Origin of the sequence: Mesorhizobium argentiipisi (SeqCode), assembly GCF_037179585.1 — a bacterium.
Taxonomy (GTDB): domain Bacteria; phylum Pseudomonadota; class Alphaproteobacteria; order Rhizobiales; family Rhizobiaceae; genus Mesorhizobium; species Mesorhizobium argentiipisi.
The window spans coordinates 165493-212660 of record NZ_JAPYKO010000007.1 but is presented as its reverse complement, the minus strand read 5'-3'; the positions used below and the strand labels follow the sequence as shown (position 1 = coordinate 212660).

48 protein-coding genes and 1 pseudogene (1 of these 49 running past the window's edge) are annotated in these 47168 nt (G+C 62.6%); 19 read left to right on the top strand and 30 right to left on the bottom strand.

Annotation, left to right across the window (positions count from 1 at the left end):
• Positions 1–350: 350 nt before the first annotated feature.
• The 3 genes from O7A05_RS13385 to O7A05_RS13375 are packed head-to-tail and all read left to right on the top strand — an operon-like array spanning position 351 to position 1852.
• On the top strand, positions 351–1211 hold the full coding sequence (locus O7A05_RS13385) for a thermonuclease family protein (protein ID WP_337093557.1): 861 nt from the start codon (positions 351–353) through the stop codon (positions 1209–1211).
• Entirely contained in the window at positions 1165–1722 is a 558-nt protein-coding gene (locus O7A05_RS13380; RefSeq protein ID WP_337093556.1) for a hypothetical protein, read from the top strand. Before O7A05_RS13385 ends, O7A05_RS13380 begins: the two co-directional genes overlap by 47 nt.
• A 7-nt stretch (positions 1723–1729) precedes the next feature.
• Positions 1730–1852 (top strand): hypothetical protein, encoded by a 123-nt coding sequence (locus O7A05_RS13375; protein ID WP_337093555.1) that lies wholly within the window; start codon positions 1730–1732, stop codon positions 1850–1852.
• Here O7A05_RS13375 and O7A05_RS13370 read toward each other — a convergent pair.
• The 4 genes from O7A05_RS13370 to O7A05_RS13355 all read right to left on the bottom strand — a co-directional run bounded on the left by O7A05_RS13370 (position 1806) and on the right by O7A05_RS13355 (position 5636).
• Entirely contained in the window at positions 1806–2354 is a 549-nt protein-coding gene (locus tag O7A05_RS13370) for a hypothetical protein (RefSeq protein ID WP_337093554.1), read from the bottom strand. The genes O7A05_RS13375 and O7A05_RS13370 overlap by 47 nt on opposite strands.
• A 680-nt stretch (positions 2355–3034) precedes the next feature.
• A complete protein-coding gene (locus O7A05_RS13365; RefSeq protein ID WP_337093567.1) occupies positions 3035–4000 on the bottom strand; it encodes a glycosyltransferase family 9 protein in 966 nt (321 codons plus the stop codon).
• A gap of 284 nt (positions 4001–4284) precedes the next feature.
• Positions 4285–4983, bottom strand: a complete 699-nt coding sequence (locus O7A05_RS13360) for a hypothetical protein (RefSeq protein ID WP_337093553.1) — start codon at positions 4981–4983, stop codon at positions 4285–4287.
• Complete coding sequence (locus tag O7A05_RS13355) at positions 4980–5636, bottom strand: hypothetical protein (RefSeq protein ID WP_337093552.1); 657 nt, start codon at positions 5634–5636, stop codon at positions 4980–4982. The genes O7A05_RS13360 and O7A05_RS13355 overlap by 4 nt, the downstream gene beginning before the upstream one ends.
• 941 nt (positions 5637–6577) lie before the next feature.
• On the opposite strand from O7A05_RS13355, the gene O7A05_RS13350 reads away from it, so the two are divergent.
• The 3 genes from O7A05_RS13350 to O7A05_RS13340 all read left to right on the top strand — a co-directional run bounded on the left by O7A05_RS13350 (position 6578) and on the right by O7A05_RS13340 (position 8154).
• Positions 6578–7015: a curlin gene (locus O7A05_RS13350; protein ID WP_337093551.1), complete on the top strand. Its 438-nt coding sequence runs from the start codon at positions 6578–6580 to the stop codon at positions 7013–7015.
• A 61-nt stretch (positions 7016–7076) separates the two neighbouring features.
• Positions 7077–7478, top strand: a complete 402-nt coding sequence (gene csgH / locus O7A05_RS13345; protein ID WP_337093550.1) for a curli-like amyloid fiber formation chaperone CsgH — start codon at positions 7077–7079, stop codon at positions 7476–7478.
• Positions 7479–7737: 259 nt separating this feature from the next.
• Positions 7738–8154, top strand: a complete 417-nt coding sequence (locus O7A05_RS13340) for a curlin (protein WP_337093549.1) — start codon at positions 7738–7740, stop codon at positions 8152–8154.
• Between the two features lie 49 nt (positions 8155–8203).
• Here the strand turns inward: O7A05_RS13340 and O7A05_RS13335 are convergent.
• Positions 8204–8248 (bottom strand): annotated as a pseudogene (locus tag O7A05_RS13335) (DUF982 domain-containing protein); the annotation flags it as partial.
• A 178-nt stretch (positions 8249–8426) separates the two neighbouring features.
• Between O7A05_RS13335 and O7A05_RS13330 the strand changes: the two are divergent.
• Positions 8427–8729, top strand: a complete 303-nt coding sequence (locus tag O7A05_RS13330) for a hypothetical protein (RefSeq protein WP_337093548.1) — start codon at positions 8427–8429, stop codon at positions 8727–8729.
• A 36-nt stretch (positions 8730–8765) separates the two neighbouring features.
• Positions 8766–9026, top strand: a complete 261-nt coding sequence (locus O7A05_RS13325) for a hypothetical protein (protein WP_337093547.1) — start codon at positions 8766–8768, stop codon at positions 9024–9026.
• A 569-nt stretch (positions 9027–9595) separates the two neighbouring features.
• Here O7A05_RS13325 and O7A05_RS13320 read toward each other — a convergent pair.
• A complete protein-coding gene (locus tag O7A05_RS13320; protein WP_337093546.1) occupies positions 9596–9898 on the bottom strand; it encodes a DUF982 domain-containing protein in 303 nt (100 codons plus the stop codon).
• A 299-nt stretch (positions 9899–10197) separates the two neighbouring features.
• Between O7A05_RS13320 and O7A05_RS13315 the strand changes: the two genes are divergently transcribed.
• Positions 10198–11655: an NCS1 family nucleobase:cation symporter-1 gene (locus O7A05_RS13315; RefSeq protein WP_337093545.1), complete on the top strand. Its 1458-nt coding sequence runs from the start codon at positions 10198–10200 to the stop codon at positions 11653–11655.
• A gap of 36 nt (positions 11656–11691) precedes the next feature.
• Here the strand turns inward: O7A05_RS13315 and O7A05_RS13310 are convergent, their stop codons facing one another.
• The 5 genes from O7A05_RS13310 to tpiA all read right to left on the bottom strand — a co-directional run bounded on the left by O7A05_RS13310 (position 11692) and on the right by tpiA (position 16864).
• Positions 11692–12237: a DUF1697 domain-containing protein gene (locus O7A05_RS13310; RefSeq protein WP_337093544.1), complete on the bottom strand. Its 546-nt coding sequence runs from the start codon at positions 12235–12237 to the stop codon at positions 11692–11694.
• A 22-nt stretch (positions 12238–12259) separates the two neighbouring features.
• Complete coding sequence (locus O7A05_RS13305) at positions 12260–13897, bottom strand: CTP synthase (RefSeq protein ID WP_318011476.1); 1638 nt, start codon at positions 13895–13897, stop codon at positions 12260–12262.
• 194 nt (positions 13898–14091) lie between these two features.
• On the bottom strand, positions 14092–15210 hold the full coding sequence (locus O7A05_RS13300; protein WP_337093543.1) for a L,D-transpeptidase: 1119 nt from the start codon (positions 15208–15210) through the stop codon (positions 14092–14094).
• Between the two features lie 212 nt (positions 15211–15422).
• Entirely contained in the window at positions 15423–15935 is a 513-nt protein-coding gene (secG, locus tag O7A05_RS13295; RefSeq protein WP_337093542.1) for a preprotein translocase subunit SecG, read from the bottom strand.
• Positions 15936–16096: 161 nt separating this feature from the next.
• Complete coding sequence (gene tpiA / locus O7A05_RS13290; protein ID WP_337093541.1) at positions 16097–16864, bottom strand: triose-phosphate isomerase; 768 nt, start codon at positions 16862–16864, stop codon at positions 16097–16099.
• 143 nt (positions 16865–17007) lie between these two features.
• Between tpiA and O7A05_RS13285 the strand changes: the two genes are divergently transcribed.
• From O7A05_RS13285 to lexA, 6 genes are all read left to right on the top strand, one after another.
• On the top strand, positions 17008–18903 hold the full coding sequence (locus tag O7A05_RS13285; protein ID WP_337093540.1) for a peptidylprolyl isomerase: 1896 nt from the start codon (positions 17008–17010) through the stop codon (positions 18901–18903).
• Complete coding sequence (trpD, locus tag O7A05_RS13280; protein ID WP_224510335.1) at positions 18900–19910, top strand: anthranilate phosphoribosyltransferase; 1011 nt, start codon at positions 18900–18902, stop codon at positions 19908–19910. Before O7A05_RS13285 ends, trpD begins: the two co-directional genes overlap by 4 nt.
• Positions 19911–19914: 4 nt before the next feature.
• Positions 19915–20727 carry an indole-3-glycerol phosphate synthase TrpC gene (gene trpC, locus O7A05_RS13275; protein WP_337093539.1) on the top strand — a complete coding sequence of 271 codons (813 nt, stop codon included), beginning with the start codon at positions 19915–19917 and terminating at the stop codon, positions 20725–20727.
• Position 20728: 1 nt separating this feature from the next.
• Entirely contained in the window at positions 20729–21205 is a 477-nt protein-coding gene (gene moaC / locus O7A05_RS13270; RefSeq protein WP_337093538.1) for a cyclic pyranopterin monophosphate synthase MoaC, read from the top strand.
• Positions 21205–22410: a molybdopterin molybdotransferase MoeA gene (locus tag O7A05_RS13265; protein ID WP_337093537.1), complete on the top strand. Its 1206-nt coding sequence runs from the start codon at positions 21205–21207 to the stop codon at positions 22408–22410. Before moaC ends, O7A05_RS13265 begins: the two co-directional genes overlap by 1 nt.
• A gap of 117 nt (positions 22411–22527) precedes the next feature.
• A complete protein-coding gene (lexA, locus tag O7A05_RS13260; RefSeq protein WP_224510343.1) occupies positions 22528–23268 on the top strand; it encodes a transcriptional repressor LexA in 741 nt (246 codons plus the stop codon).
• A gap of 39 nt (positions 23269–23307) precedes the next feature.
• Here lexA and O7A05_RS13255 read toward each other — a convergent pair whose 3' ends face one another.
• Positions 23308–25764 carry a ComEC/Rec2 family competence protein gene (locus tag O7A05_RS13255; RefSeq protein ID WP_337093536.1) on the bottom strand — a complete coding sequence of 819 codons (2457 nt, stop codon included), beginning with the start codon at positions 25762–25764 and terminating at the stop codon, positions 23308–23310.
• A gap of 101 nt (positions 25765–25865) precedes the next feature.
• On the opposite strand from O7A05_RS13255, the gene gltX reads away from it, so the two are divergent.
• Both gltX and gltA read left to right on the top strand, forming a co-directional pair.
• Positions 25866–27290 (top strand): glutamate--tRNA ligase, encoded by a 1425-nt coding sequence (gene gltX / locus O7A05_RS13250; protein ID WP_337093535.1) that lies wholly within the window; start codon positions 25866–25868, stop codon positions 27288–27290.
• Positions 27291–27472: 182 nt separating this feature from the next.
• A complete protein-coding gene (gltA, locus tag O7A05_RS13245; RefSeq protein WP_337093534.1) occupies positions 27473–28801 on the top strand; it encodes a citrate synthase in 1329 nt (442 codons plus the stop codon).
• Positions 28802–28881: 80 nt separating this feature from the next.
• On the opposite strand, the gene lpxB is transcribed toward gltA, so the two are convergent.
• The 13 genes from lpxB to O7A05_RS13180 all read right to left on the bottom strand — a co-directional run bounded on the left by lpxB (position 28882) and on the right by O7A05_RS13180 (position 42041).
• Positions 28882–30069: a lipid-A-disaccharide synthase gene (gene lpxB, locus O7A05_RS13240; RefSeq protein WP_337093533.1), complete on the bottom strand. Its 1188-nt coding sequence runs from the start codon at positions 30067–30069 to the stop codon at positions 28882–28884.
• The gene (locus tag O7A05_RS13235; protein ID WP_337093566.1) at positions 30059–30976 is read right to left on the bottom strand and encodes an LpxI family protein; all 918 of its coding nucleotides are present in this window, start codon (positions 30974–30976) and stop codon (positions 30059–30061) included. Before O7A05_RS13235 ends, lpxB begins: the two co-directional genes overlap by 11 nt.
• The gene (gene lpxA / locus O7A05_RS13230; RefSeq protein WP_337093532.1) at positions 30963–31805 is read right to left on the bottom strand and encodes an acyl-ACP--UDP-N-acetylglucosamine O-acyltransferase; all 843 of its coding nucleotides are present in this window, start codon (positions 31803–31805) and stop codon (positions 30963–30965) included. The genes O7A05_RS13235 and lpxA overlap by 14 nt, the downstream gene beginning before the upstream one ends.
• 15 nt (positions 31806–31820) lie before the next feature.
• Positions 31821–32282, bottom strand: a complete 462-nt coding sequence (gene fabZ / locus O7A05_RS13225; protein WP_224582365.1) for a 3-hydroxyacyl-ACP dehydratase FabZ — start codon at positions 32280–32282, stop codon at positions 31821–31823.
• Positions 32275–33330 carry a UDP-3-O-(3-hydroxymyristoyl)glucosamine N-acyltransferase gene (lpxD, locus tag O7A05_RS13220; protein ID WP_337093531.1) on the bottom strand — a complete coding sequence of 352 codons (1056 nt, stop codon included), beginning with the start codon at positions 33328–33330 and terminating at the stop codon, positions 32275–32277. Before lpxD ends, fabZ begins: the two co-directional genes overlap by 8 nt.
• Positions 33331–33409: 79 nt before the next feature.
• On the bottom strand, positions 33410–35773 hold the full coding sequence (bamA, locus tag O7A05_RS13215; protein WP_337093530.1) for an outer membrane protein assembly factor BamA: 2364 nt from the start codon (positions 35771–35773) through the stop codon (positions 33410–33412).
• A 218-nt stretch (positions 35774–35991) separates the two neighbouring features.
• Positions 35992–37134 (bottom strand): RIP metalloprotease RseP, encoded by a 1143-nt coding sequence (rseP, locus tag O7A05_RS13210; protein WP_337093529.1) that lies wholly within the window; start codon positions 37132–37134, stop codon positions 35992–35994.
• A 103-nt stretch (positions 37135–37237) separates the two neighbouring features.
• A complete protein-coding gene (locus tag O7A05_RS13205) occupies positions 37238–38053 on the bottom strand; it encodes a phosphatidate cytidylyltransferase (RefSeq protein WP_337093528.1) in 816 nt (271 codons plus the stop codon).
• A gap of 12 nt (positions 38054–38065) precedes the next feature.
• Positions 38066–38785 (bottom strand): isoprenyl transferase, encoded by a 720-nt coding sequence (locus O7A05_RS13200; RefSeq protein ID WP_337093527.1) that lies wholly within the window; start codon positions 38783–38785, stop codon positions 38066–38068.
• A 30-nt stretch (positions 38786–38815) separates the two neighbouring features.
• A complete protein-coding gene (gene frr / locus O7A05_RS13195) occupies positions 38816–39370 on the bottom strand; it encodes a ribosome recycling factor (protein WP_082037291.1) in 555 nt (184 codons plus the stop codon).
• 90 nt (positions 39371–39460) lie between these two features.
• The gene (pyrH, locus tag O7A05_RS13190; protein ID WP_040987265.1) at positions 39461–40183 is read right to left on the bottom strand and encodes a UMP kinase; all 723 of its coding nucleotides are present in this window, start codon (positions 40181–40183) and stop codon (positions 39461–39463) included.
• A gap of 185 nt (positions 40184–40368) precedes the next feature.
• Positions 40369–41478, bottom strand: a complete 1110-nt coding sequence (locus O7A05_RS13185; RefSeq protein WP_337093526.1) for an aldo/keto reductase — start codon at positions 41476–41478, stop codon at positions 40369–40371.
• Positions 41479–41513: 35 nt separating this feature from the next.
• Positions 41514–42041 carry a nuclear transport factor 2 family protein gene (locus O7A05_RS13180; protein WP_337093525.1) on the bottom strand — a complete coding sequence of 176 codons (528 nt, stop codon included), beginning with the start codon at positions 42039–42041 and terminating at the stop codon, positions 41514–41516.
• A 115-nt stretch (positions 42042–42156) separates the two neighbouring features.
• On the opposite strand from O7A05_RS13180, the gene O7A05_RS13175 reads away from it, so the two are divergent.
• Positions 42157–43083: a LysR family transcriptional regulator gene (locus O7A05_RS13175; protein ID WP_337093524.1), complete on the top strand. Its 927-nt coding sequence runs from the start codon at positions 42157–42159 to the stop codon at positions 43081–43083.
• 54 nt (positions 43084–43137) lie between these two features.
• Here the strand turns inward: O7A05_RS13175 and tsf are convergent, their stop codons facing one another.
• The 5 genes from tsf to O7A05_RS13150 all read right to left on the bottom strand — a co-directional run bounded on the left by tsf (position 43138) and on the right by O7A05_RS13150 (position 46932).
• Positions 43138–44058 carry a translation elongation factor Ts gene (gene tsf, locus O7A05_RS13170; RefSeq protein WP_337093523.1) on the bottom strand — a complete coding sequence of 307 codons (921 nt, stop codon included), beginning with the start codon at positions 44056–44058 and terminating at the stop codon, positions 43138–43140.
• Between the two features lie 118 nt (positions 44059–44176).
• Entirely contained in the window at positions 44177–44956 is a 780-nt protein-coding gene (gene rpsB, locus O7A05_RS13165) for a 30S ribosomal protein S2 (protein ID WP_224582355.1), read from the bottom strand.
• A gap of 176 nt (positions 44957–45132) precedes the next feature.
• A complete protein-coding gene (locus tag O7A05_RS13160; RefSeq protein ID WP_337093522.1) occupies positions 45133–45744 on the bottom strand; it encodes a LysE family translocator in 612 nt (203 codons plus the stop codon).
• Positions 45741–46019, bottom strand: a complete 279-nt coding sequence (locus O7A05_RS13155; protein WP_337093521.1) for a DUF4031 domain-containing protein — start codon at positions 46017–46019, stop codon at positions 45741–45743. Before O7A05_RS13155 ends, O7A05_RS13160 begins: the two co-directional genes overlap by 4 nt.
• Positions 46020–46101: 82 nt before the next feature.
• Positions 46102–46932, bottom strand: coding sequence for a cell envelope integrity EipB family protein (locus tag O7A05_RS13150; protein ID WP_337093520.1), 831 nt, complete (start codon positions 46930–46932; stop codon positions 46102–46104).
• 138 nt (positions 46933–47070) lie between these two features.
• Between O7A05_RS13150 and O7A05_RS13145 the strand changes: the two genes are divergently transcribed.
• Positions 47071–47168: the beginning of a RidA family protein gene (locus O7A05_RS13145; RefSeq protein WP_337093519.1), read on the top strand. It continues 367 nt past the right edge of the window; the window shows 98 of its 465 coding nt (coding positions 1–98); the start codon lies at positions 47071–47073; its stop codon lies off the right edge, out of view.

Sequence of the window (47168 nt, the reverse complement as noted above, 5' to 3'; positions counted from 1 at the left end):
ATCCGCGCTCGCCCGGGCTGCGCAACTCTGACCAGCTCCGCCCGGGCGAACGCTGACCGCCGCGTATTACATAAGGGGGGTCAAAATTGGACGCCGATCCGGGGTCAGTTTTGGAAGCCGTTTGACACGCAGTTGCTGGCTGACAAACGAATAGCCCGACCTGCGATGCGGGTGAAAGCATAGGGTTCGCAAGCCGAGCCATTCTACCCAAGGAAGAAGGGCGAGACCCTTATCAGGGCTCATTCGTGCAGCCCGGCCTTGCATACCGGGCCGCCAACTATTAGAGGACGCTGATGCGTCTGGACTCCCCGGCCTTTCGGACGCATGCTGCTAGCGGGGAGTAAAGGGGCGTGGAAAAGGGCCAGCTTAACATTGGCGCTGATCAGGCTAACCGCTGGCGGAAACGCAAGCGTCCCGGTAGGCGTGGACAAAGCCGCTCCAACGCTCCGCTGCGCCTGGTCTTCGTTACCGTCGCCGCAGCCGCCGCTTTCGGCACCCAATTTCTCATCTCGCACGGGCAGATGTTGCCGTCGCCAGTTTCGACCTGGCTAAATCCTCTACCCCCACCGATCGGCGGCCGTGCGTCAGTGATCGACGGCGATACTATCGAGATTGCCGGCCAGCGCATTCGATTCAACGGCATCGATGCACCTGAGAGCAAGCAGTACTGCGACGACGCCAAGGGCTTCGAGTATCCGTGCGGTCGGCAAGCTGCCCAGGCCGTGGACGAGTTCCTGGCCGCTTCGCGTCCGCTCTATTGCAAGTTCGTCTCTCGCGATCGCTACGGCCGGCTTGTCGGCGATTGCTACAGAGCTGACCGCAAGAACGTGCAATCATGGTTGGTCGAACAGGGCCTCGCACTTGACTGGCCGCGCTATTCGAACGGGGCATTCGCCTCAGAACAGGCCACCGCAAAGGCTGCGCACCGTGGCCTCTGGCAAGGGCGCTTTGATCAGCCATGGGATTGGCGAGCAGCGAACACCGACAAGGTGGAGACAGCCAGCGAACAGTCGACCGGGCTCTTTAGCTTTCTGGGTAACCTGAACTGCAGGATAAAAGGCAACATCTCTACCAACACCGGCGAGCGGATTTATCACATGCCCGGCCAAAAATATTACAGCTCGACCGTGGTGACCCCGAGCAAGGGCGAGAGGTGGTTTTGCAGTGAAGCAGAAGCGCAAGCGGCCGGCTGGCGGCGATCGAAAGTCTGAGCCCCCGGAAAAGGCTGAGGCCATCGAGCGCAAGCCTCATGGTGACGGCCTCACTTGGTACGGCATGTACCTGATGGCCCAGAACTATAGGGCGACTGCTGACGCGCTTGAGAACGTATTCGTCATCCCGCCTGGGAGCGGTCAACCGCGACGATTTCTCTACTACCAAGCTCTGGAGCACTTCCTCCGAATTTTCCTACATTTGAACGGCCATGGTTTGGCAAGCATCCAACAGCTTGGGCACAAATGGGGTGATATGCTCGACCGATGCCATGGCTTGGAACTCTCCCCGAAGGTCGAGAAATACATTCGAGCGAGCGCTGAAAACAACGCGTTGGTCAGCGTTCGCTACGCCTATGATTTCCATAACATCGGTAAGGAGGAGAGACGCTCGACATTGCTGCTTGAGAAGGCCGTCTTCGCTTTAGAGAGAGCCGTCGGCGAAGCGATCGAGGCAACCGGCAGAGAGGTGTTTAAGAGGCCGACTCCGCGTTGGCTGCAGGGCACCTAAGGAGCTAATGGCGCCGCCGACGAACGTCTTCGAGGCCGACCATGTGAAGATGAAATCGTCCGTGCTTGTCGCCGCAGTGGTGGCTATGTGGGCCGCTGCGGTCGACGTGTTCGACATCGATGTCGGCTGATCCGAGTCCTCCACCACGCTGCCGGCGCCAGACCAGCTTCCGTCACTGAGGCGCCCGTGCCCTGTGCGGCCACACCCGCTATCAGCGCGCCGCCGACCTTGGTTTTAACGTCATTGATCGCGCAACTCGTGCCGCTTGCTGAGGACCTCGCGACCTGGTCGACTGGTGTCGCGCTGAGGCCGCTGCGGCAGTAGACGTCGAAATTGGCGAGCGCAGCCGTCGTGGTCATCACGATGTTCGGATTCGAGCCGCTGGCGACGATGCCGGTCCAGATTTCAAAATAGGTGACGACTGACGTGAAAAGCTGGATTCGGCCCGGCACCAGAGCGTCAGCGCGGTGCCGCCGACATCGACGCCAGTTGTCGAATAATCGCGCCAGCCATGCGGCCGAACCTTCGAAAGCATTGCGCGCATCTCTCAATTCGCGCATCTGTTCAGGAGTCCCCTGCCCGTCCGCATTTCCGCTGCCGATAACATCGTAGCGCACGCGCGTGACGAACAAGCGCATTCGTGCGAGCGCTGCGCAATGCCGCTCCCGTGTCTATCGCAGCGAACATCCGCGACGGACCGGTAAATGTCGTCGGCAAAGAGCATCCAAATAAGGCTGTCGGCGGCCCTGTCGTGGGAACGAAAAAAGAAGAGAAGCAGAACTTTCGTGTGCGCTTTTTGCACACGCCATCCCGTAACCGGCTGATTTTGTTTAACTGTCCGTCCAGTCCATCATTGGCGCCACGGCCAGCCGCACCTTTTTGTAATCGCTGCTCTTTTCCATCGTGTCCGGCGGTTCTCAGAGCCTCGATCAACGAGGCACCCGCTCACATAAGCGATTTCGCGGCGATTTCCTACCGGGAGCCCTCAAGGACGGCGCAGAACGGACGCACCAACTCGGCCCTGGCGAGCCGATGCAGCGGAATAGACAACCGCCGCGCAGGTCGGCGCAGCGTTCTCGATTCGCGAATGCTGGCTCGCCCCTAGCGCCTCAGGGCGTGGATATTGTCCATCGACGCGCCACCCAGCGGCAGCGCCATGTCGTCGTCGAGCGGCCGGGTGATGCGGGCAAAGCCGACAAGGCCTTCCGCGCCTCCTCGGCCGGCATCTTGCCCGACGTTGCCGCCGCCAGAGCGCCGCCACGGCAGGTTAGATGTGCGCAGTGAGAGATGGTGGGATGGTTCAATTGGCCGCCTAATTCGCTTGTTGTCTCACTGCATCTATCAGGTCTCGTGTTGCTTGAGCGACCTTGGCAACTGGTAGTCGATGAACGCAGTAGACAGCGCTCGGGTTGCCGGGTTTGCACAAATCGGGCGCAACACACTGGCAAGGCAACGGCGGCTCAACGGTGCGGTGAAGCACCCCCAAAGGCCCCCAGATGTCGGGTGGCGTGAGGCCATACAGGCCCACAACTGGGGTTCCGACTGACGCCGCCAGGTGCATTGGGCCGCTCTCGTTTCCCAGGAAGATAAATGCATCTGCAAGCAAAGCAGTTAGTGTTTCAAGCGAGAGCTCCCCAACAACGCTTACCAAAGGTGACATTGCCATATTCAAGACTGCTTGGGCGGTTGCGCTTTCATCAGGTCCACCAACCAACAGTGACCGCAGGCCCGTAGTTGTATAAACCTCGTCGATTACTGCAGCGAAGCGTTCAGGTTGCCAACGCCGCCCTTCGAATCTTGCTCCAGCGTGTACTGCGACGAAAGCTTTTGTAGCCAGATTGCTTCGCGCCAGAACCTGGGCAGACGCGCTTCGCCCGACTGATGTGGGTTCAAGCCTCGGTGTCACTTCGCGTAGTTCTATCCCAAGCGCCTCAAGCGGGGACAGATATCGATACAAATAGTGCTTGCCTCCATGGCCACGTGCTTCAGCAAATATGTTGGCAGGCTGAACTTCCCAAAATTTCAGCGGCCTGTCCGGGGGATTGTATCCAACGCGTAGCGGGGCGCCGATTGCCCTCTGGACTATCCTTGATGTTTTCGAGTCAGCGACATCAATGGTGAGATCGAATTTTCGGCGGCGGAGGTCAGCAGCCAAGCTTGAATATTCCTTCACTCGCTTAAGCAGACTTCTACCAGCACTTCGACCGTCGAATCCGATGGCCTCGTCTGCGATATTCTGGCTGATTACGAAGTCTCGCAGGCCAGCAGCGCAAAGCATAGCTATTGCAGCGTTTGGGTAAGCGAGGCGCAGGTTTCGCACGAGCACCGAGGTCAAAATGACGTCCCCGATGTACTTCGTCTGAATAACGAGAATGGATCTAATGTTCTGCCGATCAACCAGAGAGGTATTCAGCGCACCGAACTCCCGAAGGCGGGGGATGCTGGTCGTTGGTCGGCTCGCACTCCGAGCAATCTTTATCCTATTTTTCAACGTCGGAGCCAGCTCGTCTTTGCTATGAAGTTCGGAATGGGCTCATATTGGCTTTGTCTAAGAAACACTCGTCATGGCATCTGTCCCTGCCACAAGGGCAATCCAGTTTCTGCAGCGAAGTCTCTATCCTCTGCGTAGATTGGCTCGCCTCTTCTCACGACCAGTCGCAGCAAAGCCGCATCTTCGTCGGCGTGATATCGAAAGGCATTTCGGGTGTCGTATCCATGCCCGGCCTGGGACAGGGAAAACCCGCTGACTACAACAGGAGCGAAACCGGCGAACCGCGCCAGCATGATTGCGAAGACTCCAGTGGAGATTTTCCGGTGCCAACGGTGGGACACATGATATTTGCCGCTAAGCCGCCAGACGATGTTGGCAAGCTGCCATTTGGTAAGCCCTTGCAAGGTGTCATAACGATAATTGAAGGTGCGACAACCGGCTTTCAGCTTGTCCTCGACGTCCGTCCAAACCGGGATGATCAGATGCTTTGCCTGTCGTCCTTTTAACAAATCACGCTTGTAACAATCCTGCTCGCCCGCACCGACTAAAATGCCGCGGCGTATCAGGGCGACATCGGGAACGGAAAGACCGAAGGTTTCCGCCAAAAGCTGGGAAGCGTTGACGGTCACAAGTGCCCAATCGGCATCATGTCCCTCGGGGAGGCGAAAATTCGGCGCCGACCCCATCACCAAAGCGGGACCCGTGGCCCTGGGCAAGCGAAGAATGGGCTTTGAGAAGGTTGGCAAGTGATTCAAAAGCGGAGTTTTCATGGGGGAATCTGAACCGCCTGTTCCTCAAACGCGCGCAGAATGCTCTCTTCTCGGCTCCACAATTCGTCCCATTGCGTGGCGCCAGACCAGCCCGCAAACCAAGGACCGCCGAGCGTGTAGTGCGCCAGCGAGACATCGGCGGGATCGAGTTCCGAAGCCGAAGCCCCTACGAGGTAGTTCCATGCCAAGGGTAATTCCCCGATCTCATGGTCCTCAAGCCATTTGAAGGCGTGGAGGTCACGTCCAGGCCACGTATTGAGCATCTCGTTGGTCAACCGTTTGTTGGACGGATGATCTAGATTCCACAAAACGACCGACGACCAGTTTTTGCGGCGGTAGAACGTCTGCGTTTGCCCGTCCATCTTGACCGCTTCGGATTCGCGTTGCTGGTGCTTAACCGCCATAATCGCGTAGGAAGGATCGACTAGGTCGAGCAGCCTGACTGGATCCTTCAGAAACAGGACGTCACAATCGCAGAACATGGCCCAGCCGCCTTGCCTCATAAACGGAACGGCAAAGCGCGATATGGCAAACTCGGTCGCCATTGGTGCCTCGGAAATCGGGCACCAGAGCTTCCCATCACGAACCACCATCGGTCGCTTCATGATTCCTTGGGCTTCAAGCTCTTTGAGCACGAGTGGCTGTATCTGCAACGGCCTGCTTGTGCGCCGATAGGCGCTCCATCGCGCTACCTCTAGAACTCGGGATTCGCGTGGGTCATACCCAATGTAGATTGGTATCACGTGGCAACTCTATAATTGGTGCGGATTTACTCGAACTAAGCAGGGAACCACTGCAAGCGGAAGACCCGAAGTACAGCGGATCACTTCGGCCCGCTGGCGACCGTGCACGGTGAACGGCATCCATCGCGCTGTCGGGAAAGGTCTTGGCGTAGAAGCGGCTGCGGCCTCCAAATCGCATTCTTTGGCATTGCGCGTTCCTTTCGATCTGAAGCCAGGATTCCGTCCTTGTTTCCCACCTTCGGCGAGTGGGGGAAAGGCGGTGGCGCTCTTCCGACTCGAACCCCCGATGGCGAGCGCACGGCTCGACCCGAGCGCACGGCTCGACCATCAAGTTTGCCCCAATCCGTAACAGGAAGTCCAATCTCTTTCGTAAGCGCACGCAATTCGGCTGGAGGAGCAAGACAGAAAGTTGCTTCCAAGAACCCCAGCCAAATTGGATGCTATGTGGATATCGTGCCTCCAAGAGTTTCTTTGGTTGCCGCAGCCGTTGCTGTTCTGCAAGCAAATCAAAAGGTTGTCGGAGAGCCCCGCGAACTTCGCCAGTGTCATTTGCAGTTCGACAGCACCAGATCAAAGCCGTTTTGACCAAGGGTTGATCGCTCATGTGCTGGTCTCCAAACGTAGTGACCGTGGCTGACCTCGTTGGACTGGCACTTGGCTGGTGGTGCGATGGTCGAGCGCCTGGGCAGGATGGCTTCAATTGAAGGGAGACGCGCTACCAGTTCTGCAATGTCTGAATGAAGCGGTCATGAACTTTCGCTGAATGGAGCCTTCAGCCTCCATTCGGGCCGAACCTCCTACAAAGGGGCCGTCCAACCCCGCGGTCCCTACCGCATCGAAGGAGAAGTCCCATGACCCGCACATCAGTCGTCGCCGCAGCCCTTGCCGCGGTCGTCGGCTTCACCGCCGTCGCGCCCGCGATGGCCAACGACGTCAACATCGAACAATATGGCTGGCGCAATTCCGCCGGCGGCGCCCAGCACGGCTACCGCAACCGCATACACGTTTATCAGGATGGCCGCTTCAACACCGCCATAGGCCAGCAATATGGTCATCGCAACCGGTCGGTGATCGGGCAGCAGGGCGTCAACAACTACGGCGCGACCTATCAGTACGGCAGCCGGAACGCCGCAGGCATTGCCCAGTTCGGCTCGAACCACACCGCGATCCTGACACAGGACGGCAACGGCAACATCGCCGCCGGCGTCCAGGTCGGCCACGGGTGCAATGCCGACGTCAGCCAGGGTGGCAGCGGCAACGTCGCCGCCTTCGTCCAGGACTGCCCCTGAACCATGGACGGTCGGCAAGAGTGTTGTCGGCCACCGTCCTGCAATCACAAGGAGATGAGCCATGACCAAACTGGATAAGCGAACAGCAGCGGCATCTGCCGCGTTCCTGGCTGTGATCGTCGCCAGCGCGACTGCCGCGACGGCCGGCAAGGATGGCTCGAATTCCGGACCGCTGCGATGCGAGATCCGGGACACGCGCCAAGGCGACGCCATCCTGCTTGAGCCCATGGTTTATGCCGACGAGAGCATTAACGGCACCTACAAGGTCAGCGTCTCCGGTGGCGGCAGATCCGGGTCCGCCAACATCCGGCAGGAAGGCGCCTTTGACGCCCGTCCGGGCGATCCCGTGTCGCTTGGCCAGATGAGTGTCGAGGGGAATGGCGCCGCCTATGAGGTCGAGCTGAAAGTGACCGCAGGCGCGGCGAGCGTCAGCTGCGTCAAACAGGTGTCCGGCGCGACCTGAGCGCCGGCTGTCTTCGAGCATCGAAAGGAGGGCTCTGGGCAACCGGAGCCCTTCATTTTCATCAAACCGGAACGACTGCAGTGCGCGGTGGATTTCCATCCGGAGCGATGCAAAAACAAATATTTAAGGCTTCGGCGGTTCCGTCGAAGGCCGCTCCGCTCCAGGTCTTGAACCGCTGCTGAACGAACCCTTCCACCACGGTTCAGCTTCGCCGTGCGACTGTGGCTCGTCAGATGATCAAGCCACAAGGAGAGGCATCATGAACCGCCAGGTCACAAAACTTATCGCCGCCATCGCGCTCGCGAGCGCCATCGGCCTGCCCCTTTTTTCCGCTCAGGCGAAGGCGGGCGGTTCGATCGGGTTCTACTACTCGCCTCCGACGGCTCGCGATGCGCGGGCGCTGGATCTCGGCCTGCGCGCCTACTCGGTTTACAAAGGGCTGCGTAGCGATGCGCATATCAGGCAGCGCGGGTGGAACAACCGTGCCGGCATAGGTCAGGACGGGGCCGGCAATCTCGGCATAATTCGACAGGAGGGCAGCGGACACTCCGCTACCCTGCGCCAGAACGGCAACGACAATTCCTACGGTATCTTCCAGTTTGGCCGAAACACCGACGCCGACGTCGTGCAGGCCGGCGACAGGCAGAGCGGCGCGGCTTTCCTGTTCGGGTGGTAGACATCTTGCCCGACATAGCCGCCGCGCAGCAATTCAGCGCGCATTGGTAAACCGGTCCGCGTCTTCCCGTTGGCCATTTCCGCAGGAGCACCATCGCCTCGGAGACGCTATCGAGGGCTGCGGTCGGACATCCGGCGGGACGAACGTTTCCCGGCAGACACAATCCAGAAACATCCAGGAAAAACTCCAGAAATCATTCAAGCGTACAATGCTCAAGAGGGTCAGTTCATCGGCTGCAGCAGTGCTGCACTTGCTCGGGTTTGCGACAAGCGATGCACAGAATCTCGATCAACTTGATGGGTGCGTTGCTCAGCTTGTCGCTTACCGCGGCAGCGACCGGAGTCGCCACCTCAAAGGTGGCACCGCTCACCCGGACCGAGCGCTGCACCAATCTCAGCCGTCAAGTTGACGAAGCCCTTAGAACGCATGCCGCGGCAACGCAGGTCACCGCGGCGAAGGCTCTTCAGAGAAAGGGAAACCGGTACTGCGCCAAGAAGAAAGAGGCGCAGGGGATCCGGATGTTCGCGAAAGCTTTGAAGCTGCTCGGAGTGACACCCATCGATCCTGATGAGTGACGCTCAAACCCGACTTGCCAAACAAGGAACAGGCACATGAAAAAGTCTCTTCTGTCCGTCGTCGGTCTTGCATTCGCGCTCGCCGTCTCGATGCCAGTTCTCGGTCCCAACGACGCTGCCGCGGCTACAAAGCCAGCGCCAGCAGCGACGGCCGCAACTAGCTCTGCGCCCGCTTCGGATGCCATGACCAAGAAGAAGCACGTCACGAAGGCCTGCAAGGTGACCAAGAAGCACAAGTGCCCGGTTAAGCACAAGAGGGGCGCCGGGAAGAAGGCTGCCCCCAAGAAGGCCTATTAAGCTTGCAGTATTGCAAAAGAGGCCATCCATCTCCGCATTTATCTGGATGGCCTTTTTTGTTCCCGCCTGCGGCTAAGTGGGTGCAACTACCCTCTTCGCGCTGGTCCACTCTTTTGGTCATGGACAGGAGCAGGCTGGTTAAGCCTCGATCAGCCTGATCGCTAAGCTGCGGAATCTCCGACCAGACTTATCCCTTATATTTCCAACCTCCTCCGCCACCATTCCGGGTGCAGAAACGGACACCTCTCCACTCAACTGAGCGCTGACTTTCTGATCCCGGTTCCTGTAGATTTGAAATCGAGCAAGGGGTGTTAGTGCTTCGAATTCACCGCGCGGCATGGTTTCGATGTCAATCTGGAATAAAAGGCCGCCGGATGGCGTTTATCCGTTCAAGCGCACCTTCTGCCAGTTACGCGCGCTGCGCGTTACTCGCATTGTCTGAAGGGAATAACGCGCCTGGAGCTCCAATTATTCCGTGCTTCGCCCTCTGATGGACCTACGCATGTCCGAGAGACAACCGCCGCGCAGGTCAGGCGCAGCGTTCTCAATTTGCGAAATGCTGGCTCGCCCTAGCGCCTCAGAGCGTGGACATTGTCCATCGACGCGCCACCCAGCGGCAGCGCCATGTCATCGTCGAGCAGCCGGGTGATCCGAGCAAAGCCGACAAAGGCTTTTCGCGCTTCCTCGGCCGACATTTTGCCCGACAGTGCCGCCGCGCAGCAATTCAGGGCGCACTGATAAACCGGTCCGCGTCGTCCCGTTGGCCATTTCCGCAGGAACACCATCGCCTCGGAGACGCTATCGACTTCCTCCACAGGGTGTCCCTGCCCACGCGCAATTCGCACTGGGGTAAAAAAATGCAAGCGATCCATAATTTTCCTCCCGGTCGACCGCAATGCAGTCGAACCGCAATAAACGCACGTATCGCGAATCAGTTCCAAACAAATTTGGTTGCCGCCGGAAAAGTTCGGAACCAGCCCGCCCGTGGGCCCGAACGCACCGTCCCGACTCAAGCTCGACGTGCGCCGAGGTCAGCGGATAAGGGCGATTCTCATTGAATATCTTTAAGGCGAAAGCCGGCAAATGGATTGCTTGCCGGTTCCCCCGCGTCAGGCTTAACCTCCGCGGTTAGACGCGTGAGGGCGCGTTTTGCAAAAGGGGAACACTTGCAATGACCATTCAAGGCGCATCGCCCGACCTCTACAATGAGGATCTGGCTCCCGCAACGGTCAGGAACTGGGGACCGTTTTCGATCTTCAACGTCTGGACCTCGGACGTCCACAGCCTCTGGGGCTACTATCTGGCAGCCAGCCTGTTTCTGTTCTGCGGCGGCTTTGTCAACTTCGTCATCGCCATCGGCATCGGCTCGCTGATCATCTACGCGCTGATGAACCTGGTCGGCTATGCCGGCGTGAAGACCGGCGTGCCCTACCCCGTGCTTGCCCGCGCCTCCTTCGGTATCTGGGGCGCCAACGTCCCGGCTCTGGTGCGCGCCATCGTCGCCTGCTTCTGGTACGGCGCGCAGACGGCAGCGGCGTCTGGCGCGATCGTCGCGCTGCTGACGCGCCTGCAATGGTTCGACGAGTTCAACAAGAGCTCGCATACGCTCGGTCATTCCACGCTCGAGGTGATCTGCTTCGTCATCATCTGGGCGCTGCAGTTGCTGATCATCCAGAAGGGCATGGAAACCGTCCGCCGCTTCCAGGATTGGGCCGGCCCGGCCGTCTGGATCATGATGCTGATCCTGGCCATTTTTCTTTGCGTGAAGTCCGGCACTTTCGCCTTCACCAGCGACATCCCGATGGATGTGCTGCTGGACAAGACCAAGGACGCCGGCGTTCCGGGCGAGCCTGGGTCCTGGACCGCCCTGTTCGCGGTGGCAGCGATCTGGGTGACCTATTTCTCGGCGCTCTATCTCAACTTCTGCGACTTCGCCCGCTATGCACCGGACAATGCGGCACTTCGCAAGGGCAACATCTGGGGCCTGCCGGTCAACCTCATCCTGTTCTCGCTGGTCGCCGGCGTCACCACGATCGCCGCCTACGACGTCTACCATGAGGTGCTGCTGCATCCCGACCAGATCTCGGCCAAGTTCGACAGCTGGTTCCTGGCGGCGCTTGCCGCGCTGACCTTCGCGGTGGCGACGCTGGGCATCAACGTCGTGGCGAATTTCGTCTCGCCGGCCTTTGACTTCTCCAACGTGTTCCCGCGCCAGATCGACTTCAAGAAGGGCGGCTACATCGCGGCGCTGATCGCCCTCGTGCTCTATCCCTTCGCGCCATGGGAAGGCAGTGCCGCTTCCTTCGTCAACATCATCGGCGCGACGATGGGACCGATCTTCGGCGTGATGATGGTCGACTACTATCTGATCCGCAAAAGCGAGGTCGACGTCGAGGCACTCTATCGCGAGGACGGCGAGTTCCGTTTCCAGAGCGGCTGGCATGTCAACGCCTTCATCGCCGCCGGCATCGGCGCGATCTTCTCCTCGATCCTGCCTAACTTCACCAGCTGGCTGCCATCCTGGTGGGGCGTCTATGGCTGGTTCTTCGGCGTGGCGATCGCGGGCGCCGTCTACTACGTCCTGCGCACCATGGCGCTTGGCGCCGGGGCAAGGACCGCCAAAGCCTGAAACAAGGCGGTAGGCAGTAGGGACTAGCCAATATGCCTACTGCCTACTGCCTACCATCTCCGCCAGCCGGCGCACCGTGTTCCAGTTGCGCGACGTGCCGATGCCGAAGCGCTTGTGATTGGCGGCGGCGAGCAGCCGCGAGCTCGGCCGCTCGCGCGAGAAGACAAGCCAGATATCGCCGTCGACCCAAAGCACCTTCTCGTCGCCTGCGGCATAGGCCTGGAGCGCTTCAACGGCATCCGCCGGTGCCGGCTCGCGCATCACGCGTACCGCCACCTGATCGGCCGCAATCGCGGATTCAGCCGGGAATGGATTGCAGGCCGCAAGTTTCAGCCAGTCCTCGGCGCCGCGCACGATGATGTCGACATGGCGGCCGAAGGTCTTTTCGAAGGCCTTTTCCAGCCGCTGCTCGAGCTTTGAGATTTCGCCCGCCCGCGCCTCGAACACCAGATTGCCGGTCGCGACCAGCGTGCGGACGTTTTTCAGCCCGAGGCTTTCCGCCATGGCCTTGAGGTCGGCCATAACCACGCGCCGCGCCTCGCCAAGGATGATGCTGTAGAGCAGCGCGACGTAGGTTTGCATGGCCAATGTGCCGGCCGGTCGTTCAAACCAGGCGCGACTGGTCTACCGCGGCCGAAATAAAGCTGGCGAACAGCGGATGCGGGTCGAGCGGCCGGCTCTTCAGTTCGGGGTGATATTGCACGCCGATGAACCAGGGATGGTCGGGATATTCGACCGTTTCCGGCAGCACGCCATCGGGCGACATGCCGGCAAACACCAGGCCGCAATCCTCGAGCCGCTGCTTGTAGTCGATGTTGACCTCGTAGCGGTGCCGGTGACGCTCGGAAATCTGCGTGTCGCCGTAGATCTCCGCGATCTTGGAGCCCTTGGCGAGTTCGGCCTGATAGGCGCCGAGCCGCATTGTGCCGCCGAGATCGCCGGTGGCCCGGCGCTTTTCCAGCATGTTGCCCTTCAGCCATTCGGTCATCAGGCCGACGACCGGCTCGTCGGTCGGGCCGAACTCGGTCGACGACGCATGGTCGACGCCAGCCAGCGAGCGGGCCGCCTCGATGCAGGCCATCTGCATGCCGAAGCAGATGCCGAAGTAAGGTACCTTGCGCTCGCGCGCGAACTTTGCCGCCAGGATCTTGCCTTCCGAGCCGCGCTCGCCGAATCCACCGGGAACCAGGATGCCGTGCACCTTCTCCAGCCAGGGCGTCGGATCCTCCTTCTCGAAGATCTCGCTTTCGATCCAGTCGAGCTTGACCTTGACGCGATTGGCAAGGCCGCCATGCGACAGCGCCTCGATCAGCGATTTGTAGGCGTCCTTGAGGCCGGTATATTTGCCGACGATGGCGATGGTCACCTCGCCTTCCGGATTGTGGATGTGGCTGGAAAGCTTTTGCCACGGCTCCATGCGCGGCTTCGGCGCCGGGTCGATGCCGAAGGCCGCCAGCACTTCCGAATCGAGGCCTTCCTGATGATAGGCCAAAGGCACGTCGTAGATATGCGGCACGTCCAGCGCCTGGATCACGGCGCTTTCGCGCACGTTGCAGAACAGCGAAAGCTTTCTGCGCTCTTCCTTCGGGATCGGCCGGTCGGCGCGCACCAACAGGATGTCGGGCGCAATGCCGATGCCGCGCAATTCCTTGACCGAATGCTGGGTCGGCTTGGTCTTCAGTTCGCCGGCGGTCGGGATGTAGGGCATCAGCGTCAGATGCACATAGACCGCGTTGTTGCGCGGTAGGTCGTTGCCGAGCTGACGGATCGCTTCCAGGAACGGCATCGCCTCGATGTCGCCGACCGTGCCGCCGATCTCGCACAGCACGAAGTCGTAGTCGTCATTGCCGTCCAGCACGAAATGCTTGATCTCGTCGGTGACGTGCGGGATCACCTGCACGGTCGCGCCGAGATAGTCGCCGCGCCGCTCGCGTTCGATGATGTTCTTGTAGATGCGGCCGGTGGTGATGTTGTCCTGCTGGTTTGCCGAGCGGCCCGTGAAGCGCTCGTAATGGCCGAGATCGAGATCGGTCTCGGCGCCGTCATCGGTCACGAACACTTCGCCATGCTGATATGGCGACATCGTTCCGGGGTCGACATTCAAGTAAGGATCGAGCTTTTTGATCCGCGCGCGATAGCCTCGCGCCTGCAGAAGAGCCCCAAGAGCTGCTGCGGCAATGCCTTTTCCGAGTGAGGAAACCACGCCGCCTGTGATGAATACATATCGCGCCATGGGAGTCATCGCTTAACGCGGCCTGATTGATTCCGCCAGAGAAAAAACCGCCGCGAAGGCTTTTTCCCAAAATGGCGCCGGTGCTCCCGAGGGAGGCTTCGCGAAACATGTTGCTCAAAGTGCAACGCGAGTTTGGAAGAACGACATGCGTCAAAACAAAAGGGCCGGCGATGCCGGCCCTTTCGGCAGTTTGATGAAAAGCGTCAGATGATCACGACTTTGGTGCCGATCTTGACGCGGCTGTAGAGATCCATGACGTGCTCATTGATCATGCGGAAGCAGCCATTGGAGGCGCTGGTTCCGATCGACTGCGGCGCGATCGTGCCGTGGATGCGCAGATGCGTGTCCTTCTTGCCGTCATAGAGGTAGATGGCGCGCGCGCCGAGCGGGTTCTCGCCACCGCCGGGCATGCCGTCCTTGTACTGGCCGTAATGCTTCGGCTCGCGCTTCTGCATGTCGAGCGTAGGAATCCAGCGCGGCCATTCCTGCTTGTCGCCGACGGCTACCGTGCCCTTGAACTGCAGGCCTTCGCGGCCGACTGCGATGGCATAGCGGCGGGCGGTGGAAAACGACTCGACGAGGTAGAGGCGGCGCGCACTGGTATCGATGACGATGGTGCCCGGCTCGTAGCCCGAGAAGGAAACGTCCTGCGGCACGAATTCCGGCTTCACCTTGAAAGGCCGCTTGGCGGCCTTCTTGGCCAGCGCCGAATCCAGCGCGCGGGTTTCCGGCAGATAGTTGATGGAAGTCGCCTGGGCGCCACCGAAGAGGCCGGCGAACAGCCCGCCGCTGCTCGTCTGCTTCTGGCCGGGGTTTTCGCTGCGCAGCTCGCCATTGTTGCCCGTGGCCGTGATGTTCATCGCCTCGGCCGGGATCGGCTCGGCGGTCTGGATCGGAGCGATCGGCGCAACCGGTGTCAGCGGCTCGATCACTTTGACGGTCTTCTTGGCAGGCTTGGCGTCGGCGACTTCGGCGCCACCGCTCTTCTTGGCGAGCCACTCTTGGCGCGCGGCGTCCGCCTTGGCCTTGGCCGCCTCGCGCATCGCCATCTTGCGAGCATCGAGCGCCTTTTGCTTGGCGGCTTCCTTGTCGGCCGCGATCTTGGCCTCGAGCTTGCTGATCTGCGCAAGATCGTCCGAGCTCGGGTTTTTCTTCTTCTTGAGAAGCCTCAGCTGCGATGCGTCGCTCTTGGCGACGACAGGAATTGCGTCGGTTTTCTCAACCGACGGGGACGTGGCCAGATTTGCCGGTCCGGCAAGGGCCGAGGAACCCATGCCGAGGACGGCACAGAATCCCAGAAGGATTAAGCTGCGAAGCTGCATGGCGAAGATCCGATTTTCAAAGCAAGTTGCCCACGGCGTCGCCCGGCGCCCCCCAAGGACGCCGAATAGTGCCGCGCGCATTCTATAATCGATTAGCCGTCGTCGCCTCAAGCTGAGGCAGGCGCTACGCCCGGTTGAATCTTCGTGATCGGGCGCGCATTTGCCGCGACTGTGTTCAAAGAACCACAGATCGCGGCCCGGTGCTTGTCCGGCTACTGGTTCGGAACCTGCGGGGTGACCGGCAGGGTGACGCCATTGTTTGCCGGCGGCGTGGCCGGATTCGCGGGCGCGGGAGCGGCCGGGGCGGGCGTCGTTGCCGGGGCCGGCGCGGTCGTGCCATTGGCGAGCGGCGTGGTCGACATCGTGCCGCCCGATGGAGCCGCGCTGCCGGCCGGAGCCGCGGGCTTGGAAGTGCCCACCGGCCCATTGGAACCCGGCAGCTGATTGAGCACGCCGTTGCCCTGGCTGGACGTCGCCGGACGATCGAGGATGTCGATCGGCTTCTCGCCGTAGCGGGCAAGGATCGACAGCGCCAGCGAGGTTACGAAGAAGGCCGCCGCCAGGATTGCGGTGGCGCGGGTCAGCGCGTTGGCGGCGCCGCGCGCGGTCATGAAGCCGGAACCGCCGCCGATGCCCAGGCCGCCGCCTTCGGAGCGCTGCAGCAGCACCACGCCGACAAGGGCGAGCACGACCATGAGGTGGATGACGATCAGTACGGTTTCCATAATTTATCCTGGCGAGGCCAAGCGCTGCCGCGCATACGACCGGTGTTTTGGAGGCGGCTCCTTACAATGCTTTGGCGGCATTTCCAAGCCCGTGGCCGGGAATATGGGAAGCAATGCGGCCAATACAACGATTTATGCCGCGCGAGCCTGGCAGACGGTCTCTAAGAGATGTTCATGTAAGCTTCCGCGATCGCCAGGAAGTCGGCCGCCTTCAGGCTGGCGCCGCCGACTAGGGCGCCGTCTACATTCTCGACCCCGAGCAGTTCCACCGCATTGGAAGGCTTGACCGAGCCGCCGTAAAGAATGCGCATCCTGGCCGCGGCATCGCCGAGCAACCCAATCAGCTTGCCGCGGATATGCGCATGCGCCTCGGCGACGTCGGCCGCGGTCGGGGTCAGGCCGGTGCCGATCGCCCAGACCGGCTCATAGGCGATGATGGTGTTCGCTGCAGTAGCGCTGGTCGGAACCGACCCTTCGAGCTGGCGCGACAGGACATCGAGCGTGGCGCCGGCCTCGCGCTCGGCGCGCGTCTCGCCGATGCAGATGATCGCCACAAGCCCTGCCCGCCAGGCGGCCGATGCCTTGGCATGGACTATCGCATCATTGTCGCCGAACAGCTCGCGGCGTTCGGAATGGCCGACGATCACGTGGCTTGCGCCGGCATCCTTGAGCATCTCGGCCGAAATCTCGCCGGTGAAGGCGCCGCTCTCCTTGGGATGGCAATCTTCTCCACCGGCCCGCACCGGCGTGCGCGACAGGATCTCGGCGGCGCGCTGGAGCAAGGTCGCCGGCACGCACACCAGGGCTTCGGTCTCCGCATCGAGCCCGCTCATGAACCCATTGCCGATCGACCGCAACTCGTTGAGCGAGGCGCTGGTGCCGTTCATTTTCCAGTTGCCTGCGACAAGCGGGCGGATTCCAGGGGTCATGGGGCGCGTTCTCCGAGCGACATTAAGCAGCGCCCTCACTACCAAAATCAGGTCACAAAGCAATCGACAGTGGACCGGAAGGGCGCTATTGCGCTTGTTTCAGACTCGGCGCATGCGAAAATGCGCAAAACTCGGAAGTATGTATGCTTGGTATATTGAGAAGCGCGGCAGGCACTTGGGTCGCGAAGGCGTTGCTGTCCTTGCTGGTGGTGAGTTTCCTCGCCTGGGGCGCGACCACGCGCATGGTGGGAGGCGTGCTGGGCGGTCATCACGCGGTGATCACTGCCGGCGGCACGGAGGTCTCGATCAACGAGTACCGCCTCGCTTACGATCGCCAGCTCAGCCTTCTGTCGCAGCAATATGGCCAGCGCGTCACCCAGGAACAGGCCAAGCTGCTCGGCGTCGACAACCAGGTGTTGGCGCAGCTCGTTTCGGGCGCCGTGCTCGACGAGCAGGCGCGCAAGCTCGGGCTCGGCCTTTCCAAGGATCGGCTGGCCGAACTGACGCGCGAGGATCCGGCTTTCAAGGGACCTAGCGGCCAGTTCGATCGCCGGACCTTCGAATATCTCCTGCGCCAGCTCGGCATGCGGCCTGAGGACTACCTCAAGAACCGCGCGCAGGTGGCTGTGCGCCAGCAGATCGTCGAGGCGATTTCCGATGGCCTCAAGGTTCCGCAGACCTTCCTCAAGGCGGTCTCGCTCTACCGCGGCGAGGATCGCACGATTGACTATCTCGTGCTGCCGAAGACGCTTGTGCAGCCGATCGAGGCGCCGTCCGACAGCGCCCTCAATGCCTATTTCGACGCCAACAAGAAGAACTACGCCGCGCCGGAATACCGCAAGTTCTCCTATGTCCGGCTGGAGCCGCAGGACATCGCGGATCCGTCCGCAGTGACCGACCAGCAGGTCAGCGACGACTACAAGAAAAACATCGCGCGGTACACGACGCCAGAGATGCGTACCATCGAGCAGTTGGTGTTCAAGACGCCGGATGCCGCCAAGGCGGCCTACGATTCGCTGAAGGCAGGCGCCACTTTCGACAAGCTCATCACCGCCGAAGGCAAGACACCGGCCGACACGCTGCTTGGCACGCTGTCGAAGGACAAGATCGCCGACAAGGCGGTCGCCGATGCGGCGTTCTCCCTCAATGCCAATGAGGTGAGCCCGGTCGTTCAAGGCGCCTTCGGTCCCGTGCTCTTGCGCGTCACAGAGATCAAGCCGCAGGTGGTGAAGCCGCTTTCGGAAGTGTCCGGCCAGATCCGCAAGGACCTGGCGCTCGGCGAAGCAAGCCGCATCCTGCTCGACGTCCATGACAGCTATGAGGACACCCGCGCCTCGGGCGCCTCCCTTGCCCAGGCCGCGGAGAAGCTGAAGCTCAAGGTTGTCACCATCGACGCCATCGACCGTACCGGCCAGCGCTCGGACGGCACGATCGTCAACGACCTGCCGGAATCGGCCGCGCTGATCAAAGCGGTGTTCGCGGCCGAGCCCAATACCGAGAATGAGGCCCTGACCACCGAGGACAATGGCTTTGTCTTTTACGAGGTGCAGTCGACCACGCCGGCGCGCGACCGCACGCTGGACGAAGTCCGCAAGAAGGTCGTGGCCGACTGGACGGAGGCCGAGACCGACAAGCGGCTCAACGCGAAGGCTGAGGAACTGGAGAAGCGCCTCAAGGCCGGCACCACGCTCGACGCCATCGCCGGCGAGCTCAAGCTCGACAAACAGACCAAGCGTGGTCTGAAGCGCGAAGCCGACGATGCCGATTTCGGCAAGGACGGCGCTGCGGCGATGTTCGGCGTCGGCGAAGGCGGCACCGGTTTGATCCCCTCGCCCACCGGCGACGGCCAGATCCTGTTCAAAGTCGCCGAGGTCTTCGAGCCGGCAGGCGCCGACGGCAGCGCAGTGCCGGAAGACGCGCAGAAGTCCTTCGGCGCCGGTATGTCAGACGACCTGCTCGACCAGTTGGTGGCGCAGCTGCAATCGCAATATGCCGTTCGCATCGATCCGAACGCCGTTTCGCAAGCACAGACACGATGAGCGCGCTGAAGACACATATAGCCAAGGTTGCCACCGGCACCGCGCTTTCCTTTGAGGAAGCCCGCGAAGCGTTCGACATCATCATGTCGGGCGATGCGACGCCCGGCCAGATCGGCGGCTTCCTGATGGCGCTGCGCGTGCGCGGCGAGACCGTGAGCGAGATATCCGGCGCAGTGGCGACGATGCGCGCCAAGATGCTGCGTGTCGAGGCGCCGCACGGCGCCATCGACATCGTCGGCACCGGCGGCGACAATTCGCACTCGGTCAACATCTCGACCGCTTCGGCCTTCGTCATCGCCGCCGCCGGCGTGCCGGTCGCCAAGCATGGCAATCGTGGCCTGTCCTCGCTGACCGGCTCGGCCGACGTGCTGACGGCGCTGGGCGTCAGAATAGACATCTCGCCGGAGCTGATCGGCCGCTGCATCCACGAGGCCGGCGTCGGCTTCATGTTCGCGCCGGCGCACCATCCGGCGATGAAGCATGTCGGACCGACCCGCGTCGAGCTCGGCACGCGCACCATCTTCAACCTGCTTGGACCTTTGTCGAACCCGGCCGGCGTCAGCCGCCAGATGGTCGGCGTTTTCCTGCCGGAATGGATCATGCCGGTGGCCGAGACGCTGAAGGCATTGGGTGCCGATCACGCCTGGGTCGTCCATGGCGACGGCTATGACGAGATCACCACGACGGGCGAGACCCAGGTGGCGGAGCTTGCCGGCGGCGAGATCCGCAGCTTCACCCTGACCCCGGAAGCCGTCGGCTTGAAGCGGCACACCAAGGAAGAGCTGCGCGGCGGCGACGCGGCCTACAACGCCAAGGAACTGCGCGATATGCTGGGCGGAGCGGCCGGCGCCTACCGCGACACGGTGCTGATGAATGCCGGCGCCGGGCTGGTCGTTGCCGGTAAGGCGACGACGCTGGCCGACGGCATCGCAGCGGCGGCGCAAGCGATCGACAGCGGCCGCGCGCTTGGCGTGCTGGACAAGCTCGTCGAGATTTCGAACGGATAAGGCGTTGTCGGACATCCTGCGCAAGATCGAAGCCTATAAGCGCGACGAGATCGCAGCGGCGAAGGCGAAGGTACCGCTGGCCGAGATCAAGGCGCGGGCAAAGGATGCCGATGCGACGCGCGGTTTTTTGGCGGCGCTTGAGGCGAAGCGCAGAGCGGGGAGCTTCGGCCTGATCGCCGAAATCAAGAAGGCCAGCCCTTCCAAGGGTTTGATCCGTGCCGATTTCGACCCGCCATCATTGGCACAGGCCTACCAGAAAGGTGGCGCCACCTGCCTTTCAGTGCTTACAGACGCCCCGTCTTTCCAGGGCGCTCCGGAATTTCTCACCAATGCGCGCAACGCGGTTTCCCTGCCCGCATTGCGCAAGGATTTTCTGTTCGACCCCTACCAGGTCTACGAAGCACGGGCCTGGGGCGCAGACGCCATCCTGATCATCATGGCAAGCGTGGACGACGCCCTGGCGAGCGAATTGGAAGCTACCGCCTTCGAACTCGGGATGGACGCGCTGATCGAGGTGCATGACGAGGCCGAAACGGAGCGCGCGCTAAAATTATCGTCGCAGCTGATCGGTATTAACAACCGCAATCTGCGGACCTTCGAGACCAACCTTGAGACTTCCGAGCGGCTAGCGCCAATGGTGCCGGGCGGCTACCTGCTAGTCAGCGAAAGCGGCATCTTCACGCACGACGACTGCCTCAGGATGCAGAAGACCAGCATCGGCGCCTTCCTCGTCGGCGAGAGCCTGATGCGACAGGCCGATGTGGCCGCGGCGACGAAATTGCTGCTCACGGGCAAGGCAGCGGCCGAGGCCATCTAAGATGGCGCTCACCCATCTCGGCGCCAAGGGCGAAGCCAATATGGTCGATGTCGGCGACAAGGCGGAGACGACCCGCACGGCGATCGCCGAAGGCGTCGTAACCATGCAGCCTGAAACGCTGGAGATGATTCTCGCCGGCGACGCCAAGAAAGGCGACGTGCTGGGCACAGCGCGCATCGCCGGCATCATGGCGGCGAAGAAGACGCATGAGCTGATCCCGCTTTGCCATCCGCTGCTTCTCACCAAAGTGGCCGTCGAGATCGAGCCAGACCGCACGCTGCCCGGCCTCAGGGTCACCGCGCTTGCCCGCGTCACCGGCAAGACCGGCGTGGAGATGGAGGCGCTGACCGCAGCCTCGGTCGCCTGCCTCACCATCTACGACATGGCCAAGGCGGCGGATCGCGGCATGGTGATTTCCGGTATCCGGCTGGTCGAGAAGACCGGCGGCAAGTCCGGCGACTACAAGGTGGATGCCTGATGGCTTTGGTTCCGGTCGCCGAAGCGCTCGAACGCTTGCTCGACGACGCGACGCCATTGCCGGGCGAGAGCGTTCCGCTGGCGAACGCGGCCGGTCGGGTCCTGGCGCAACCGGTTGTCGCGCTGCGCACGCAGCCGCCCTTTAACGCCTCCGCGATGGACGGCTACGCCGTGCGCTCCGCCGATGTTGCCGCGGCGCCGGCGCAGCTCGAGGTCATAGGCATGGCGCCTGCCGGGCGGGGCTTTTCCGGAACCGTCCGCGAAGGCCAGGCCGTGCGCATCTTCACCGGCGCGCCACTGCCTGAAGGCGCTGACACTATCGTCATCCAGGAAAACGTCCGCGATCTCGGCAATGGCAGGATCGAGGTGACCCAACCGACCGCGCAAGCACGCAATGTGCGCCGCCGCGGGCTCGACTTCGTTCAGGGCGACGTGCTGCTCGAAAAGGGCCGCGTGCTCGACGCGGCGGCCCTTTCGCTGGCGGCCTCGGCCAACCATCCTGCCTTGAACCTCGTGCGCCGGCCGCTGGTCGCGATCATCGCCACCGGCGATGAATTGCTGCCGCCGGGCAGCACGCTCGGCCCCGACCAGATCATTTCATCGAATGCTTATGGGGTTGCCGCCGCCGCCCAATCGGTCGGCGCGCGCGTGCTCGATCTCGGCATCGCTGCCGACCGCAAGGAGGCAATCGCCGCGCTGGTGCGGAAAGCGGTCGAGGCGAACGCCGACGTCATCGTCACGCTCGGCGGCGCCTCGGTCGGCGATCACGACCTGATCCACGACGTTCTGACCGGCGAAGGCATGAAGCTCGATTTCTGGAAGATCGCCATGCGCCCCGGCAAACCGCTGATGTTTGGCCGGCTTGGCAATATCCGCTGCATCGGCCTGCCCGGCAATCCGGTAGCCAGCATCGTCTGCTCGCAACTCTTCCTGAAGCCGATGCTTGCCCGGCTCGGCGGCCGCGACCACCGGCAGGACCTGCGAACGGCCCGGTTGGGCGCCGCGATGCAGGCCAACGACGTCAGGCAGGACTATGTGCGCGCCTCCGTGCGCGAGGAAGCCGGCGCCCTGATCGCGACTCCCTTCGGCATCCAGGACTCCTCGATGCTCAGAATGCTCGCCGAGGCCAACGGCCTGATCGTGCGCGAGCCCTTCGCGCCGGCTGCAGAGACTGGCGCCGAATGCAGCGTGCTGATGTTACGCTGAACAAAACGTCAACAAATTCACTAAACTTTAAACGGTTGCGGAACACAACTGGAACAGATAGTGTTTGTTCTGGGTTTGTTTTTTCTGATTCTGGTTTCAGAACCCGTGGGGGCCGCCATGCTGACGCGCAAACAACATGAACTTCTGATGTTCATCCACGAAAGGCTGAAGGAAAGCGGGATTCCGCCGTCTTTCGACGAGATGAAGGAAGCGCTCGACCTCGCCTCCAAGTCTGGCATCCACCGGCTGATCACGGCGCTGGAGGAACGCGGCTTCATTCGCCGGCTCCCGAACCGGGCGCGCGCGCTGGAAGTGCTGCGTCTGCCCGACTCGATCGCCCCCGGCCTCAATGCGGCGAAGAAGTTTTCGCCGAGCGTCATCCAGGGCAGCCTGGGCCAGAACAATCTCAGCCGTCAGGTGAAGCCGGCGGCGCCGTCGCGCACCCCGGCGCCAAGCAATGACGACGATGCCGGCTCCGCCGTGTCCATTCCGGTGATGGGCCGCATCGCCGCCGGCGTGCCGATCGACGCCATCCAGCACCAGACGCATTCGATCACAGTGCCGCCGGACATGATCGCGGGCGGCGAGCATTATGCGCTGGAGGTCAAGGGCGACTCGATGATCGAGGCGGGTATTTTCGACGGCGATACCGTCATCATCCGCAATGCCAACACGGCAAGCCCGGGCGAGATCGTGGTGGCGCTGGTGGACGACCAGGAAGCGACGCTCAAGCGCTTCCGCCGCAAGGGTGCCTCGATCGCGCTGGAGGCGGCCAACCCTGCCTACGAAACCCGAATCTTCGGACCGGACCGGGTCAAGGTTCAGGGCAAACTTGTCGGGCTGATCCGCCGTTATTGAGCAGAACTGCGTAGCAGCTTTCACCGGCCTTGCGTGACATTATTCTGTCGGCTGCGGCGCGGCCGCCGGCTTTTCCGGGCGTTGATAGGGTGGCAGGCCCCTCGCCTCGCGCGCGTATTTCCGCTGCTCGTGCCAGGGTCGATATGGTTCTTCGACCGCGTAGCGAATAGTTGGCCGCGCGGTTGACGATTGCGCATCGAAGAAAACAGCGGCGCTGCCGTCGCGCGCCAGTTGCCGCTTGGTGACGACAAGCACGCGCGGATCGCGGCAGGGATTGTAGGCCGTGGCGTCGTTGATGACGATGAGGTCGGCGAAGCCGCAGGCCGGCCGGGCGCTGTCGCGGTTTTTGGCGAGCGCGACGATGGCGCCGGATGGATGCCGGCCGATGCAGAGATCACCTGTGCAGTAGAAGGGCGAGCCGGGCGGCAGGTCGACGGGGTCGGCGATGTCCATCGCATCTTTGTCGAACGTCTCCGGCGGCACGATGTCCTCCGCTTTCAGCGCCCGTTTCCAGTTGTCGGTGGTGAACTCGTTGGAGCGTGCGCGATTGACGGCAAGCTCGCCGCCGCCGATCGGCATCGCCACCAGATGCGCGTCTTCGGAAATGAGCACGTCCGGCGTGCGGACATGCGGAATGGCCAGCAGCGCGGCGAGCGCGAAGGGAACGGCGGCAAGCCTTAGCCAGGTGGTGGCCATCGTCGCGATGACCAGCGCGATCGTCGCCAGCAGCACCGACTGGATCGAGATCAGCCCGACGGCGTCCACCGGTGAGCGCTCGGAGATCCATGCCGAGATGGCGATCATTGCCGTCAGGCCTTTGCCGATCACATAGAGGAACGGCCCGTCGAAGCCGAAGGGCATGGCCAGCGCGCTCAACACCGCGAACGGCATGACGATCAGCGAGACGATGGGCATGACCGCCAGATTGGCGAGCAGGCTTAGTGGCGAGACGCGCTGAAAATGCCAGATCGCAAACAGCAATGTCGCGCTCCCCGCGATGAGCGACGTCACGGCGGCGCCGCCCACGCCAACCGCCAATTTTCGCGACAGGAACCTTAAGAACGAACGCTTTGCCGGGGGCGCCGTCGTTTTGCCGGCGCGGTAGTCCGCAAAGCCCGCATTGGCGCCGACCAGGGCGGCGGTGGCGGCAAAGGACATCTGGAAGCTCGGGCCGACCACTTCGTGTGGGGAGACAAGGATGACGGCGATGGCCGAGATCGCCAGGTTGCGCATGGTGAGCGCCGCGCGGTCGAAGAGCACGGCGGCGAGCATTACGGCGAGCATGATGAAGCTTCGCTCGGCCGCCACCACGATGCCGGAGATGACGAGGTAAGCGGCGATCGAGATTAGCGCGATTCCAGCGGCATATTTCTTCACCGGCCGGCGCGACGAGAAATCCGGAAACAGCGCGAAGGCGCCGCGTAGAAGCACCATGATCGTGCCGGCGACCAGCGCCATGTGCAGGCCCGAGATCGAGATGATGTGGTAGATGCCGGTGCGCCGCATCGACTCGTTGATCGCTTCCGGAATGCCGGCGCGCACGCCGACGATCAGCGCCGCCGCGATCTCGCCTTCGGACCCGCCGATGCTGCTCCTGATGTGATCGGCGATCCCTTCACGCGCGTTTTCGACTGCCGATGCGACACGCGCGCCAAAGGGTGCCTCCACTGGCGCAATCAGCTTCGGATCGCCCAGGAAAAAGCCGCTGCCGCCGATGCCGGCAAAGTAGCTGTCGAAGGAAAAGTCGTAGCTGTCCGGCCGAACCGGGCCCGTCGGGGGCAACAGCTTGGCATAGCCTGTCAGCATCGATCCGGCCGTCATGCCGGGCGGGATCCTGCGCGCTGACAGCCTGACGCGCTCCGGCGCGTAACGCAGCTTCGGATGCTCCGTTGAAATCAGATCGATGGTCAGCCTGACGCGGCCGTTGGCCATCGCTTCGGCGATGACGAGGCGGCCCGTCAGCCGTGTCTGGATTTCGGACCCAAGCATCGGGGTCGCCATCCGCCAGGTCTCCACTTTGGCCGCGAGAAAGCCCAGGGCGCAGAAAAGTGTCGCCATGAAGAGAAGATGCGTTCTCTGCCAGGAGCGCGACACCGCCGCGCAGACAGCCATAAGAGCGACCGCCGCAAGCGGCCTGTAGAGGTCCGGCTCGGTGCTCGGCGAAAAATAGTAGATCACGCCGGCTGCCAGGAACACCGGCACCAGCAGAAAGCCGACGCCACGGTCGAGCTCGGTGGCGGCAGCGACCGCAACGCTTCGGCGCAGTGCGGGAAGCGAAACGCGGCCAAGCTGTTTGCGGATCCTGTCGGCGATAGCTGTTGGCGAGGCTGGCTGCAGCGCACCACCACCGGGCGGCGGTAGCTCGGCGGGTGGATGGAGCTCCGGAAGCGAAAGCGGCGCTTCTTCGGCGGGCGCGGCACGGGCAAACATCAGGCGCTCGCTGACGCCAGCTGTCGTTTCCCCGCCCTCCTCCGCACCCCGGCCACGTCCAGCCATCGGGTCTGCCCCTTGCGCCCCAGACCGCCTATGCTACATGAACGCCGACCGCGCGAAAGCCCGCGCGAAATATGTCGTTTCAGTGCTTCTTCGAGAATTCAATGTCCGACAAGGTCGTCACACGTTTTGCCCCCTCGCCTACAGGCTACCTGCATATTGGCGGGGCGCGCACGGCGCTGTTCAACTGGCTTTATGCCAAGCACACCGGCGGCACGATGCTGCTGCGCATCGAGGACACCGATCGCGAGCGTTCCACAGAGGCCGCCACGGCGGCCATTCTCGACGGATTGACCTGGCTTGGCCTTGCCTGGGACGGCGACGCCGTCTCGCAATTCGAGCGCGCGCCGCGCCATCGCGAGGTGGCCGAGGAACTCGTGCGCATGGGCAAGGCCTATTACAGCTATGAGACGCCGGCAGAGCTGGAGGCGATGCGCGAGGCAGCTAGAGCCAAAGGCCTGCCGCCGCGTTACAATGGCCAGTGGCGCGACCGCGACCCGTCCGAGGCTCCGGCAGGCGTCAAGGGCGCAATCCGCATCAAGGCGCCAACCGAGGGCGAGACGGTTGTGCAGGACCGCGTGCAGGGCGAGGTGCGATTTCCCAACAAGGATCTCGACGACTTCATAATCCTGCGTTCGGACGGCAACCCGACCTATATGCATGCCGTCGTCGTGGACGACCACGACATGGGCGTCACGCATATCATCCGCGGCGACGATCATCTGACCAACGCCGCGCGCCAGACGGTGATCTACAATGCCATGGGCTGGGCCGTGCCGTCGATGTCGCACATCCCGCTGATCCACGGCGCCGACGGCGCCAAGCTGTCGAAGCGGCACGGCGCGCTCGGCGTCGAGGCCTATCGCGCCATGGGCTATCTGCCGGAGGCCCTGCTCAATTATCTGGCGCGGCTCGGCTGGAGCCATGGCGACGACGAAGTGATGTCGATCAAGGACATGATCGCCTGGTTCGACATCGGCGACGTCAACAAGGGCGCTGCCCGCTTCGATTTCGCCAAGCTCGAGGCGCTGAACGGCGTGCATATGCGCAAGATGGACGATCGCGCGCTGTTCGACATCTTCGTCGCTACTCTGCCCTATCTCGAAGGCGGCCCGGCGCTCGCAGCAAAGCTCGACGACAAGCGCAAGGCACAGCTGCTTGCCGCCATGCCCGGCCTCAAGGAGCGGGCCAAAACCCTGGTCGAGTTGGTCGACGGCGCGGGTTTCCTGTTCGCCGAGCGGCCCTTGCCGCTCGACGAGAAGGCGGCGGGCTTGCTCAGCGTGGGTGCGCGCGCGATTCTGCGCGGCGCGCATGGCGCGTTGTCTTCCATCCAAGGCGACTGGACCGCCGCTTCGGCGGAGGCTTCGATCCGCGAGTTTGCGCAGTCCGGCGGACACAAGCTCGGCGCGGTGGCCCAGCCGCTCAGAGCCGCGCTGACCGGCCGCAGCACCTCGCCCGGCGTGTTCGACGTGTTGGCCGTGCTCGGCCGCCAGGAAAGCCTGGCGAGGATTGCCGATCAAATCGATTAGGAGCGAACTGGCCCAAGAAGATTGGCATTGAAAGGTGTGTTTCGCAGTGCAACATTAGGCCTTGGCCCAATCTGGCACGCACCTCCTAAAATGCGGTGGCGAGTTCGCGCATTCCGGTGATTTCGACGTGTCGTTTGCAGGAATTGCCTTGCCGGCATGAGGAAACATAAAGGAGTTTGGGAATGAGCGAAGCTGCGACAAAACTGGAATCTGGCGGCAAGGCGCACGAGTCGATCGCCAGGCTCGAGCTCGCCGGCAAGACACATGAATTCAAGGTGCGAAGCGGGTCGACCGGGCCTGACGTCATCGACATCGGCGCGCTCTACAGCACGACCGGCGCCTTCACCTACGATCCCGGCTTCACGTCGACGGCAAGCTGCGAGTCGGCAATCACCTTCATCGACGGCGATGCCGGCATCCTGCTGCATCGCGGCTATCCGATCGACCAGCTTGCCGAACATGGCGACTTCCTCGAGGTCTGCTACTTGCTGCTCTACGGTGAATTGCCGACCAAGGCGCAGAAGGAGGATTTCGACTATCGCGTGACGCGCCACACCATGGTGCACGAGCAGATGTCGCGCTTCTTCACCGGCTTCCGACGCGACGCGCATCCGATGGCCGTGATGTGCGGCGTGGTTGGCGCGCTGTCGGCCTTCTATCACGACTCGACCGACATCTCTGACCCGTATCAGCGCATGGTCGCCTCGATGCGCCTGATCGCCAAGATGCCGACGATCGCGGCGATGGCCTACAAATACCATATCGGCCAGCCCTTCATTTATCCGAAGAACGATCTCGGCTTTGCGGCCAATTTCCTGCACATGTGCTTTGCCGTGCCCTGCGAGGAGTACAAGATCAATCCGGTGCTGGCGCGCGCGATGGAGCGCATCTTCATCCTCCACGCCGACCACGAGCAGAACGCCTCGACCTCGACGGTTCGCCTCGCCGGCTCTTCCGGAGCCAACCCCTTCGCCTGCATCGCCGCCGGCATCGCTTGCCTGTGGGGTCCGGCGCATGGCGGCGCCAACGAGGCGGCGCTGAACATGCTGGGCGAGATCGGCCATGTCGATCACATTCCGGAGTTCATTGCCCGCGCCAAGGACAAGAACGACCCGTTCCGGCTGATGGGCTTCGGCCACCGCGTCTACAAGAACTACGATCCGCGCGCCAAGATCATGCAGAAGACCGCGCATGAGGTATTGGGCGAGCTCGGCATCAAGGACGATCCGCTGCTCGACATCGCGATGGAGTTGGAGAAGATCGCGTTGACCGACGAGTACTTCATCGAAAAGAAGCTCTATCCGAATGTCGACTTCTATTCCGGCATCACGCTGAAGGCGCTCGGCTTCCCCACCACCATGTTCACCGTGCTGTTCGCTGTCGCGCGCACCGTCGGCTGGATCGCCCAGTGGAAGGAAATGATCGAGGACCCGCACCAGAAGATCGGTCGCCCGCGCCAGCTCTACACCGGCGCGACGGAACGCGATTACGTGCCGATTGCTAAGAGATAGGAATAGTGAGTAGCCAATAGGCAGTAGAAGGAGAGCCCCTACTGCCTACTGCCTACTGCCTACTGCCTACTGCCTACTGCCTACTGCCTACTGCCTACTGCCTTCCTGATACACCCCATCACCACTTCGGCGGCGATCTCGCCCGAGGGCCGCTCGGTCGCCATGCGCCGGGCAATCTCGGCAAAACCCGCCTTTTGCCAGGCGCGCATGCCTGTATCGGCAAACAAGGCTTCCAACTGCCTGGCGAGATTTTCCGGGCGGACATACTGGTCATAAAACTCCGGAACCAGCGCGCGGTCGGAAATGAGGTTGGGCAGCAGCGCCGACCATGTCGTCACCATATGCTGCAGAAGCTGGCGCGCGATAGGGTCGAGCTTGTAGCAGGACACCATCGGAACACCGGCAAGCGCCAACTCGAGCGACACCGTTCCGGACGCTATCAACGCCGCATCGGCCTTGCCGAAGGCCTGCCATTTGCGCTCGGGCTCGGTGATGATTTCCGGCTTGTCGTCCCAGCTCGCGACCGACGCCTTTACCAGTCCGGAGACGTGCGGCACTGTCGGCAGGATGAGGCGCAGGCGATGGCCGCGCTGGCGCAGCGCCGACATCGCCTTGCCGAAGGGTTCTATCAGCCGTCGGACCTCGCCACGGCGCGAGCCAGGCAGCACCAGCAGCGTCTTGACGCGGTCGTCGGCGAGATCGCGCGGCTGGCTCTGCGCCTTGGCGGCGCTGAGCACGCCCGAATCCTGCGTCAGCCGGTGACCGACATAAGTGCCCGGCGGTCCGCCGAGACGGGCAAGCGCCTTCACCTCGAACGGCAGGATGCAGAGAATATGGTCGACATACGGCTTCATGGCCACCGCCCTGCCCGGCCGCCAGGCCCATACGCTTGGGCAGACATAGTGGACGATCGGGATGGCCGGTGCTGCCGCGCGGACCTTCTTCGCGACGCGCAGCGAAAAGTCCGGGCTGTCGATGGTGACGAGGCAATCGGGCCGCTCGGCCGCGATCATCGCCGCCGTCTGGCCGATCCGGCGCATCAGCCGTGGCAGGTCGCGCAGCACCGCGCTGAAGCCCATCAGCGCGATCTCGCTGCCATCGAAAAGCGGCGTCAGCCCCAGCTGCTGCAGATGCCGGCCGCCAATGCCCACAAGTTGCACCTTGCGGCCAGTCGTGCGCTCGAGCGCGCGCACGATGTCGGCGCCGAGCAGATCGCCGGATTCCTCCCCGGCGACGATCGCGAGCTTGAGTGGCTTGTCAGAGACCATTAGCCGGCTCCCCGTTGGCCAACTCCGTTGCGGGCAGGCCGACGATGAACAGGCCAAGCGCATTGGCGCGCGCCAGCGTTTCCGGACCTTCGAGAATAAGCGAGCGGCCAGCTTCCAGGGCGATGCCGGCCAGTCCGGCGGCATGCGCGGCCTCGACCGTCTGCGGACCGATCGAGGGCAGGTCCGCACGCAATTCCTGGCCGGGCTTCGCGCATTTGACAAGGACGCCGCGCGTCTTGCCGGCGAGCCTGCCGTGGCCGCGCAATTCCCTTGTCCGATCGAGCAGTGCCGCGGTGCCCTCCACCCCCTCGAGCGCTATCGCCCGCCCGCCGATCGCGATCGCTGCCTGTCCGATGTCCAGGGCGCCGATGGCCTCGGCCGCCGCGCGGCCGGCCTCGATATCGCGCCAATCCGATTGCTTTGGCGCCGTGACCGTCAGCGTGCCTCTGCCGGCGACGAGTTCCGGCACGACCTCATGCGCGCCGACGACCGTGATGCCGCGCTTCTCCAAACCGCGCGTGATGACCTTCAAAAGCCCGTCATCGCCGCGCGCCAATGCGATGACCACGGAAGGGATTATCGCCAGCAGGCCAAGGGTCGGGCGGATCTTGGCCAACCGTGGCCTGCGCCGGATCTCGCCGGCCAAAACCAGGTGGTTGATATCCCGGCGTTTCAGCAACGGAACCAGGGAGCCGACATCTTCCAGCGCGAGCGTCGCCTGCTCGTACCCTGCGAAATCCGCGTCGCGATCGACTTCGCCTTCGGCCATGATGATGAAAGGCGAATGTCCCTGCCGCTTCAGCCCCTCCGCCACTTCGACCGGCAAGCTGCCGCCGCCGGCGACAATGCCGACCTTGGAGCCGGGCGGGAGTACAAGCCGTGTTTCGGCGGGCTCAGCCCTCGTCATCGCCATCATTGTCGTCGCCGTCACCGCCCCTCAACGGCGGCATGGCATAGTGCCGCTTGCCGCCGCTGGCGATGAAGTCGATCATCTTCATGGCGGCAGGAGACGAGGAGGCGAATTCCGCCTTGGCGAGCTCGATATTCTCGGCGACGCTGCGGGAACGGTCGAAAATCGACCGATAAACCTTGCGCAGCAGATAAATCTCCGAGCGCGGCAAGCCGGAACGCTTGAGCCCGATGATGTTCAGGCCACGCAGCTTGGCGCGATTGCCGGCAGCGATCGCATAGGGAATGATATCGCCGACCACCGCCGAGCAACCCCCGATGAAGGCGTTGTCGCCGATGCGCACGAACTGGTGAACGGCGGTCAGTCCGCCGATATAGACGTTGTCGCCGATCTCGCAGTGGCCGCCGAGCGTCGCGCCATTGGCGAAGGTGGCGTTCTTGCCGACGACGCAGTCATGGGCGATGTGGGAATAGGCTAGGAAATTGCCGTTGTCGCCGACACTCGTCTCGCCACGGCTGGAATCGGTGCCGACATGCATCGTGACGCCTTCGCGGATGGTGCAGTTCTCACCGATAACGAGTGTAGTGCGCCCGCCCTTGTGCTTGGTGTTCTGCGGCGGCGCGCCGAGCGTCGCCATCGGATAGACCTTCGTCCCTGTCCCGATGGTCGTGGCGCCCATCACCGACACATGGCTGACCAGTTCGACGCCGTCAGAGAGAATTGCATCGGGCCCGACATGGCAGAAGGGTCCAACGCGGACGCCTCTGCCGAGCCGTGCTCCTTCTTCGACGACCGAGGAAGGATGAATAGATGTCTCGACTTTCATGAGCATTTCAAATCGTCAGCCGGTAACCATCATGGCCGAAACCTCGGCTTCGGCGACCTTCGCGCCATCGACCATCGCCTCGCAGGCGAATTTCAGCAGATTGCCGCGTTTCTTGATCTTTTTGACGTGGATCCTGAGCTGATCGCCCGGAACCACCGGTTTGCGGAACTTCGCATTGTCGATGGTCATGAAATAAACCAGCGAGGGCTTTTCCGTGTTCAGGCTGCGAATGCATATCGCGCCGGCGGTCTGGGCCATGGCCTCGATGATGAGCACGCCGGGCATGACCGGCTGCTGGGGAAAATGGCCCTGGAAATGCGGCTCGTTGATGGTCACATTCTTGATACCGACGGCGGAGTCGTCGCCGTCGATCTCGACGATGCGGTCGATAAGCAGGAACGGATAGCGGTGCGGCAGGAGCTTCATAAGCCCCATGATGTCGACCGCCTCGAGTGTCGTTGCCACCATGTCAGCCATTTCCGTCGCCCTGCTTGCGCGTCCTGGCCATCTTGCGCAGCATCGCTATCTCGCGCATGGCTTCCGCCATGGGCTGCGCCGGGTAACCTCCCCAGACCTCGCCTGCCGGCACGTTGTTCATGAATCCACTTCTCGCAGCAAGCTTGGCCCCCGGGCCGATGGTCAGATGATCGGCGAGGCCGACACCGCCACCCATGGTGACGTTGTCGCCGACGACGACGGAACCGGAGATACCCGAAAGCCCGGCTATAATGCAATTGCGGCCGATGCGAACATTGTGGGCGATCTGCACCAGATTGTCGATCTTGGTGCCTTGGCCGATGATGGTGTCGGACATTGCGCCGCGATCGACGGTTGAATTGGAGCCGATCTCGACATCGTCCTGGATGATGACGCGGCCGATCTGCGGCACGCGTTCAGGTCCTTTGGCGCCGCCGACGAAGCCGAAACCGTCCTGGCCGATCCGGGCGCCGCCATGGATGATGACGCGATTGCCGACAAGCGCATATTGAATGCTGGCGCCGGGGCCGATGAAGCCGTCGCGGCCGATCTGGCAGGAACGGCCGACAACCGCGTGGGGCGCAACGACCGTGCCGCTGCCGACGGACACGCCGGGGCCGATCACGGCGCCGGCCTCCACGATCGCCCCGTCTTCGACATGCGCCGACGGATCGATAAACGCGTGCGCCGATATGCCGGTTTCTCCGGTCAGCGGCCCCGGTGTCGCGGCTTGCGGAAACAACAGGCGTCCGACCATTGCGAAAGCCTGTTGCGGACGTGGATGCGTGAGCACGGCGATGCCCGATGGCGCCTTGCTGGCAAAATCGGCAGGGCACAGAACCGCGGCCGCCCTCAGCGACGGCATGAGCGCGAAATTACGCTTGCCGTCGACAAAGACGAGCGCGCCGTTGCCACCTTCACTGGCGGGAGCCAGCGCCTCGATGGCAATTTCGGCCTGAGCGGAATCGAGCAGGCTGGCGCCGGTCAGATTCGCGACCTCGCCGGCCGTATACCGGCGTGAAGGCGCGAAGAACACCGGATCGGTCATTCCAGAAGCAATATCCAGCTGGGTCGGATTAGTCCACTCCCGGCCGTCAACCGGCCCGGAACGATCGCGACCACGAAATTTAGAAGCGGGTCGCGATGCCGAAGTTGAATTCCTGCACGTTGTCGGTCGACTCTTTCTTGACCGGGATCGCATAGTCGATGCGGATCGGGCCAAATGGCGAGGCCCACATCAGGCCGACACCGACCGAAGCACGCAGCTTCATGCCCGTTGAGGACGGATCGACACCGACAAGGTTGTTGCCATAAAGCGTCGCTGCATCCGCGAAGACGGCGCCCCGCAGGCCGAAGCTCTCCGGAATGACGGGCAGTGGGAACTGAGCTTCAGCCGAGGCATTGAAGTAGGTTGTGCCACCGAGATGGTCGCCGCTACCTCCGCTAGCCACGGGACCAATACCGCCATACTCGAAACCGCGGATCATGCGGTCGTTGCTCTGGAAATAGTCAAAGACACGCAGATCGTTGCTGCCATAGGCCGCAAGATAGCCCGCGCCGCCCGAAACGAGGCCGACCAGATCGAGCTGCTCTGACAAGGTCTGGTAAACACTGGCGCGCCCGGTCACCTTCACCCACTTGGCATCGCCGCCAAGACCGGCAAACTCGGTCGTGCCGGTGACGTACAGACCCTCATGCGGGTTCTTCATGTCGTCGATGGTGTTGTAAACCAATCCAAGGCTGACCGAGGACTTGAGCCACGGGCTCTCGGCAATGCCGGCCTGGATCGCCGGAGACACGTCGCATTTTGCAGGCTCGAGCGCGCCGCTGGTTAAGCAATTGTCCGGGTAGGAATATTTTTCCTGGGAGATGTTATAGGCCAGCTGGGTCGAGACGCTGTCGGTGATCGGCAGGCCGAAGCGGATGCTCGCCCCAGTGACGTCTGTATCGTAGTGGCTGTATTCCCGAGTCGACTTGTAAATGTCGAAGCCGGCCGCGATGCGCCGTCCGAGGAAATACGGCTCGGTGAAGGAAACAGCAAAGTCGCGCGAATGCTTGCCGCCGCCGGCCGACAGCTTGATGTACTGGCCGCGGCCGAGAAAGTTGCGCTCGGTGATCGAACCTTCGATGGATGGGCCGGGCGTGTCGCCGCCGGTCGAATAGCCGGCGCCGACCGAGAACTCGCCTGTCGACTTCTCGACAACGTTGACCACGAGCACGACCTGATCAGGCGCCGAGCCCGGAACCGTCGAAATGTCGACCGATTGGAAATAATCAAGGGCTTCCAGCCGCTTCTTCGCGCGCTGGATGAGCACCTGGTTGAAGGCGTCGCCCTCGCTGACATCGAATTCACGACGAATGACATAGTCGCGCGTGCGGTCGTTGCCGCGGATTTCGATGCGCTCGATATAGGCCTTGGTGCCCTGGTCGATGGTGTAGACGACCGAAATAGTGTGGTTCTCGAAATTGCGGTCGCCGCGCGGCGTCACCTGGGCGAAGGCATAGCCCGAGCCCGCGACCTTCTCGGTCAAGGCGACGATCGAATCCTCGACGTCCTTGGCGTTGTAGACGTCGCCCTTGTGGGTCTCGACTGCGGATTCCAGCGACTTCGAGTCCACCTCGGGGATGGTGCTTTCCACGCTGACGTCGCCGAACGTATAGCGATCGCCCTCCTGCACGGTGATGGTGACCGTGTATTTGTTGGTGGTGTCGTCGAGCTCGCCGACGGCCGAGACGACCTGGAAGTCGGCATAACCGTGATTGTAATAGAAGCGGCGCAGCAGCTCCTGGTCGGCGCGCAGCTTGTCCTCGTCATAAACGTCGTCGCGCAGCACGAAGGACAGCCAGGACGAGCGCTTGGTGTTGATGACATCCGACAGGCGGCGGCTGGAAAAAGCGTGGTTGCCGACGAAATTGATCGCAGCGATCTGGGTGCGGCCGCCTTCGTTGATGTTGAAGACCACGTTCACGCGGTTGTCGCCGAGATCCATGATCTGGGTCGTCACGGCCGCATCGTCGCGGCCGATGCGCTTGTAGGCCGCCTTGACCGCCTCGACATCGGCGTCCAGCGCCTGCTGCGAGAAGGTCGCGCGCGGCTTCAGCTGGATAGCGGCCTGGAGTGCGTTGTCCTTCAGCTTTTTGTTGCCCTGGAACAGGACCTGGTTGACGACCTTGTATTCAGAAACCTTGACGACAAGGCTGGAACCGACCTGGTTGATCTGGACGTCCGAGAACAGCCCGGTGCCGAACAGCGCCTTGACGGCGTCATCGATATCGGAGCTGGAGAAGGGCTTGCCCGGCTTGATCGCGATGTAATTGCGGATCGTCTCGGCATCGACGCGCTGGTTGCCGCTGACCTCTACCCTCGAAATGACCGCGGCTTCGGCCACGGATGTGGCGGCCAACTGCACTGCGAGCGCGCCTGGCATGACCAGGGCGGCGGACAAAGCCGCCGCGGAAGCGGCGCTCAGAAACTTGGATGCTGCCTTCATCGGGCTTTTGTACCTTTTTCTCGTAGTCCCCACGGCGAGAAAACCGGACGTGCGGTATTTTCCCGTACCGTATTAACCGGATTTTCCCTACACGCAAGGCTCCCGGTTAATTTGTATTTACTTAACCGTACCGCGTGGCTTTCGCGTCACGCATATCCCCACGCATGGTAAACGGCATCTCAATATAACCGGCGCTGAAGCCAAATTTCTTCATGATTTCAGCACCCAAACAGATCGTTCCAAAAGACGAAGCCCATGAAACCGAGCACCAGGAACAGCCCGGTCCGATAGGCCATCTCCATCATTCGCTCCGACACGGGCCGCCTAATGACGGCCTCCACGCCGTAGAACAACAGGTGGCCGCCGTCGAGGGGGGGAATCGGCAGGAGATTGAGAAATCCTATTCCGACTGACAGAAATGCAACAAGCTGCACCAGCCACTCGAAGCCGAGCTTGGCTGCCTGACCCGACATCTTCGCGATCTTGATCGGGCCACCCAACTGGCATTTGTCCTCGCGCCCAAGCGCAAAGCGCTGCAGGAACTGGCCGGTGCGCTCGATCACATGCCCGGTTTCTTCGACCGCCGCCACCACGGCGCCGGCCGGCGTATAGGAGATCAGGCGCGGCTGGCCGAGCTCGGCGTTGTTGACGACGCCGATCACCGCGACCTTGACCTTGTTGCCCAGCGCATCCTGCTGCTCCATGGGCTGCGGGGTCGCTGTAACGTCGATTTCCTTACCGTCGCGCAGCATGGTGAAGGTGATGGCGTCGCCCGCCCGGCCCGAAACCAGCCGCTGTACGTCGGCGAAAGTCTCCACGTTGCTGCCGTCGACTCTAACGAATCGGTCGCCTGGCTGGATTCCGGCTCTTTGCGCCGGGCTGCCGGCGGTCACTTCGGCCACCGTCGGCTCCAGGACCGGGCGGCCATAGAGGGAAAACAGCACCGCAAACACGGCAATCGTCAGCAGGAAATTGAACAGCGGCCCCGCGACGACGGTGGCGGCGCGCTTCCAGATGGGTTGCGTATGAAAGGCGACTTCGCGCTCGGCTTCCGTCAGCGATTCGAGCTCTTCCGTGCTCGGCTGGCTCGACGTCGCATTCATGTCGCCGACGAATTTGACGTAGCCGCCCAGCGGAATGGCGCAAAGCTTCCAGCGCGTGCCGCGACGGTCGTAAAAACCGAAGAGCTCAGGGCCGAAGCCGATGGAAAAAGCCTTCACGCCGATGCCGCACCAACGGCCGATCAGATAGTGGCCCATCTCGTGGACGAACACGACGACGGTCAGCACGAACAGAAACGGCACGAGCGTGCCAAGGACGAAGCCTTGTGTGCTGAAGACCGCGTGAAAGATGTCGTTCAAGTCATGCCCTCAAATTCGCCCGCGCGCCACATTCCACCGCGACTGTGGCATCAATCCGGGCGAATCGGTGGCGCGCGCCATTTTCGCCTTACTGCTGCGTCGTTCAGTTTGGAAACAGCCCCAATGCCGGATGCTCGGCGCCCGCCGCGATCCAGCCCATGACGTACAGCGCGAACGCGGCTGCGACAAGCCCGTCCACCCTGTCCATGACGCCGCCATGGCCGGGAATGAGATTGCTGGAATCCTTGGCGCCGTGCCGGCGCTTGATCCACGATTCGAACAGGTCGCCGATCTGCGAAACGATCGAGAGCGCCAGCGCGACTAGGCCAAGCTGGACGAGATTGCCGGCGCCGGCCGCGATTGCGAGCAAAACTCCGGCGATAAGGCCGCCGACCGCGCCGCCCAGCGCGCCGCTCTGGGTCTTGCCGGGCGAGATCGACGGCGCGAGCTTCGGGCCGCCGACCGCGCGGCCGACGAAATAGGCCGCTATGTCGGTCGCCCAGACCACGGCGAACAGGAAGAAAATCGCGATCAGCCCGGAATGATTGTCGTTGCGGAGATAGGCGAGCGAAAAGCCGGATAGTGCCGCATAGGCCACTCCAGAGGCTTCCCACGGCGCGGCCCCCCTGATCCGGGCGGCAATGGCCGCGACCGCCACAAGGATCGCGGCAAGGAGGAGCAGCCACAAGGCCGGCAAGCCAGCGATCAGCGCGCCGATGAAGATCACAATCAGCGCTTCCGGCAGGAAGCCGAGCGCCGCGCCGTTGCCGGGGCGCGTCATGCGCATCCATTCATAGAAGATCAGCGCCGCTATTCCCGCGCAGAACAGCCGGAACGGCAATCCGCCAAGCCAGGTGAGCGTAAGCGTCAGAGCCGCCATCACGATTGCCGAGATGACGCGCTGCTGGAAGTTGCTCATTCCTGGCGGCGCCTAAAGCGCGACATCGCGGGCGGCGAGCCCGCCGAAGCGTCGTTCACGGCCGGCAAAGTCGCGCAAGGCATCGGCCAGATGCTCGCGGCTGAAGTCCGGCCAATAGCAAGGCAGAAAGACAAGCTCGCTATAGGCGGCCTGCCAGAGAAGGAAGTTCGACAGCCTGAGCTCGCCGCTGGTCCGGATCACCAGTTCGGGATCGGGAATGCTTTTTGTGTCGAGCGACGCCGCGAAGCTTTCGGCGGTGATCGCGTCGCTCGCCATGTCGCCGCGTGCGACGGCCTCCGCCAGTTTGCGAGCGGTGCGCACGATCTCGTCGCGGCCGCCATAGTTGAAGGCGATCACCAGCGTCAGCGCCTCGTTGCCGGCGGTCAGCGATTCGGCCTCCTGCAGCAGCCCCCTGATGTCGGGCTGCAGACCTTCCTTGTTACCGATCACCCTCACCCGCACCCCGTTCTGATGCAGTTCGGCGAGATCGCGGCGGATGAACAGCTTCAAAAGACCCATGAGGTCGCTGACCTCGGATTTCGGCCGCGACCAGTTCTCGGAGGAAAAGGCATAGACGGTCAGGTAGGAGACGCCGAGCTCTGGCGCGGCGCGGACCGTCTGCCGCAGGGCCTCGACGCCGGCGCGGTGCCCGGCAAGGCGCGGCAGGCCGCGCGCCTTGGCCCAGCGTCCGTTTCCATCCATGATGATCGCGACATGCGCGGGCGTTGCCATAGTCTCGCTTTCGAGCCGGAAATCCCGACCCTAAACCTGCATGATTTCAGCTTCCTTATCGGAAAGCAGGTGATCGATGGTGCTGATCATCTCGTCGGTCAGCTTCTGGACCTGGTCGGACCGCTTGCGCTGATCGTCTTCGCTGATGGTGCCGTCTTTCTCAGCCTTTTTGAGGAAATCCATGCCGTCGCGGCGGACATGGCGCACCGCGACGCGCGCGTTCTCGGCATAACCATGCGAAATCTTGACCAGTTCCTTACGACGCTGCTCGTTGAGCTCGGGCAGCGGGATCCTCAGCGTGGTGCCGTCGACGATCGGGTTGAAGCCCAGATTGGCTTCGCGGATGGCGCGGTCGACCGCGCTGACCATCGACTTGTCCCAGACCGACACCGAAATCATGCGCGGCTCCGGCACCGAGACATTGGCGACCTGGTTGATCGGCATTGCCGTGCCGTAGGCCTGCACCTGGACGGCGTCGAGCAGGTTGCTGGAGGCCCGGCCGGTGCGCAACGAAGCCAGGTCATGCTTGAAGGCGGCGATCGCCCCGTCCATGCGTCGCTTCAGGTCTTCGTACTCGCCACTCATGATCATCTCCTCGACCCGTTCGCCGGGTTCACTGTTTCTATCGTCATTCGGTTCGCGGTTCCGTAGTCGCTCAACGAATCCTGGCGCCTGTTACTTGTCCGTGACGACCGTGCAATGGCCGCCGCCCCTCAGAATATCGCCGAAACCACCTTTTTCGTGGATCGAATAGACGATTATCGGAATGTTGTTTTCGCGCGCAAGTGCAATCGCGGCCGTATCCATGATCGCAAGCCCGCGTTTGATGACTTCGGCGTGGCTGATGCGGTCGAAGCGGACAGCGTTCGGGTCTTTCTTGGGGTCGGCCGAATAGACCCCGTCGACCTGCGTGCCCTTGAAAAGCGCATCGGCGCCGATCTCGGCGGCGCGAAGGGCCGCGGCCGAATCGGTGGTGAAGAACGGATTGCCGGTGCCGCCGGCGAAGATGACCACCTTGCCCTGGTTCATATAAGCCGTCGCCTGGCGCTGCGAAAAGCTCTCGCAAAGTTCCGGCATGGCAATCGCCGAAAGCACGACGGCGTCGACGCCGATCTTGTTGAGCGAGGTGCGCAGCGCGAGCGAATTGATGACGGTGGCGAGCATGCCCATGTGGTCGCCGGTGACACGGTCGCCGCCCTTCGAGGCCACAGCCACGCCGCGAAAAATGTTGCCGCCGCCGATGACGACGCCTACTTCGACGCCCAACGCACGCGCCTCGGCAATGTCTGCGGCGATGCGGTCGACCACCGAGACGTCGATGCCGAAATGCTGCTCGCCCATCAACGCTTCGCCGGAAGCTTTCAGCACGACACGTCGATAGAGGGGCTTCACCGTCATCTCATTCCTCGAAATCTCGGCGCGGCAAATTTGGAGGCAAAACCGCCCCCGCTTCATCCGGCGATGCTGTCATGACGGGTTGACCCGATACACGAAGGGCGCGGCGATGTCACGCCGCGCCCTCGTGCAAAATTCCAGGCTTTTTCGCTCGGTTGCCGCCTCTTTGATCAGTTGCCGTCTTTCGATCAGTTGCTTGAGATGCTGACCGCCTCTCCTTCGATGATGACCGCAGGCGAATAACCGGCCGGCTTGTCGCCCGTCACCGCGCCGCCGGTCACCCGGACCTGGATCTCGGGGCCGAAATAGGAATGCGGGAACGGCGCAGGCGTGGCGCTGACCTTTTCCAGCCGAGCGCGAAGCTCTGCGGGAATCGAAAAATCGAGCGCGCCAAGATTATCCTCGAGCTGGTTGAGCTTCGTCGCTCCGAGGATAACGGAGGCGATGCCGGACTGCGTCGCCACCCAGTTGAGCGCGACCTGGGCCATGCTGCGGCCGAGTTCGGCCGCCACCTTCTCGAGCTCTGCCACGATCGCCCAGTTGCGGTCGCTGAACTTCTGGAAGCTGGGATGCGTGGTGTTGCGGAAACCGTCGAGCCTGCCGGCGTTTCCAGCTTGGGTCGGCCGGTATTTGCCGCTTAGCAGGCCGCTGGCCAAAGGGCTCCACACCATGATGCCGGCGCCATGACGGGTGGCGAAAGGCACATATTCATGTTCGATGGCACGCTCGGCGAGCGAATATTCGAGCTGCAGCGCCGAGACCGGCTCATAGCCGCGCAATTCGGCAATCGCCTGGGCGCGGCCGGCATACCAGGCCGGCACGTCGGAGAGGCCGATATGGCGCACCTTTCCGGCCCGAACGAGGTCGTCCAGCGTGCGCAGCACCTCCTCGGCCGGAGTGATCCTGTCCCAGACATGCAGAAGGTAAAGGTCGATATAGTCGGTGCCGAGCCGTTTCAGCGAGGCGTCCACGGCCCGCATGATGTTCTTGCGGCCGTTGCCGCCGGCATTCGGATTGCCGGCTTCGGAATTCATGGTGAATTTCGTGGCGATGACCGCCTTGTCCCGCAAGCCGCGCTCGGCGACGAACTCACCGAGCCAGGTCTCGGCGGTGCCGGCGGTATAAAGGTCCGCCGTGCCGAAGAAGTTGCCGCCTGCTTCGACATAGGCGTCGAACATCGCACGGGCTGTGTCCCTGTCCGCGCCCCAGCCCCATTCGGTGCCGAAGGTCATGGTGCCGAGCGCCAGCCGGCTGACGCGCAGGCCGCTGTTGCCGAGCGTGTAATAGGTCATGGTCATGGTGGTCTCCCGATTCTGAACTGATTTGCTGCCGGTCACTGGCCTGGGGTCGCTTTGACCCAGGGATTGCCGCGCTCATGCGTCATGCGGAAAGTGAAGCCGTCGACCTTCCAGCCGGCAGCCGAGCGTGTCAGGTGGTGCTCATAGGTGCCCCAGACTTCCCAGAGCGGATCGCCATTGCCTTCCATCCGGTTCCAGGCATAGCCGTTGGAGCGGACAGTCGCGGCATCGGCTTCGAGCACGACCTGATGGTTGGTGCGCAGATGCAGACTGGTCTTGCTGCCCTTGAGGTTGCCCGCCCAGGCGCCGATCAGGTCGTCGGACGCGATATTGGCCGCGGGCTGCCCGGACAGGCTGCTGAAATCGGCGGTGACACGCTCGGCGAAATAGCTGCGCGCCAGCTTCCAGTCCTGCGCATCCACCGCGCGATCGATCGCATCGGCGATGCGGATAACGGCACGCTCGTCGGCAAGCGTCTGCCAGCCAGCCGGTTCGGCGCCGCCGGCATCGACCGGCGCCAGCACTATTCCTGCGGCAAAAGTTACATGTCTCAACGCGTTCATTTCGTCTCTCCTTGGCCATCAGCCCGCCGCCGATGTGTTGAACGCCAAAATGAGCCGGCTTAGGGGCATCGATAAGATTGCATTGTTCGCAAAGACTGTGCGATATCATTCATGAATGGATCGCGATCTGCTCACACACCTGCCGGTCATTGTCGCAGTGGCGCGGCGCGGCGGCTTCGCGCTTGCCGCGGCTGAGCTGGGCATGAGCCCGTCTGCTGTCAGCCACGCAGTGCGGCTTGTGGAAGAGCGCGTCGGCCAGCCGCTTTTTGCGCGCACGACGCGCAGCGTCTCGTTGACGGAAGCCGGCAAAGCGCTGGTGGAAACCGCAGCCCCTGCCCTGCAGGACATCGCCGAGCGGATGGATCGCATTCGCGGCGTGAAGGGAAGGCCGGCCGGCCTGCTCAGGATCAACGCCTCCAACATAGCGATCCCCTTGGCGGTGACGCCGGTGGTCGCGGCGATGGCGGAACGCTATCCTGATGTGACGGTCGAAATCGTTGCCGACCAGGGACTTATCGATATCGTCGGCGAAGGTTTCGACGCCGGCATCCGGCTGGGTGAAATGATCGCGCAGGACATGGTCACCGTCAGGATGACGCCGCCGTTCAAAGCCGTGATGGTCGCCTCTCCCGCCTATGTCGGAAAGCACGGCCGTCCGCGCGACATGGCCGATCTCGCCAATCACAATTGCATCGGCTACCGGCTGGTTCGGTCCGGCGCGCTTTACCGTTGGGACCTGAACGACAACGGCAAGGATGTCGTCGTCGAAACGCGCGGCACGGCCATCGTCACGGATTCGCTTGGCGCCATCGATCTGGCGCTGGCCGGCGTCGGGCTCGCCTACGTCTTCGAGCCGCTGGTGCGCGCCGACCTTGCTGCCGGCCGCCTCGCCCAGATCCTGCCGCAGACGGCGATCGAGGAGCCGGGACTCTTCCTTTATTTCCCGCGCCGCGCGTCGATGGCGCCGAAGCTGAGGGCATTTATCGATACCGCACAAGAAATCGGCCGGGCATCCATGCGGACACCCGGCCGAGTTGCCTGAGCTCGTGAGCTCTTCATCTTAAGGGAAACGCTGCGCGTTTCCCTTGGATCAGAGCTATTTCTTGACCGCAGCCGCGACTTCCGCCGCGAAATCGGTCGTTTCCTTCTCGATGCCCTCGCCCAGCGCGTAACGCAGATAGGCGGTGATCTTCGCCGGAGCGCCGATCTCCTTCTCCGCATCCTTCAGCGCCTTCTCGACGGTGACGTCGGGATTGAGCACGAAGGCCTGCTTCAAAAGCACCACCTCTTCGTAGAATTTGCGCAGGCGGCCCTCGACCATCTTCTCGATGATGGCTTCCGGCTTGCCCGACTGACGCGCCTGGTCGGAGAAGATCGCCTTCTCGCGCTCGACAAGCGCCGGGTCGACTTCCTCGGCGGTCAGTGCGACCGGGTTGCTGGCGGCGACATGCATCGCGACCTGGCGGGCAAAGGCGTTGGCCGCATGCTCGTTGCCGGTGGTCTCGATCGCCACCAGCACGCCGAGCTTGCCGAGGCCGTCCGCAACCGCATTGTGGACATAGGTCGCCACCACGCCATGCGGCACGGTGAGCTTGGCCGAACGGCGGAAGCCCATGTTCTCGCCGATCGTGCCGACCGCGTCCTTGATGGTCTCGGTGACCGACTTGTCGGAGCCCGGATATTTGGCGGCGGCAACGGCTTCGGTCGTGCCGTAGGCGAGCGCGACCTTGGCGACGTTGGCGACGATTTCCTGGAAAGCCGCATTGCGGGCGACGAAATCGGTCTCGGAATTGACCTCGACAATGGCGGCTTCACGCACGCCGGCGTCGACGCCGATCAGGCCCTCGGCGGCAGTGCGGCCAGCCTTCTTGTCGGCCTTCGAAATGCCCTTCTTGCGCAGCCAGTCGACGGCCGCTTCCATGTCGCCGTTGGTCTCGTTCAACGCCGCCTTGCAGTCCATCATGCCCGCGCCGGTCAAGTCGCGGAGTTCTTTGACCTGTGCAGCCGATATCGTCATTGTCGCCTCTTTGTTTCAAATGCGCCGACGCACCATCGGGTTTCGATGATGCGCTCGGCAAAAGCGCTTTAGCGCGCCAACTTATTGGAAGATGAAGGCCGGGATCCGGCCTTCCTTATCAAGCTTCCGGAGCTTCGGCAGCCGGAGTATCGAGCGCCGGCTCGACCGGAGCCTCGGCCGAAGCGCCGACATCGACACCGAGCGCGCCCTGCTGGCGGGCGATGCCGTCGATGGCGGCCTTGGCGATCAGGTCGCAATAGAGCTGGATGGCGCGGGCCGCGTCGTCATTGCCGGGGATCGGGAAGTCGATCTTGTCCGGGTCGCAGTTCGAATCGATGATGGCCACGACCGGGATGCCGAGGCGCTTGGCCTCGAGGATGGCGATCGCTTCCTTGTTGGTGTCGATGACGAACATCAGGTCCGGCGTCGAGCCCATGTCCTTGATGCCGCCGAGAGCCTTGTTGAGCTTCTCGCGTTCGCGGTCGAGGTTCAGACGCTCTTTCTTGGTGAGGCCCTGGGCCTCGCCGGCGAGCGTCTCGTCGAGCTTGCGCAGGCGCTGGATCGAGTTCGAGATCGTCTTCCAGTTGGTGAGCATGCCGCCCAGCCAGCGCGAGTTGACATAGTACTGGGCCGAACGCTGCGCGGCGTCGGCGACGATGTCGGACGCCTGGCGCTTGGTGCCGACGAACAGCACGCGGCCGCCTTTGGCGACGGTGTCGGACACCTGCTTCAGCGCCTGGTGCAGCAGCGGCACCGTCTGCGACAGGTCGATGATGTGGATGTTGTTGCGGGCGCCATAGATGTAGGGCGCCATCTTCGGGTTCCAGCGGTGGGTCTGGTGGCCGAAGTGAACACCAGCTTCCAAAAGCTGGCGCATGCTGAAATCTGGCAGAGCCATTCTTTAGTTCCTTTCCGGTTGGCCTCCACGGACACAGGCATTTCGGACAGGATGTCCTGATGCCACCGGAGGTTTCAGCCGGATTTCTCCCGGGCAGACACCAAAGTCCGTGTGTGGAATGAGCGCGCATATAGAGGGGAAGTCCCATAAACGCAAGCCGAGTGTCACTTCGCGCATCAACGTGCGGCAATCAGCGCACCGGTGCCGATCATCGCGCCGCCAGCAAGCCTGTTCATGAGGCGCATGCGCTTCGGAGTTTTGAACCACCCGGCTGCCCGCCCCGCCATCGCGGCATAGAGGCCCATGGTGATGATATTGACGCTGACCACGACAAGGACCACGAGCAGGCCATCGGCGAAGGTCATGGTGTCAAGGTTGAGGATCAGCGGCATGATGGAGGCGTGGAACAGAATCGCCTTCGGATTGCCGAGCGCAATGGATGCGCCGAGAAAAAAGGACCGCGACAGCCGCGCCTGTGTCTGACGAGAGTCGTTCGGTTTCTGGGCGGTGGTCCGCCACATCCTGATGCCAAGAAAGACCAGATAAGCGGCGCCGGCGTATTTCAGCAAAAGAAAAATCCACTCGAAGGTCTGGGCCAAGGCCACCAGTCCGAGCAACGCCAGGGTGACCAGGACGGCGTCGCCCGCGGCGACTCCCATGCCGGCTATGAAAGCGCGCAAGAACCCACGCGACAGACCATTGGTGATGACCGCGAACATCGCAGGTCCAGGCGTGGCGGCGGCCAATGAAATCGCGACGCAATAAGCCAGGAACGCCGTCACCGTCATCGTCTTACCTTCCCATTCGGAACCCGCACGCGACGGAAGATCGCCACGATGTCCTCGCGGCTGCATTCGATCGCCCCAAGCCTCACCGCGCGATCACGCTCGAAGCCAGTGATATCGTAATGCGGCGCCGATGTCTTGGGCGGCCCCTGATAGGACGAGCGCTTAAGGCCTAGCTCGGCGGCAAAGCGATGGAGTTCGTCGGTATCGTCGGCGAGCAGATGGCACCAGCGGTGGCCGGCCCATTTCCAGATCGCCGCATCGACATAGACCGCCATCAGGCCCGCTGCATTCGGTGAGCCTCACACATGGCATTCGGAGACCAAGCCTGCAAGCCGGGCCGGCTGCCGTCAGCAATTGCTATTTCGAAGCAGGGCAAGGCTTGGTCTGATCGAACAGCGACAGGTTCACCAGCTTGCCGGTCATCGAGAAATCGCCATAGTCCATGACGAGGTCGCGGGTGATGCCGTTCTCATGCAGCTTGAAGCTGATCCGGTATTCCGGCACTTCCTCGCCGCTTTTGTCGGTGTCGTCGAAATAGGCGATGTCGACCGGCCAGTATTTGTCGGAGGCGAGCTTGGCCAGCGCCGGCGCTTCCGGGTCCGTCTTCTCGCCTTCGGTCTTCTTGCCGACGATGACCGTGGTGGTCATCACCTTGTTGGCGTCCTCGGAGCCGTCGAACAGGTTGGTCTGGTAGAAATTCTCGCCCTTCTCGGCCTTGCCGATCAGCTCGACCAGATGCTGGGTCGGAAACTGCGTCGCCGCGAGCTCGAGACTGTTCTTCTCCGGCTTGTCGATATCGACCTTGAGTCCCTTTGCTTCCCTGGTGGCCGTGCCTTTGACTTCCTTGTCGAGGTTCTGGTCGACAAAGGATTTGGTCACGAAGGAAAAGGTCTTGCCTTCGGCATCCTCGAAAGTCGTCGTCTGCTGGTCGGTCAGCCTGGTGTTGTCGTTGGTCACGATCTGGGTGACGAAGCGGAACTTGACCGTGTAGCCTTCACAGGCGGAGCCGTTGAACTCGTAGACCATGCGGCCGGTGATGCCGGTAATACCTGAACGGTCGGAGGCCTTGTTGAGGGTCAGATCATAGACGGCGCGATGCGCCTGCAACGCAGGCACCGCAAGAGCCGGCGCCATTGGGAACGCGGCCGAAAGACAGGCGGCGGCGAGAAAAAGACGCGTTGCGCGCATGCGTTGCTCCGGTCGTCGCGGCTGGGGGCAGGCCGCAGGGAAAGATGGTCCAGCTTAAAAAAAGTCGTGGCGGAAGCGAGGCAAAAATAGCAATTTCGGCCCGGCCAGCGCGGCGTCTTCCAGCAATAGGGAAAACCAATGAGCGAAACAATCGAAAAGCGGCTAAGCGATCTTGGCGTCACCCTTCCGGCCGCCGCCGCGCCCGCCGCCAACTACGTGCCCTATTGCCGCACCGG

What these genes read in the sequence shown, in the direction of transcription:
- O7A05_RS13375 (WP_337093555.1), top strand. Translation starts at nt 1,730, where the DNA reads ATGGCGCCGCCGACGAACGTCTTCGAGGCCGACCATGTGAAGATGAAA.
- O7A05_RS13365 (WP_337093567.1), bottom strand. Translation starts at nt 4,000, where the DNA reads ATGCTTTGCGCTGCTGGCCTGCGAGACTTCGTAATCAGCCAGAATATC.
- O7A05_RS13360 (WP_337093553.1), bottom strand. Translation starts at nt 4,983, where the DNA reads ATGAAAACTCCGCTTTTGAATCACTTGCCAACCTTCTCAAAGCCCATT.
- O7A05_RS13350 (WP_337093551.1), top strand. Translation starts at nt 6,578, where the DNA reads ATGACCCGCACATCAGTCGTCGCCGCAGCCCTTGCCGCGGTCGTCGGC.
- csgH (WP_337093550.1), top strand. Translation starts at nt 7,077, where the DNA reads ATGACCAAACTGGATAAGCGAACAGCAGCGGCATCTGCCGCGTTCCTG.
- O7A05_RS13340 (WP_337093549.1), top strand. Translation starts at nt 7,738, where the DNA reads ATGAACCGCCAGGTCACAAAACTTATCGCCGCCATCGCGCTCGCGAGC.
- O7A05_RS13330 (WP_337093548.1), top strand. Translation starts at nt 8,427, where the DNA reads ATGCACAGAATCTCGATCAACTTGATGGGTGCGTTGCTCAGCTTGTCG.
- O7A05_RS13325 (WP_337093547.1), top strand. Translation starts at nt 8,766, where the DNA reads ATGAAAAAGTCTCTTCTGTCCGTCGTCGGTCTTGCATTCGCGCTCGCC.
- O7A05_RS13320 (WP_337093546.1), bottom strand. Translation starts at nt 9,898, where the DNA reads ATGGATCGCTTGCATTTTTTTACCCCAGTGCGAATTGCGCGTGGGCAG.
- O7A05_RS13315 (WP_337093545.1), top strand. Translation starts at nt 10,198, where the DNA reads ATGACCATTCAAGGCGCATCGCCCGACCTCTACAATGAGGATCTGGCT.
- O7A05_RS13310 (WP_337093544.1), bottom strand. Translation starts at nt 12,237, where the DNA reads ATGCAAACCTACGTCGCGCTGCTCTACAGCATCATCCTTGGCGAGGCG.
- O7A05_RS13305 (WP_318011476.1), bottom strand. Translation starts at nt 13,897, where the DNA reads ATGACTCCCATGGCGCGATATGTATTCATCACAGGCGGCGTGGTTTCC.
- O7A05_RS13300 (WP_337093543.1), bottom strand. Translation starts at nt 15,210, where the DNA reads ATGCAGCTTCGCAGCTTAATCCTTCTGGGATTCTGTGCCGTCCTCGGC.
- secG (WP_337093542.1), bottom strand. Translation starts at nt 15,935, where the DNA reads ATGGAAACCGTACTGATCGTCATCCACCTCATGGTCGTGCTCGCCCTT.
- tpiA (WP_337093541.1), bottom strand. Translation starts at nt 16,864, where the DNA reads ATGACCCCTGGAATCCGCCCGCTTGTCGCAGGCAACTGGAAAATGAAC.
- O7A05_RS13285 (WP_337093540.1), top strand. Translation starts at nt 17,008, where the DNA reads ATGCTTGGTATATTGAGAAGCGCGGCAGGCACTTGGGTCGCGAAGGCG.
- trpD (WP_224510335.1), top strand. Translation starts at nt 18,900, where the DNA reads ATGAGCGCGCTGAAGACACATATAGCCAAGGTTGCCACCGGCACCGCG.
- moaC (WP_337093538.1), top strand. Translation starts at nt 20,729, where the DNA reads ATGGCGCTCACCCATCTCGGCGCCAAGGGCGAAGCCAATATGGTCGAT.
- O7A05_RS13265 (WP_337093537.1), top strand. Translation starts at nt 21,205, where the DNA reads ATGGCTTTGGTTCCGGTCGCCGAAGCGCTCGAACGCTTGCTCGACGAC.
- lexA (WP_224510343.1), top strand. Translation starts at nt 22,528, where the DNA reads ATGCTGACGCGCAAACAACATGAACTTCTGATGTTCATCCACGAAAGG.
- O7A05_RS13255 (WP_337093536.1), bottom strand. Translation starts at nt 25,764, where the DNA reads ATGGCTGGACGTGGCCGGGGTGCGGAGGAGGGCGGGGAAACGACAGCT.
- gltX (WP_337093535.1), top strand. Translation starts at nt 25,866, where the DNA reads ATGTCCGACAAGGTCGTCACACGTTTTGCCCCCTCGCCTACAGGCTAC.
- gltA (WP_337093534.1), top strand. Translation starts at nt 27,473, where the DNA reads ATGAGCGAAGCTGCGACAAAACTGGAATCTGGCGGCAAGGCGCACGAG.
- lpxB (WP_337093533.1), bottom strand. Translation starts at nt 30,069, where the DNA reads ATGGTCTCTGACAAGCCACTCAAGCTCGCGATCGTCGCCGGGGAGGAA.
- O7A05_RS13235 (WP_337093566.1), bottom strand. Translation starts at nt 30,976, where the DNA reads ATGACGAGGGCTGAGCCCGCCGAAACACGGCTTGTACTCCCGCCCGGC.
- lpxA (WP_337093532.1), bottom strand. Translation starts at nt 31,805, where the DNA reads ATGAAAGTCGAGACATCTATTCATCCTTCCTCGGTCGTCGAAGAAGGA.
- fabZ (WP_224582365.1), bottom strand. Translation starts at nt 32,282, where the DNA reads ATGGCTGACATGGTGGCAACGACACTCGAGGCGGTCGACATCATGGGG.
- lpxD (WP_337093531.1), bottom strand. Translation starts at nt 33,330, where the DNA reads ATGACCGATCCGGTGTTCTTCGCGCCTTCACGCCGGTATACGGCCGGC.
- bamA (WP_337093530.1), bottom strand. Translation starts at nt 35,773, where the DNA reads ATGAAGGCAGCATCCAAGTTTCTGAGCGCCGCTTCCGCGGCGGCTTTG.
- O7A05_RS13205 (WP_337093528.1), bottom strand. Translation starts at nt 38,053, where the DNA reads ATGAGCAACTTCCAGCAGCGCGTCATCTCGGCAATCGTGATGGCGGCT.
- O7A05_RS13200 (WP_337093527.1), bottom strand. Translation starts at nt 38,785, where the DNA reads ATGGCAACGCCCGCGCATGTCGCGATCATCATGGATGGAAACGGACGC.
- frr (WP_082037291.1), bottom strand. Translation starts at nt 39,370, where the DNA reads ATGAGTGGCGAGTACGAAGACCTGAAGCGACGCATGGACGGGGCGATC.
- pyrH (WP_040987265.1), bottom strand. Translation starts at nt 40,183, where the DNA reads ATGACGGTGAAGCCCCTCTATCGACGTGTCGTGCTGAAAGCTTCCGGC.
- O7A05_RS13185 (WP_337093526.1), bottom strand. Translation starts at nt 41,478, where the DNA reads ATGACCATGACCTATTACACGCTCGGCAACAGCGGCCTGCGCGTCAGC.
- O7A05_RS13180 (WP_337093525.1), bottom strand. Translation starts at nt 42,041, where the DNA reads ATGAACGCGTTGAGACATGTAACTTTTGCCGCAGGAATAGTGCTGGCG.
- O7A05_RS13175 (WP_337093524.1), top strand. Translation starts at nt 42,157, where the DNA reads ATGGATCGCGATCTGCTCACACACCTGCCGGTCATTGTCGCAGTGGCG.
- tsf (WP_337093523.1), bottom strand. Translation starts at nt 44,058, where the DNA reads ATGACGATATCGGCTGCACAGGTCAAAGAACTCCGCGACTTGACCGGC.
- rpsB (WP_224582355.1), bottom strand. Translation starts at nt 44,956, where the DNA reads ATGGCTCTGCCAGATTTCAGCATGCGCCAGCTTTTGGAAGCTGGTGTT.
- O7A05_RS13160 (WP_337093522.1), bottom strand. Translation starts at nt 45,744, where the DNA reads ATGACGGTGACGGCGTTCCTGGCTTATTGCGTCGCGATTTCATTGGCC.
- O7A05_RS13155 (WP_337093521.1), bottom strand. Translation starts at nt 46,019, where the DNA reads ATGGCGGTCTATGTCGATGCGGCGATCTGGAAATGGGCCGGCCACCGC.
- O7A05_RS13150 (WP_337093520.1), bottom strand. Translation starts at nt 46,932, where the DNA reads ATGCGCGCAACGCGTCTTTTTCTCGCCGCCGCCTGTCTTTCGGCCGCG.